The following is a 57,099-nucleotide window of genomic DNA, read 5'->3' as shown; positions in this document are numbered from 1 at the left end:
CCGCGTCCTGCACCATCGTCTCGACCTCTTCCTCGCTCAGGTCCATCACCTGCGCGGCTTCCTCGATAGAAAAATCTTCCAGAGTGGTCAGCAGCAGGGCCTGGCGGTTCAACGGCGTGACCGAGGCGAGCCTTTCATGCGCCGCGACTTCGTGGTCGCCAGTCGCCCCGCCGGTACCAGCCGTGTCGATGTCGGTTTCGACCGATGCGCTGGACCAGATCTTGTTGAAGGCACGGTATAGTGCCACGCGGCCTTCACCCAGCGAAGACTTGAGCTCGTCATCGGCCAGCGCCGCTTCGAGCGTCTGGCGGACGAAGGCATCGCCCGTCGACTGTGCCCCGGTCAGCGCGCGCGCATAGCGGCGCAGGTAAGGCAGGTTGGCAGCAACATTTTCACCGAGCGACATATATTTCCTTCCCTAATTCGGCTGGCAATTCGCAGCCGACAGATTGCGCGCGTTCAACGTGCCGACAACCGGTCGGTTCCTTCAGGCGTCCGGGTCCTTACAGATTGTTTGCCCGATTTGACAATCGGTTCGCTTTCGGGGCTAAAGGGCGGACACTGGTTGGCCGCAATTCCCGCGCAAGAACGGGAACTGCGGGGGGTGAACAGGATCGTGATGGATACGGAAATCATTCGGTGCAGGGAATGCCCACTACTGGGCTGCGATACATTTCGTCCGCTGTCCGAGGACAAACTGGAATATCTCGAGAGCTTCAAGCAGGGCGAAGCCGTATTCAGCAAGGGTGAGATGATCATGTCGCAGGGCGGCAAGGCCCCGCACCTGCACACCGTACTTTCAGGCATGCTCATACGGTACCGTTCGCTGGACGACGGACGCCGGCAGATCTTGAACTTCATGTTCCCCGGCGACCTCCTCGGCTTGCAGGGTGCGTTCGACGACGATCTCTCGCATTCGGTGGAGGCCCTGATCGACGCCCGTCTTTGCGTATTTCCGCGCAACGATTTCCATCGCCTGATGGGCGCGCATCCGCGGCTGGGATACGATCTGGTATGGCTGGCGGCAAAAGAGGAAACCGCACTCGAGGGGCACCTGGTATCGGTCGGGCAGCGAACCGCGCGGGAGCGGGTGACCTATCTCGCGGTCTGGCTTCTTGACCGTGCGTTGGCGACCGGGGTGGCCGATAACAGCAACCGCCTCGAACTCCCCATCACGCAGGCGCAGATCGCCGACATGCTTGGCCTGTCGCTGGTCCACACCAACCGGACCCTGAAATCACTCAGGGAAGAGGGGCTGGTGGACTGGGCGCCTGGGAATTTGTCGGTTCCCGACATGGAAAAAGCCTGCAAGTTTGCGCAATACACCCAGATAGACAGCAAAAGACCGTTTATTTAGCTGTAATATCAGTGCCTTTTGAATTTTTTCGCCTTCTGCGCATCGTGCCCGGGAACCCCATCAGGGGCCGCGCATTCTCTTAATATCACCGCCGAGACCCCCCTCCCGTCCAAGCGGCAGTGATACGATCCCGAGGCCTCCACCCGATTGAATTCGAGTGGAGGCCTCCTTTTTATCCGGCGTCCTGACAGGCGAGCGCGATAAGTGCGCGAGTGTCTTCGCGCCAACCCGAAAATCGGAATTTCATAGTGCAATCGACCCGATGACCGGGATCGAGCCCGCATTTTCCTCAGCGGCGAAGGCGGCTGAGCAGGCCGGCTTTCTTGCGCTTCGCGGTTTCTTCGCCAGCCGCCAGGCCGAGCAATTGCTCCGGGGCGTAGGGCTTGGTCAGGACCGCGCCCATTTCCGCAATCGCGGGCGGGATGTCTTCCGGCGACCCGGTCGAGAAGATGATGCGCGGCGGGTTCGGTCCGATCGTGTCGACCAGCTCCGCAATTGCCCAGCCATCGTGCCTGTCGGCAAGATGAACATCGAGGATGATGACATCGGGCTTGTGCCTGCGCAGCGCATCGAGTGCCTGCGCCGTAGAGGACACGACGGTCACGCTTTTCGCTCCGGCATCTTCCAGCGTCGTCTCGATCGACAGGGCCAGCAAAGCGTCATCCTCGACCACGAGGACGTGGCCGGGCGAGCTGTACTTTGCTGGGCCGGACATGTCCGTCATGACGCGAGAAATTCCCATCGTCCCGCGTGGATCGCAGGCTCTATGATGTCGAACAGGATTCGTCCCGTTTTGTTCCCTCTCCGGCCTGTCAGAAGAAAGAGATTCGCTCCTGCTCAGAGAGCCTTGCTGAAAATCACGTATTCGCGGTTGATGTCGGATTCGATGGCATCGGCAATGGCGATCATGCCCTGGTTGTCGTCCAGCACCCAGCCCACTTCCCCGCGGGTCGATCCGTACAGGCCGGTCGCCTGTTCGCGAATATCCTCGATCATCATGAAGGCGAGCTGGCTGGCCGTGCGCGAATTGTGCAGGTCGCTCGACACACCCATCAGCGGCACGCGCATTCCGGCACCCTGCGGGTTCCTCAACCAGCGAAGAAGATGGAACCAGCCGAAGGGGAACAATTTCCCGTCGATCTTGGCCATGATGTCGTTCATGTTCGGGAATGTCAGCATGAACGCGACCGGCTTCCCATCGATTTCGGCAATGCGGTTGAGCGGCGCCTTGATGATCGGTTTCAGTTTCTTGCCGGCATAGTCCACTTCGGCCGGGGTGAAGGGCACGAAACCCCAGTTTGCGGACCAGGCATCGTTCAGGATGCCGAGGATCGTTTCGATCTCCTTGTCGTAGGAATCGAGATCGACCGGACGCACGGTGATCTTCTCGCTGCGCTTGCCGGACTTGATGATGCGCTGGATCAAAGGAGAGAACGGCCGATCGATATCCAGGCTGTAGGTCAGCAGGCTCTTCTCGTGGGTGTAGCCTGCGTCCTCCACCCAAGCCCGGTAATGGGCCGGGTGGTGGCCCATCATGATCATCGGCGAATGGTCCTGTCCCTTGACCAGCAGGCCGGGCTCTTCCCAGATCGAGAGCGAGATCGGCCCCAATACGCGGGTCATGCCCTGTTCGCGCAGCCAGTTCTCTGCCGCATGGAGGAGCGCGTGGGCCGTTTTTTCGTCCTCTGCATCGAAATAGCCGAACATGCCGGTTCCCGGGCCAAGCCCCTGTTCAGGCGAAATTTCCAGCGCGAGGTGGTCGATCTGTGCGCTGATCCGTCCGACCGGCTTGCTGCCGCGCATGGCCAGGAACAGCTGTACACTCGCGTGTTCGAAGAAGGGGTTGCGCTCCGGATCGACCAGTTCGATCTGCTCGGACCGCAGCTGGGGGACGGAATGGGGCAGCCGTGCTGCAAAGGCGCGGCCCAGGTCGACAAACGCCGCGCGGTCCCGCTTCCCGGCCTTGCCCTTGTCCGCAAGGGCGCGAATGCTTATTTCATTGCCGTCCATTGTGGCAGGCCTCTTATGGGTGTTCAGCTTGAGTTAGGCCCTGTTCCGGCAGGGAAGCTCTTGTCAAGCAGCCGGCGGTCTGCGGACCTTCGTAACGGACCTTTCGGCCCATGGTCCTTAGCCGACATGACCGGGCCGCCCGATTGCTGTAAGGCAGCCCCCCCATAGAACCGGACGTAACGCATGAGTTTGCAACAAAGCCTAGATCCTGTCGCATCCGCCTCCGCTCCTGCCGGAGGAGCGACCGTGCGCACGCTGATCGCCGATGACAAGGCGATGCTGCGCGCCGCCCGCGACCTGACGAAGGATCTGTACGAGGCGAAGGGCGCGATCTACTGGCCCGACATGCTGCTGTCGGCAGGCACGGGCTACGCCGCGATTGCCGGGGCGATCCTGACGCAGAACGCCGCGCTCGCCGTCGTCCTCGGGGTGATCGGTGCGCTGGCGCTCTACCGCGCCCTGATGTTCATTCACGAATTGACCCACGTCCGGAAGGGTTCACTGCCCGGCTTTCGGCTGGGCTGGAACCTCGTCGTCGGCATCCCCCTCCTGACGCCATCCTTCATGTATGAAGGCGTCCACGTCATCCATCACAAGCGCACGCAATACGGCACGGTGGAAGATCCCGAATATCTCCCGCTGGCCTTGATGAAGCCGTGGACCCTGCCGGTCTTCGTCATCGTCGCCTCGCTGGCACCCATCGCCCTGATGTTCCGCTTCGCTGTCCTGGTTCCGCTGGGGGCGATCCTGCCGCCGGTGCGCCGCGTCGTCTGGCAGCGCTTTTCCGCGCTGTCGATCAATCCGGAATTCCGCCGTCGCCCGCCCGAAGGCGAACTGACCCGCCGGGTGTTCTGGCAGGAACTGGGCGGTTTCGTGTGGAGCTGGGTTCTCATTGGCAGCGTCTTCGTGCTGGGCTGGAAGCCATTGCTGGTCGCGCTGGCCATCCTGTCGCTGACAGCAGTTCTGAACCAGCTGCGAACGCTGGTCGCCCATCTGTGGGAGAACGAAGGCGAGCCGATGACGGTGACGGCCCAGTTCCTCGACAGCGTGAATGTCCCCCCGCCGGGCCGCATTGCCGAGATCTGGGCGCCCGTGGGCCTGCGCTATCACGCGCTGCACCATTTGATGCCGTCCATGCCGTACCACTCCCTGCCAGAGGCGCATCGCCGTCTTCACGGCGAACTGGGAGCGGAATCGAGCTACCGTCAGGCCAACCATCCCGGCATGGTGTTCCTCGTCGGCAAGATTGCCCGCAGCACGATGAGCCGGGGGCGGGTGCCGCGCTGAAACCTGCGTGGCGTCTCGGGTTATTCCCTCAGTCCAGGAACCGTATCATAGCCACGCGCCGCTCGCCCGCCGGTGCTGTGATGCCTTCCTCTTCGAGGAGGCCGTGCAGGCGGGTGTGATTCCCACTGTCCTCGACAATCACGAAACCCAGCCTCGCATAGAATGGCGCGTTCCACGGTACGTCGCGAAACGTCGTGAGCGTGAGGGCATCGAAACCTTCATTGCGCGCGTCGATGGTGGTTGCCTTGACCAGTCTTTCCCCCAGACCCTGCCGCTGGAAACGGGGATGGACCGACATCTCCCGGATGTGAAGTTCGCGGCGAAAGGGTTCGCAGGCAATGAAGCCCGCAATCCGCTCGCCATCTGCAGCGACCAGGCAATGGCGCTTTGCAATAAGGCTGGCATATAGCTGCGCGGTGAGCGGGGGATGGTCCACGATATTTTCATAGCCGGACAGGCAGGCGAACAGCGCACCAGCCGCTTTCTCGATTTCGGGGAGCGCGTCGGCATCGGCGGGCCGGGCCAGTCGGATGGCGGGCGTGCCGGGGCCGTTCATTCCTCTGTCCGGATGAGCACGGTCTCCCCGACGAGGAAGAACAGGGCGAAGGGTGCCCATGCAGCCAGGAACGGCGGATAGCCGCCGAAGCTGCCCATGGCGAGCGCGGCATTGTCGACCACGAAGTAGGCGAAGCCCAGAGCCATGCCGATAATCGCGCGCACGAACAGCTGACCCGACCGGGCGAGGCCGAACGCCGCTACAGCGCCCAGCAGCGGCATGAGGAAGGCGGACAGCGGGCCCGACAACTTGTGCCACCATTTCGCTTCCAGTTCCGCCGTAGGGCGGCCGCTGGCCTTGTATGCCTGTATGGAGTCGCGCAGTTCCATGAAGCCCAGCGCATCGGCATCCGCGCTTTCGAGCTCGATCTGGGATGGGGTAATGCCGGGCGCGACGACAATGTCCGCCGCCTCACCCGTTTCGGCCGTGCCGACATCGAAGATGACCGCATCTTCCAGCCGCCAGCCCGGGCCGGCGAAGACTGCGCTGTCGGCGCGCACCTGCCGGACGATCTGCCCCGTTTCCGTACGGCTGTACCAGGTCACGCCCTGCAGACGGAGCCGGTCGCCGCGGCCCGTCGTCGTCGTCGCGCTCAAGATGTCGCTTCCGTCGGTCAGGTAGAGCCCGCGCCGGGCATCCTCCTCCATCGGCAGCGCGCCGTACTCCGTTGCTTCCCACGCCTTGAGCGAGGCGGTTGCTCGGGTCACGACGCGTTCGTTGAAGGCAAAGCTGATGGCAGACACCAGCAGCGCGGTGAGCAGCAGCGGAGCCAGAACCTGGTGGGCCGAGAGGCCGGACGCCTTCATGGCGATGACCTCGCTGTTCTGGTTCAGCGTGATCAGCGCGATGATGGTTGCCAAGAGGACGGAGTAGGGCAGGAAACGCTGGATCAGCTGCGGTATCCGGTAACCGGCATAGGTTAGCAGTTCGCCCTGGCCATTGCCTTCCACGGCGAGAATTTCCCCGCTGGTCGAAAGCAGGTCCAGCATGAGCAGGACGAGCACCAGCATCACCAGCACCGCCAGGATGCGGGCCACGAACATTTTCGCCAGGTACCGGGTCAGCGTCCACGAAGGGAAGAAATCGAGCTGCATGCCGCCGCGCCCGCCTATTCGGCCGGTGCCGCTGGCGCGGCAATATTCATCGGCGGGGAGGCGAATTCATCGGACCGGCGCCCGCGCCTGCGGAACAGCTTGCCCACGCGCTTCGACAGCTTCCCGAACGCCGTTTCCAGCGCTCCGATCGGTTGGCCGCCCGGAACGTAAGCCACTTGGTAGAACATCCAGAGGATAAGCGCAGCGAACACCGCGAACGGCCCCCACAGCGCAATGATCGGGTCGATCCGGCCCAGCGTCGCGATGTCTTCGCCATACTGGTTTATCTTGTGATAGCTGACGACCATCACGATGGAGACGAAGACGCCCAGAGCGCTGGTCGATCGCTTCGGCGGGATGGCGAGGGCGACCGCGAGCATCGGCATCAGCAGCATCATGACCACCTCGACCAGCCGGAAATTGAAACTGGCCTGGCTCGCATCGCGCGCCTGTTCCGTCTCACCGCTGTCCCAGCCGATGCGCAGCAATTCGGGCAGGATATATTCCCGTTCCGCATCGCCGCGCTGCCGGAACTGCTCGATCGCCGGCAGGTCGATGGGGAGATCGTGCCGCGTGAAGCTGAGGACGCGGGGCGTTGCATCGGCCTCGTCCTGCACGATGGTGCCATCGGTCAGGCGCAGGATGATCGTGTCCGGGCTGTCCGTCGTGGCGAGAAAGGCGCCTTCCTTGGCCGAAATGGACAGGACCTGGCCCTCTTCGTCGGAAATCCGGGCGAAGATGCCCTGCAGGCGGCGTCCCTCGTCCTCGCTCGCCTCGATACGCAGCGCCATGCGGTCGGCCAGCGTCGTGAACTCGCCGACCTTGATCGAGGCACCCAGCGCGCCCGAGCGCAGGTCGTATTCGAGCTGTTCGTAATAATAGCGGCTGATCGGCTGGATGTAGAACACCAGCGCGATGTTCACCGCGACCAGGACGGCGGTGATGAAATAGGGCACGCGTAGAAGGCGCATGTAACTGAGGCCGGTCGCGCGGAAGATGTCCAGCTCGCTCGACGTGGCGAGCTTGCGGAAAGCCAGCAATATCCCCAGCAGCAGGCCGAGCGGGATGGCGAGGCTGGCATATTCGGGGATCAGCGCGCCCAGCATCTTGAACACGATGCCGATCGGACCGCCTTCGACCGCAACGAAATCGAACAGGCGCAGCATCTTGTCGAGGAGCAGCAGGGATGCTGCCAGCACGAACACGCCTGCCATAGGCACGACGACGAGCCGCAGGATATAGCGGTCGAGCGCGGGCAGGATCTTCAACATGTCGGGTGGTTTCTTTCCGGCATCACTGGCGCGCTCTAGCGGCAAAATCGCGCCGGGTCATGTCCCATGACGCCCGAGGGATGAGGCCGATGCATTCACGGCAGGCAGACAGGCTACCAGAAACGGCTGCCCGGCACGCCCTTGAACGGTCCGGCTTCGCGGCTGGTGATCCATCCGCCATAGAATTGCCTGGGCTGCGGCATCGCAATTTCGCCATCCACCAGGCACCTGTCGAAGGGCTCGGGGTAGAAAGCGAGATGGTCGCGAATGCCCGCGAAGCTTTCGGTCGGGCTGGCATAGCTCCATGCCGCCGCTTCCAGCCGTTCGCCACCAAGGACAATGTCCCAATAGCGCGCCTGCCCCTTCCATTCGCACAGCGAACGACGGGGATTTGGTTCGAAGAACTGCGTCGCCACGTCGGCGGGCGGGACGTAATAGGTTGGGGGATGGCTGGTTTCCAGCGTGCGCCAGGCCACGCGCGTTTCGGCGATGACTTCGCCGCGATGTTCGATCCTGATATGCCGATCGGTCGGCTCCGCAATCGCGGGGCGCGGGTAGTCCCAGACGCTCTCCTGTCCGGGGCCGGGCGCTTCGGGTTCGGGATGATGGGGCTCTCTCAGGCGATCAGGCCTTTTCCAGCGTGCATTGCAGGGGGTGCTGGTTCTGCTTTGCGAAATCCATCACCTGGTTCACCTTCGTCTCGGCGACTTCGTATGGGTATATGCCGCAAACGCCGACGCCCTTCTGGTGGACGTGCAGCATGACCTGCGTCGCCTCGTCGATGTCCATGCGGAAAAAACGCTTCAGCACGATCACCACGAACTCCATCGGCGTGTAATCGTCGTTCAGAAGCAGCACCTTGTACTGGCTGGGCTTCTTCGGTTTGGCCTTGGTCTTGGTTGCGATGCCGATTTCGGTCCCTTCGTCGGGACCGCCGGGGGCATCGTCTTCACCGGCAAGGCGCGGAGCATCGATGGATTGGGAAAGGGTCTGGATCATTTCGCCCGGCAATATCGTCAATGGCACGCCATGTTGCAAGGTGGCCTCCCGCCGGAAATGTACTGCAACCGCGCCGGAATGGTGGCGCACCGGGATGGGGCGGGGCGGTCTGGTCGGCGCAGGGATGCGAAAAGGGCCGGATGCGCGTGATGCACATCCGGCCCTTTCATGTCTTTCGAAATTGCCGGGACTGACCCGGCAATCGCCAGGACGAACTCAGGCAGCCGTCTTGAACTTTTCTGCCGCTTCGCTGGCGCGGCTGGTGAGCGGAGCCATCGTCTCGTTGGCAAGCTTCAGCCATGCTTCGGTGCTCTTCGAACCATAGGCGATGGCAGCGTCGAGGTTACGGCGCGTCAGGTCGCCCTGCAGCTTGAACAGCTCGGTCGGCGACTTGACGGCGGCCATCAGGCGTACGTCTTCGGTGACCTGTTCGGCGACCTTCTTGGTGTCGGTCACGGCTTCGCGGCCCATGTCCTGCATGCCCGAGGTCAGGACCTTGCCCGACTCGACCATGGCTTCGAGGTTTTTCTTGTGGAACTCGACGACTTCGCCGGCGACTTCGCTGCCCTTGGCATAGACGCCCTTCAGGCGGGTCTGCGCGTCGGCGGCAACAGTCTTGGCGGTGTCGACGAAATCGGTCTTCCTTGCGTTCTGGGCGGTAGCCATAATGGTATCCTTTGCTTTGCTGATAGCGGCGGCAGGCTTCGCCGCCTTCGTTTTCGGTTGGGTGGTCTTCGCAGGGGCAGCCTTGCGTGCGGCAACCTTGCGCGGAGGAGATTTCTTGGCGACCGGCTTCTTCGCGGTCGCTTTCCTGACAGCCGGCTTGCGCTTTGCGACAGCCTTCTTTGGCTCCGCCTTTTCAGCGGGTGCGTCCACGGCCTTCGCAATGGCATCGACCTTCGGTTCAGGCTTGGCGTCCTGTTCCACCGCGGCCTCTACCTTTTCCATATCGACCTTCAGAGCATCGACCTTCTTCGCGGCAGCGTCGGCATAGGCCTTCTCTGCAGCGATATCGATCTTGCTGGTCTTGGCATCTGCCATGGTCTCAATCCTTGCGCTTCATCGTTTTGTTGCACTGCACAATATACATACTGCAGATGCGAATACAAGGTTTTTGTGCGCTGCACAATAAACCGGGCGCACATGCGCCACGGTTCGTCGCAACTTTTTGAAACAAGGCCGTCTTCGACGCAGTCAGCGCGTCATGACATATCGTCCGGGCGCATCTTCGATGACCGGGTCTCTCTTCCCCTTCCCCGGCACGCGCTTCCCGCTCGCCTTGACCGTGGCGGGGGCCTGTCCACGCAGCCAGTCCACCCAGTGGGGCCACCAGCTTCCCGGATGCTCCGTCGCGCCTTCCACGAAGCCTTCCAGCGTGGTCACATCGGGGTCGTCATTCGTCCAGTACTGGTATTTCCCGCTTTCGGGCGGATTGACGACGCCCGCAATATGTCCTGAACCGGCAAGGATGAAGCGCAGCGGCCCGCTGAAATGGTCGCGCAGGCGCCACACGCTGGCGGCAGGCGCGATATGGTCTTCCTTGCCTGCCTGGACGTAGGTTGGCGTCGTCACCAGCGACAGGTCGATCGGCGTACCCCCGGCGCAAAGCGCATCCTTCTGCACGAGCTTGTTGTCGCGGTAGAGATCGCGAAGATATGCGCCGTGCCATCTTGCGGGCAGGTTGGTGACGTCGCCATTCCAGTGCAACAGGTCGAAGGCGGGGTAATCCTCGCCCATCAGGTAATTGTTGACGACGTAGTTCCAGATCAGGTCCGTCCCGCGCAGCAGGTTGAACGTTGCGGCCATGTATCGCCCGTCGAGATAGCCCTTGCCGCTCATCGCCTCCACATTGGCGAGCTGGCTGTCGTCGATGAAATGCAGCAATTCGCCAGCGCGGTCGAAATCGACCTGGGCGGTGAAAAACGTGCAGCTCTTCACGCGGTCCTCCTCGCCCCGGCGGTGGAGGATCGCCATCGTGGCGGCGAGGGTCGTGCCGGCCACGCAGTACCCGATCGTGTGGACGTGGGGCACGTCGAGGCGGCCGCGCACATGGTCGATCGCGTCGATCTGCGCGGCGATGTAATCGTCCCACACCACGTCGGCCATGGTTTCATCGGCCGATTTCCAGCTGACCACGAACACGGAAATTCCTTGCGCGACGGCCCAGCGGATGAAGCTCTTCTTCTCGTTCAGGTCGAGGATGTAGAACCGGTTGATCCATGGCGGGAAGATGACCAGCGGAACCGCCAGCACCTCGTCGGTTGTGGGCGTGTACTGGATCAGCTGGTAGAGCGGCGTTTCATGGACGACCTTGCCCGGCGTGGTGGCGATGTTCTTGCCCAGCGTGAAGGCATCGGGGTCCGTGTGGGTAAGCTGCCCCTTCTTCATGTCGGCGAGCAGGTGCTCCATACCCTTGACCATGCTGGCGCCGTTGGTTTCCCGCGCCCGTTCCAGCACGACCGGATTGGTTGCGGCGAAGTTTGCTGGGCTCAGCGCTTCCACCAGTGCGCGCACGGCGAATTTCAGCTGTTTGCGCCGGCTCTTGTCGGCGGTCTCCATCCGGTCGACCGCCTTTTCCATCTGCTCCGCCATCAGCAGGTAGGTCTGGTGGATCAGCGCATAGGCCGGCTGGCTGCGCCACAGATCGTCCTTGAACCGGCGATCCTGCCTCGGCAGGTCCGGGGTTTCTTCGCCTGCGCCGGTGAATTGCCCCAGGACATTCTGCCACAGCGCCGCGGCATCGTCCCAGAACTGCTGAATTTCCTGCGCGCCGGCCCCCGGCATCTTCTGCTGGAAACCCTGGAGATAGCCGGCAAATTTCATCGGATCGGGCGGCGTGTCGACCTGTTGCTCGATGGCTTTCTTCGCCTGCGACGCGGCAAACTCTGCCCACATGGTCTGCATCTTCAGCGCATTTGCGCCCCATTCCGCCATATTGCCCGGATCGGCGAGGGGGCCACCCATCCCCTGACCTTCGACGGGCATGAGGCTCGCCATCACCTTTTCTCCCGCCTCGCGCTGCAAATCGAAGATCCGCTCGAACATCCGGGGGGGGGAGGGCGGGTCGCTCTTGTCCATGACGCAGATTTCCTTCGAAGGCCGGGCAATCGGGAATTGCTATAGAGGTCTGCCGCTTGCAATGCACGTGGCATGAGGCAGTGTGCCTCTCGCAGCAAACGCCTGACCGACGCCGAGGACCGATGGACGAACAATTCTACCGCATGAAACGCCTGCCTCCCTATGTCATCGCGGAGGTCAACGCGATGCGGCACGCGGCGCGCAAGGCGGGACGCGACATCATCGATCTTGGCATGGGCAATCCCGACCGGCCGCCGCCCCAGCACGTCATCGACAAGCTGTGCGAAGTGGCGAGCAAGCCGACGGCCCACGGCTATTCCCAGTCGCGCGGCATTCCCGGCCTTCGCAAGGCGCAGGCGAATTATTACGGCAACCGCTTCGGCGTGGACATCGATCCCGAGACAGAGGTGGTCGTCACACTGGGTTCCAAGGAAGGGCTGGCCAGCCTTGCCACGGCCATCACCGCGCCGGGCGATGTGGTGCTGGCGCCCAATCCGTCCTACCCAATCCACCAGTTCGGCTTCATCCTAGCCGGGGCGACGATCCGCGCCATCCCGACCACGCCGGACGAGGAATACTGGCGCGCTCTCGAAAGCGCGATGGCCTTCACCGTGCCACGGCCCAGCGTGCTGGTGGTGAACTATCCGTCCAATCCCACGGCCGAAGTCGTCGATCTCGCCTTCTACGAACGGCTGGTAGCCTGGGCCAAGGAGAACAAGGTCTGGATCCTGTCCGATCTTGCCTATTCCGAGCTTTATTTCGACGGCAAGCCGACGCCTTCGATCCTGCAGGTTCCCGGGGCGAAGGACGTGGCGGTTGAGTTCACCACCCTTTCGAAAACCTATTCTATGGCCGGTTGGCGCATGGGCTTTGCCGTCGGGAACAGGGAACTGGTCGGCGCGATGACGCGGGTCAAATCCTATGTCGATTACGGGGCCTTCACGCCGATCCAGGCTGCAGCCTGCGCGGCGCTGAACGGGCCGCAGGACGTGGTGGCGGAAAACCGCGAAATCTATCACAAGAGGCGCGATGTGATGGTCGAGGCGTTCGGCAGGGCAGGATGGGATATCCCCGCGCCTCCGGCCTCGATGTTCGCCTGGGCGCCGCTCCCGCCCGCTCTCGCGCATATGGGCAGCCTGGAATTTTCGAAGGAATTGCTGACGGAGGCCGACGTCGCCGTCGCCCCGGGCGTCGGCTACGGCGAGGAAGGCGAAGGGTATGTCCGCATCGCCATGGTCGAGAACGAGCAGCGTTTGCGCCAGGCCGCTCGAAACGTGAAACGATACCTGTCGCGCAAGGGCATTTCGCCCGACTAGGACTTAAGGCGGCACTTTCGTGTCCGACCTCCGTTGGTTGGATAACCACGCACACAGTGGTAAACGAAAGACCGTGCCCAGACAGGAAGATACCATGACCCCCTCGGGGCCGCAGACGCTGACGGACAGGCAGATGGAGGTGCTTGCCCTCATCGATCGCCGGCTGCCGATCAAGCGGATCGCACACGAACTCGGCATTTCCGAGAGCCGGGTGAACCAGCATATCCGCGCTCTGAAGGATGCATTCGGAGTGCAGGGTCTCGACGCGCTGGTAGAGGCCTACCGGGTGCAAGTCCCTGAAAAAGATAGGAACGAGGCCTACAGGTTTCCTGCATCCAGCTTTTCTGAAGTGCCGCCGCAGCGCCATTCGCCGCAAGAAGGAGACCGGGTCGCACCCGGGGAATTCGTGTTAGCTGATGTGGCGCCACTTGCGATCGAGGCGCCATGGGATGCGAAGCACGAGCCCCGGGTTATCCCCGGGGTGCTCGACGGTGATCATGCTGTCCTCTATCGCCTTGCCGTCATCATCGGACTGGCCCTTGCGTTCATCGTACTGGTCGTTCTGGTGGTGACGGCGGCACTCTCCGTTGCCGAGGTTTCGGGAGGCCAGGAAGTCACTTCCCCCGGTTCTACAACACAGCCGTGACCGGGCAGGACGGCTGGGCAGGGAGAGTTTCCGCATGTCCAATCGTATTACCCAGGATGCCATTTTCATTCGCAAGCGCGTACGCGAAGCAGAGGCGGTGACGGACGAGGCCATGATTGCCTGCGCGAAGCTCAAGCAGGCCTTGCTGAAAGCCCGCCAGAATCCTGCCATCGGTGTCGATGCCGGACAGCGCGCGATCCTGCGGCTGGCTCAGGCGGAACAGCAGGCCGTGGCCATGTCGACCAACCTTCTGCGCGTGCACGAGGAACTGAACCGCGTGGCGCGCGAATACATGGGCGGCGACGATCCGGTGGAAACGCCCATGACGGCATTCGATTTGGAAGCGCCAACAGCCTCTGCCGCGCGGGCGCAGCCGGACAGTTTCGCATTCGATGCCATCGGCGCGGCCGCAGCGGCATAGGCGATAGAAAGCCTTGGAAACGATCAATCTCGTAACCTCGGTTCTGCACCAGGCCTTCGTCGTGGCGGTCTGGTGCATGGCCGGCCTCGCCCTGTGGCGCGGGGCCGGGCCCGAGAAGGCGAGCGCGCTGACGCTGTTCCTGCTGCTTTTCATCGACGACGTCTATCACCTGGTATTCGGGGCCTATTATCCGCTGCAGACGGCCGATCCCTGGCACGTCTTCCTCGATACCGCGGCCCTCGTGTCCTTCGTCGCCATCGCCCTTCGCGCCAACCGGTTCTATCCGCTGGTTCTCGCCGCGGCGCAGCTCGTATCGGTCATCGCCCACATGGTGCGCATCGGCCTCGCCGAGATGACCTCGCTGTCCTATTACCTGCTCTACGTGATGCCCTTCTATTTCGAGGTCCTGATCCTCGCCGGGGGATTATGGCGACACCATCGCAGATCGCGGCGGATCGGTCCCTACCGCGAATGGCGGGGAACGGTTACCCGGTCTCCGCCGCGGCCGGTGACGTGAACGCCGTTCGAACCCTTGACGCACGCGCGTCTTCGGCGCGCCGGGATGTGGCCCTGCCTTTCCCGCATCGGCAAGACGAGCCCGTGAGCAATGCAGCGGTGCAGTATCTTCACGGCGTATTCCAGGGACTGGGCGAGGAGCGGTTGCACGTCGTCTTCTACGACCGGCACGATCGTTACGTTCATGACCGGACCCTCGTCATCGGCCGCGCCGGTTCGATGTGCCTCAAGGGACGGCTGCTGCTGGAGGAAGCCTTCGCGCGGCAGGCGCACGGGATCGTGCTGGCGCATAATCACCTGTCCGGTGTTTGCCGTCCCAGTGCTGCCGACATTGATTCGACCCGCCGCCTTTCCGCTCTGTGCAGCGAAGTCGACATTACCCTGATCGACCATCTGATCTTCACCCGCAACCGCGGCTTCAGCATGCGGCTCGGCGGATATCTGTGAGCTTTTTCACCGCGTACATCCCGCGGCGGCTTCGCATCGGTCCGCTGGTGCTCGACATACTGCGCCGCGATGCACGCTGCGAGGACCGGTGGCTATCCCTCCATCCGCGCGAATTCGAATTGCTCTGGCGGCTGGGAGAAGCGGGCGGAAAGCCTGTCGCCCGGCGCACCCTGCTGCGCGACGTGTGGCGTCTGACGCACGAGCCCGAGACCAACAGCGTGGAGGTCCATGTCTACCGCCTGCGGGCCAAACTGGCAGCCCACGGCATCAGCGATCTTGTCCGGACGCATGATACGGGCGGCTATTCGGTCGGCGTGCGCTGCGGAGAGCTGGGCCCTGTCCCGAATGCCGGGCTGGACACCGGGGTCCTGCTGCGCGAAACCGCAGGCAAGGAAAAAGAGGACCGATAATGACATTCCCGACCAGCGAGCGTGTTTCGATTGACCTGAACGATCAGGGGGTTGCCCATGTGCGGCTGACCCGTCCGGAAAAGATGAACGCGCTCGATCCCGCCATGTTCGAGGCCATCATCGCAGCCGCTGCCGCCCTGGAAACGGCCCCCGGCGTGCGGGTCGTGGTGCTATCGGGCGAAGGGCCGTCCTTCTGCGCGGGTCTCGACACCTCGTCCTTCGGCGCGGAGCCCGATGCGTCGCGCCCGCCCCTGACGGAAAGGACGCACGGCGATTCCAACACGTTCCAGCAGGTGGCAACCGCCTGGCGCAAGCTGCCCGTGCCTGTCATCGCGGCGGTCCACGGCGTATGCTTCGGCGGCGGTATGCAGATTGCCAGCGGGGCCGACATCCGCGTCGCAACGCCCGATGCGCGCATGGCCATCATGGAGCTGAAATGGGGGCTGGTCCCCGACATGGGCGGTTACCAGCTCTGGCGCGGGCTGGTGCGCGACGACGTCCTGCGCGAACTGGTCTATACCAATCGCCAGTTCTCCGGCGAGGAAGCGCAGGGCTATGGCCTCGTCACCCACGTGACCGGCGATCCGCTGGCAAAGGCGATGGAGATTGCCGCCACGATAGCCGACCGCAACCCGCACGCCATCCGCGCGGCAAAGCGCCTGTCGAACCAGATGTACGACCTTGGCGGCGAAGACCTGCTGATGCAGGAAAGCGTCGAGCAGGCGGCGATCATGCGCACCCCGAACCAGATCGAGGCGGTGATGGCCGGCATGGCCAAGCGCAAGGCGAATTACGAAGACGTCGCCTGACGCTCGCCCGTCAGCCGAACACGGCGACGCATTGCTGGCCCGACAGGACCAGTTTTCCGTCGGCGTCCCACAGGCGCAGCCGCTCGCTCGAATAGCCCTCGTCGGCATGGTCGCTGGCCGTTTCCGCCAGCCACCATCCGTCCCGGGTCGTGGCATCGGGGTCGAGGACGTTGAAGGTCCAGTTGATCGAACTGATCGGTCCCTGCCGCTCCATCACGCGCATGGCCCCCGGCGGCAGCGTGTCGCCGACCAGTACCAGCGTCGACGTCGGGTCCAGCGTGTCCCGGTCCTTCAGCCGGATCCAGCGCCGGACCACGGGCGGCCCGGATCCGCTGGTCTTCTGGGCGCGGCGCAGCTCGAAATTGTTCTGGATGAAGGCCGGTCCCTTGCCCTCCATCGCAGGGTCGTTGTCCTCGGGTGCGCCGGGCCATGGCTCGACAGTCGGGGCAGGGTGGCGTGCATTGGGCTCGCGGGCGGTTCCGAACAGGAAGAATGCGGTCAATGCGGTCACACCGCCGACCAGAAGGTCGCAGCGCACCTGCGCCACGTTGCGCCCACGGCGAACGACCTCGACGCGCGGTTCCACCTTGTCGCCGACCGGCGCCACGAAGGCGATCTGCGCGGACCGGAGCGGCGGCAGGTCGGGCAAGGCCCTGACCGTCGCGGTATAGGCCACCAGCGCGCTGGCCCCGCCATAGAGGGTGCGTCCCTGGAGCCATTCGTCCGCCGGCAGGGTCACGCGGCCTTTTTCCGTCCCGATGGGCGCGAGCAGTGTTTTGATCGACATCGCGCCTGACTAGCAGGCCAAGACCGGGGGGCAAGGAGCGAACCGTCTTTAATGACAACAAGCGGATTGCGTATCGCGAAGGGACACGCTAGTGGCGCGCTTTCCGACATACAGGCAGGCGGTTTTTGCTGACTGCCCGTTCCGGTTGGCCCGATGGCGGAGTGGTGACGCAGCGGATTGCAAATCCGTGTACGCCGGTTCGATTCCGGCTCGGGCCTCCAGTTTCCTTCCGTTCGGCAGGGTCGGATACGATAGGGCGGACACCACACCGCCCGGGCGCCGCTTTAGCTCAGTTGGTAGAGCACATCATTCGTAATGATGGGGTCAGAGGTTCGAATCCTCTAAGCGGCACCACCTCTTCCAGTAGGAAAGCCCAAGACTTCAAGCAGAAAGCGCCTTCGGCTGGCCTCGTGTTTGGGTCCTGTGTGGGGCGCCTTGGGTAGGACTGTTGGGCTCGGCCCATTTTGCGCCCTCTTTAATGGATGGCTCATATTCGGCCGTTTGCGGAAAGCCAGTTTTGTAGCAAAATCTACAGGCGTTCGTAACCCTACAATCATTCCTGGCGCACTCAGCCAATTGCCAAGCGTTTGACCTTCTCGCATAAGAGTGTTGCAGGGGGTCCCGTGTCACAGATCGTTGATTCACTTTCAGATTTTCAAAACTATGTCAGTGATCATATCACGGGCGATGAAAAGGGCGAGGCTCAAGTATTCCTTGACCGTCTCTTCATCGCTTTTGGTCACAAAGGGCACAAGGAAGCCGGAGCGACGCTAGAGCACCGCATCAAAAAGAACGATAATAAAGGGACGGCATTCGCTGACCTCCTTTGGAAACCACGCGTTCTCATCGAAATGAAGAAGAGAGGAACCAAACTTCAATTCCATTACCGACAAGCATTCGAATATTGTTAATACAGTTCCAAATCGTCCGCGCTACGTGGTCCTGTGTAACTTCGACGAGTTCTGGATTTATGATTTTGATCGGCAGCTAAATGGGCCAGTCGATCAGGTCTCATTGGGCGGTCTTCATACGCGCTATCCGGCTTTCAACTTCATGTTCTCGATCGAGAAGGCACCGATCTTCGACAATGATCGAGAAGCCGTCTCGAGGCGTGCGGCGCATCAAATGGCCGAGCTTTACAGAGAGCTCACGCTCCGTCCTCAAGCGACCAGATTGTCTCGTGAGGACGCGCAGCGTCTTACACTGCAGCTTGTGATCGCTATGTTTGCAGAAGACATAGATCTTCTGCCAGCAAGCACCATAACTGGGATAGTGCGAGACTGCTTGGAGAATGGGCAGTCTTCCCATGATCTCCTCAATGGCCTGTTCCACCAGATGAACAGCAAAACCTCCGCCAAGCACGGCCGATTTGCGGGCGTGCCCTACTTCAATGGAGGGCTATTTTCGGAGACAGTCGATACGGAGCTAACCGAATACGAGCTTGAGCTTCTTGGCGGTGAAAATGGCGCAGCTTCTCAGCTCTGGACCAAGGTCAACCCGGCGATCTACGGGACTTTGTTCGAGCAGAGCATGGGTGCAAAAACCCAGCATCAGCATGGCAGGCATTTTACGTCCGAGCCCGATATTGAAAGGATAGTCGGGCCAACCATCGTTAGGCCTTGGATGGCTCGGATTGACGCTGCCAAAACCAAAACCGACCTGATTGAGTTGCGCAAGGAATTGCGGACATTTCGAGTGCTCGACCCCGCCTGCGGCAGCGGCAATTTCTTGTATGTTGCCTTCCGCGAAATGGCGCGGCTCGATCTGCGCATCATGCTTCGTTTGAAACAGGAATTCAGCGTTTCCGAGTTCCAGAAACAGGCAAAGCTAATCAGCGGCATCAGTCCACTGCAATTCTTTGGCTTGGATAATGACCCATTCGGTGTCGAACTCGCCAAGGTAACGCTTATGCTATCCGAGCTCCTAAATGCTCAGTGGCAGGATATTGACGTTACCAAACGTCAGTGGACCATTAAGACCTCTAAGAATGGGCGGTCGAGACACGTTCCGCTTTCAACCCCGGCGATCGGCATCACGTCTTGCCCAATCCTGACACACTTGAGCCCTACGTGACCCTCAAGCATTCGTGGCAGACGGCGAGGAGGAAGGCGCGGCTGCCGGACCTGCGCATCCATGACCTTCGGCATAGTGCTGCAAGCTTCATGATCAACGCAGGTATAGACCTGTTCGCCGTCGGGAGAGTGCTCGGACATTCCGACCACAAGAGCACAATGCGCTACTCACATTTGGCTAACGACACGCTGCTGGCCGCCGTGGAGGCGGGGGCGGCCGGAATGACGAAGGGAGTAAGCCAATGAGGCTCGCCACCCTCCGTGACTACCTTATCCGAAGCAAATGCAACAAGCCAGATCAGGTGGTTGCGCTCATCAAAGCCTGTATCGAAAGCGGCATCGATAAGGGGCCAGAGATTGTCTCGACGGTTTCTGGCCTTGGTCTCGACAAGCGCTATGTCGGCCTAATCCTCAACAAGAGCGCAGGCCGCAATCCCGAACGGCATGAGTGGGTTCGGGGTGCTGATGGCCGCTACCGAGTACATGACTAACCTACCTCGCCCCGGACCTGCTCGGCTTTCGCCAAGTGGGTCCGGGGCTTTATCTTATGAGGGATTTTTTTTAAGGGTCATCGATTGTTTCAACGGGTTCTGTCTTGTTTTAGGCTCACATAGAGTTTTCAGATGGTGGCTCTCTGGACATGGCTGAAAGGCTGCTTATCACCGACGGGACTATGGTAGATGACGGGCACAACTTGGGAAGCTAGCCTACCATGCTGACGTCGAAGCAATTTCTAGAGACGATCAGGGACTTGAGACCTCTGCTTGCCCGGGCGCGCCCTCCTTCAGCTCCTAAAGCGCGATCAGCTCAGTCGTGCGATCCACACCGGCTATCAGATGCCTTGAAACAGCTGCAACCTCTTCTTGATGAGGAACGACGACGCTTCACTGCAAACCCATGGGCTATGGCGGGGGTCGGGCGCTATGAAGTTCGTAACTGCGCAGTGTTGGCCCAGCTCTGGGACAAGCGCATCACCGGCACGCTAGCTTCGGCATTCTTGGCTTCGGTCATTGAGCGGATAAGAGGGAGCAATTCTGCGCTCCCAACAAGTGAAGAGCTTGCGGCTCATTACCTTGTGCGGACGGAACATTGTCCGACCGGCATGCAATCCGATCGCGTGGACATCACCATCGAAAGTGAAAAATTCCTGATTGGAATTGAAGCGAAGATCGACGCTGATGTGCGCGAGAACCAGCTAGAAGACTATCGTGCGGTCATAGCAGCGCGGGCTGCTCGGTTGGGGATAGACGGCAAAAAGCACTGCGTCGTTTATCTTACGACTGATGGGCGACGGGCCAGTGGAGTTGGCTCGATATCCTGGCGCGATATCGCTGCGGCGGCGCGTCAATGTGTGACCGAGACGGAAGATCCAAATTCAAAGCAGAGCTGGTTGATCGAGTGTTTTGCTGATCATCTAGAGAGGCTTTAAGGGAGCTTAGATGAACAATCAGAATACCCAGCTTAGTGCAGCTATAGTCCGACATATTCGGGATGTTGAGGCCGCGATGCACCATGCCGAGAATTCGATTGATGAGCGCCTATCGATCGAGTGGAATGAGGCGTTCGAAAGAGTTTTTCGGAAGAACGATTGGTACTTTTCTGACGGAACCCCTTGGGATGGATGGTTCTGTCCCCAGAGGTGGACCTCTGAGGGCGGCAGGAAGAGGCGTACCGAAGCTTGGTTCGACACAGTCACTTTGGGTGGTGACGACTACAATAGCTGGTTGGCTAATTTCGTAGCTGGCCCACCGCATGCGGCCTTACAATTCTCCACGTCTGGATCGAAGTCGAAACTCTTGCCTATTTATGAAGGCGAAAAGAGCGCGATCGACAGACTCAGAGGCCTCAACTTCATACAAGACGGCACCACGTTTCACCTCCTTATGCAGATCGACGCCGAGGAACTTGCTCAAGGCTTCGAACAAAACGATCTATCCGCCGCGATCCGAGTTTTTGATGAAGCGGTGATGTTACTCGAACAGGCAATGCCGAGTTTTGACGCATTGCACTTGGCAATAACGGAGGGGGATGATTGACCGTCGCCCCTAATGCGAGGGAGGAGAAGCAAAGAGGATCGTCGTGGCTGTCGCGAGAGGCTCGACTGGCGATCAAAATTTGATGCTTCGGAGTTCACCTTGAGGGGGAGCGCAGGTCACTTTCGGGATTCTTTCGCTATGAAGGAGCTTCCAGTAGGAAATCGACCTGATCGTACTGGTGTGGATCCTGGGTATTATGTGGGTGAAGGAACCATTCGCGCTAGGCTAGGGGATGGAAACCCCGGAATTCCTCACTTTTCGTTCTGAACTTCCAATGCATTCGTAATGATGGGGTCAGAGGTTCGAATCCTCTAAGCGGCACCACCTCTTCCAGTAGGAAAGCCCAAGACTTCAAGCAGAAAGCGCCTTCGGCTGGCCTCGTGTTTGGGTCCTGTGTGGGCGCTTTGCGCAGGAAAGCGGGGCTCGACCCACCTTGCACCCATTCAATTTGATCATACCTCAGATGTCCATTCATGGGCCGTCAGCTGAATGTCCGCTTTGCTGATCGGTGGATGTTGAAGTGGACCTTCGACACCAAAATGGGTCTGCAAGATTACTTGCGAATTCTGTACTTTATCATGGAGACGCTCTAACGAAATTGAGCTGCAATCATGAGGTGGATCTTGAGCAATGGACCGCACTTCGTTGTGTGCTTCAATCCACGACCCATGCGAAGATATGACCAGTCACGACCGATCGCAGAATCGGCAGTACTCGTAGCGCGCGGTGAGATCCCCGACTGGTTTTTCTAAGTCGAAACGAAGAATCCTTATCCCATCTTGGGCACCGGCGGAGGCACGAGTGACATCTGCGCGTGGTATTGGGCTTCGAAGAATGCGCGGGCGGCGGAATGTGCACGAGGCTCAAAGCAAGGACCGGTCGTTCGAAGCGTCACTAGCTTTCTTGCGATGGGCCGATTGCAGCTAGCTTTGCAAGTTTCAGCGGCAGATTATCGGGCCGAGGCGCAGATAGGTTTTATGACGGCTAGCCTGCATCTGTTCGAATAGCTGCGCCACGCCCAAGGCTTCGCATCGACGCCCCTCGCTAGTGACCGCTTCCAAATTCCCATCGTAAGGCCCGGTCACCAGGAAATATCCCTGATCGTCCGTCATAGTCGTGTCGGTGCCGGCAGCAATGCGCGCATTGGCAATGGGGTTTGTCTGCTCGTCGACCAGCTGTCCGAACAGGGTCAGGCCAACCCTGGCCGGGAAGGCGAGGTCGACCACGTTGCCCGGATAGAGCGGGGCTTCTCGCCTGTTAAGGTCCACGATATAAGGCGGCGCCTGCTCCGGCTGGAGCTTGATCGAATAATTCCGGAAGGGCGGCAGCACGATTGTGGAAGTCTCGTCCGGGGCAAATTCGGCGACCGCCTGGTTGCCGATAATCACGGTGTAGGAACCGATATCTTCCAGCCCGTCGTCGAGGGCGGCGGGAATGGCGCTCTTGTCGATCGAGACGCGGACGGCCGCCGTACCGCCGGGATCGGTCACACCGGCCCTGAAACCCCGATCGCCGAAGGTAAAGCCGGTGAACGCGTTGGCCGTGGCCGCGAGACCCGAACTGCCTGCTCCACGGCGATCCTCCCAATCCACCACGACGTCAGCTAGGCCCAGGTTCGAGGTGAGATCGGCCGAGGCGAAAACGCGGTGCCGATCGGCGTCGGTCGAGGCGCCGGCCTGGGTAAGCAGATCGATCGTGCCGAGCTGGTCGTTGCGGGAAATGCGCCCCTCGACGACCGGGAATATTCCGTTCGGCTGGCCAAAGCGATTGTCGCTGTCGCGGTACTCCACTCCTCCCCCGAAGAAAGCGGTCGTACGGGGCGAAATGCGGCGGAAGAAAGAGACCGTCAAGCCGAAGCGCATATCGTCTGTCGTCTTGATCCCGAAGGCCGTCAGGCGCGCCCCCCCGGCGCCCCCGATATCGAGCACGCGGTTGTAGCGCGCGCCGACCGAATAGCGGTCGTCCAGTCGCGGAGAACGCGAATAGGAGCCGCTCAGCGAGAGATTGCCACCCGCGACCCTGAAATTCGCGCTGGCGGTAAGAATGTCTTCCGAACGGAAATATGGTCTGAATTCTTCGTCGAAAACCTGCCCTATGCGAAGGTCGTCGCTGTTGCGGGTGTGCCGCGCGCTCAGATCGAAATCGACATCGAGCAGGCTGAAACTTCCGTTGACCGCCACGGAATATGATCCGTCTGTGCCGGCAGATGCAGCCAATAAGCCCTGGATGCGGTTGCGGGTGGTGAGAAACCCCAATTCTGCAAAGCCAGCATCGGCAACGAACAAGGCTTGGCCCAGCAGCGCGGATGCACGTCCGATCCGTCGTCCGGCGCTAGCGCTGACTATAAGCTCATCGGTCAACTGTGGCAGGAAGCTCTCATTTCGCGTTCCGGCCAGCCCGAAGCCGCCGAAGAACGACTCACGCGCGCGCACCCCCGCTCTCAGGTTGAATGCCAGCTTGTCGGCAGGCGGAAGACCAGACACGCGTGTGAAAACACGCGACTCCTCCAGGAGAATCTCGCCCCCGTCGCGTGCGACGATCCGCAAGGGATAGGAGCCCGAAGGAAGGTTGCCCGTCGGGATCCTCTGTAATCCAGCTTCGAGCTGGACGGTATGGACGAGTACGTTGTCGCGATAGACCTCGACGGTCGCCCTGCGCGGCAGGACGATCTCGATGGGCGTGCTTTGTCCCAGATCGTCGGCCAGCCGGGTGCCGAAGAAAGACCCGAATTCGCCGCCCACGACCCGGTATGACCGGAATGTGAGAGACTGTTCGTCCTGCAGCAGCCCTGCTGCCGCTCGGCGTTCGCCCCAGTATCGCTGCCCGAACAGGCGTTGGAGGTTGGAACCGTCCGCTCGCAAAAGGGTCTGAGCCACAAGGCTCGTTCTGCCGACACTCGCGATGGTGTCGAGCGTTGCGCCGAACTGGACACGCCCAAGGTCGCCGCGATCCGTGCTGAGCGAGAGGAGCGCCGTCTGGAGGAGGGATGGACCTGAAATTGGCGGCCCGAGATATACCGGCGCATCATCGAGCGCGGTGAAGAACCTCTGGCTGAGGAAGACCTCAAGGGCGAATGTCTCAGGCGTAACGATCACGCCGCTTTCGCCGGTCGGCAACGTGCCACAATCGGCTGTGCGCCCGGGCAGGCAGCGCAGCGTCTCGTTCGAGGAGACGGGTTGGGAGAAGAAGGCGGTGACGGCCGCACGGTCCACCCGGTCTGGCAACAGCGCGGCGAACCCTTCCACGTCGAGAAAGGTAACGCGCCCGTCGTCAAGGAGTATGGGCGTGCTGCCAATCGTCCGGCCGGCGAAACGGACATCGAAAAGCGTCTCGATACTGCTGTCGACGTCTTCGAAACCTGGAGGCGCTTCGTCGGAAATGATGATAGCCGGCCGTTCCGGCTGATCCTCGCCCGCCTCTTGCGCATGCGCGGGCATGTCGGCGACAGCCAGTGCCGCGACCGCGATACCGCAGTAAAGCAAACCGTTTCTCAACAATGTTCCCCCGAGCCTTGATGAGAATTAGACAGGTGCGATCAGGAACTGCAACTGATCGGTGTATTGACCGGCCGTAGCGGCGCCGAGTTCTCGTTCGGAAATCTCGATCGAAAGCTCGGCAAACTCGCCGCCCAAGCAATTGCTGTCTGCCGGGGATCGACCCGTGAAAATCACGGTTCCTGCAGCGCCAAGCTCGGCGGATTGGACCTGGCCATCGAAGGTTTTCAGGACGATCTGCTGTCGGGCATCTCGTTCAAGAGCGGCCATCCCTGCGCCGCCAACGATTTCAAGTCGGAAAGTGCCTGTCGAACTGAACAGGCAGACTTTCGTCTTCAATTCAATTCCATCCTCGCCATACCAGTTCGTCGTTAGCGAGCGTGAACCGGAAAAGTCGAGGGAAGCGTAGGATTCGGACGCCATGACGGGCGTTGCAATGGTAAGGCTTGCCGCTGCATAAGAAAGAATTAAGCTTTTCATCCCAAACCCTCGGCTCCTCAGGTGAGAACCGGCCGGAAAACCGCAAATTCCTCCGGCCGGTCTCGATTTCGGTTTAAATGACCGCAACCGTCACGGTGATTGTGTCGGTGTAGGTACCGGCCTGCACCGCGATCGCATCGTCATTGTCGACACGCGCACGGATGATCGCGTTGTCGCCGCGATTGGTGCAGTCGAGGGTCGTGGGACGACCAAGACCATCGGCATTCGCCGAGAAAGTGTTAACCTTGCCCGGGAACTGGTAGACGAAAGACGGTGCGCCCGATTGTTCGTCGCCGGCGAAGATCGAGTAAGGCAACTGTTCCGGACCGCTCAGAGCGTAGGGCGAACCCGACACGCCGCTGGCCGAAGCATTGACCGTCAGCGAATACTCGCCGTCCGGACCATCGTTCGAATAGACGCAGAACGAGCTGGATTCGGTCGAGTTGCTGAAAAACGGGCTCGTCAGCGAAGCCGGAGTGATGTCGATCGTCAGATCGTCGAGACCCGAAATGCGGACCATTTCCGGAATGTTGACGGTTACGTCCAGCGTGCCGGTGCTGTCGGTCGTCGACAGGCTTCCGTCGGTAGCGGCCATGGCGGGGCTGGCCATGGCAATGGCGGCAGCCGCGATAAGTAGCTTCTTCATAGTAGTTTCCTCAGGTTGCAATTACGGAAGTATCATGGCTGCTCCCGCGTCAGCCTCCACTCTTGCCGAGCGGCAAAAGTCGGAATTGGGTTCATTGGGTGATGCGCTCTCGCAGCGCACGATGAGTTCCCGGAAATTCTCTGAAGCACGGCGGCGCGACTGGAAACGCACATGCTCGCCAACCGCCGCGACGATGTCCCAGGTATTGCCCGGATACATCCGCCGTCCGGGAATCTTCGTGCAGCCGTCCTCGTCGATCGCCAGTTCGACCGGTCCGTCCTGCGCCGCTTCTTCGGCAACGCTCTCGTCCGGGACCGCCATCTGCGCGAGGTAGTGGGCGCGCGTTTCGTCCGACAGCGCGGCCCCGCTTGCAGGACACACCGATCCCTGCAGCAACAGGAGATTTGTATTGCCCTCATTGCTGAGGCGCAGCGTATTTCCGAGCCTCTGGGCGCTCAGGCTACTTGCGGAATCTTCCGGGCGCACCGTGACGAGAACATCGAATGCCGCCAGGAGCTTGAGCGCGATACCGCGATTCTCGGCAGATTCGTCCGCCAGGGAAAGCTCGCCTATCTGGGGCGTCACATTGACACGGTAAATCCGATCTGTCGCGAGATCCCGGTTAAGCGACACGATGCGGATGGCCCGCATTTCCTCCGGGCGAAGAACGATGCGGTTCGGCGTCACCAACAATCCCAGTGCCTCGGGATCGGTCAGAACCTTGCGCTCCTCCTCGACGGTTCCAGGAGCCACGATCTCGCTCGCGGTGACGGTGACGTAATAGACGTCAGGGCTTTCGTTGCGCACCACGAGATCGGCGCGGCTCGTCCTGCCATCATCCATGTCGACCCAAAGACGGTCGATCGCGAGCTGAGCGTTGGCAGCTGTCGGCAGCAGGAAAAGGATAAATAACAAAAGCGGTCGCAAAACCATAACCCCCAGAGAAGCAGTGATATCGTGCGACCGTTATCGTTGTTCTAGGACCCTAAAGGTTATGTTCAGAGAGTCAATTTACCTTAACCATGTTTCGTGCACGCAGCGCACATTTACAAGTTACGTGAACGAAAACAGTGGATTGCGCGATATTGCGGGAGTGAGGACGAGGCAGCGGCGAGCCCGCGAGATCGCGGCGGCCCCGCACCGGTCAAGCGAATCGATATGGAGGCGCTGAGATGTACAGCCCGAACTCGCAGTTCAGACTGCCGGTGCGCTGCTTTGGCGCTACTGGTAACCCCAACCAGGTTACAGCGGCGTGATCGTAAAGGTGCGAACCAGTTCGGGGCCCTTGGGTACGGCAAAGCTCTTAATAGCCAGTTGGCCAAGCGATCCGCTATCCGCCGTACCGGCCTGCCGCATATCCGCGCTGTCCCAGAAGACGTTGAACGCAGCGCTTTCGCGACTGTAGATCGTTACCCTCGATTCCGCCGTGCCCTCGCTGTCGAGCGCGATCATGAGGCCGCCATGCTCGCCCTTGACGGTCCAGATTCCGTTTGCACCGGTCTCGGCTGCGCGCAGGCTGTCAGCGATCGGTGGTATATAGACCCGCAACTCCATCACTGCTGACGAGCTAATTGCAACACCCGCATGGGCGAATACAGGCGTCGGGATTAGGCAGGCGGCTAGCGCCGTGGCAAGCGGGAGACGGAGGGTAAGCATGATCGCTCCAATCTGGTTGATGGAACTTGCCTTTCGCTCAAAATGCTTAACATTCTCTATTTGTAGGTCTTTGAAGCACTCTCTTTGATCTTTCCCGCCCCGACTTCCACTGGCACCCTTTTTCTTTTCTTCCCGCGCAGTCACAGCGCTCCATGGGCTTCCATCAGGTCCAATGGTGAAGCATCCATCCGGCGTCTCACGCAGGTCCAATCGATACTGCAGCAGGAAAGCCTTTGAGCTCTTAGCTGCAATCTTGAGCCCAATCGGCCGCGGATCCTGAGCCTTGTGCGATCGCGCTTCTGTGGTTTGCCAAAAAGCCCCTTCTCCGGGATATTTCGTCGTGGCCTAAATATCCGACGAATTAATTATAACGTGCTGGAGAATGGCGGCGCACGGGGCGACCCGGATCGCAATACAGTCCAGCCATCACAGGCGTGAATTGCCAAGTACGAGAATCCTGACACTTTTTTATTGGCATCAGCATGAAACGAAACAGAAACGCTGTCCTGACAAGCCAGTCGAAAATTAGATACAAAGGCCAAGGGCGGATGAATCTCTCCTTTCGGGCGCCGCGCTGATCGGTTTCGACGACCGGATCGAGGGGCGCAAAGTTAACGTGGTCCATTACACCTTGAATGACCGGTTTCGACGCTAGCGCGTTTACTCCGCTACGACCGAAATTAGGGGGCGTTAGCTGCCAGTCCGCTTTCCATGACCGTTAAGCGATTCCGAACATTCTGCCGAACTGGAGCGGGTCCGGAGTGGTTTCGATCTCCGCTTTTGATCCTTCGAAAGTGCTTTCAGTAGGAAAGCGTTGCATTCAGCAGTCAAGCCATTTGGGTGATCCTTGGGCTCGATAGCCCAGAAAGTCGTCTTTGGCATATAAAACCCTGATAATAATATTATTTGTCGGACTTTTCACCCCAATTCGTAATGATGGGGTCAGAGGTTCGAATCCTCTGAGCGGCACCACCTCTGTCCGGAAAGAAGCCCGCGGCGCATCCCTTACGAACGCCCGCCTGCATCTTCGCGATTGCCGCCCTCGAGCGCTTCGAAGTGCGCACGCAGGATATTGATCGAGGTTGTATGCCCGGCTTTTGACAGTCGCTATACGCTTGGCTAGCCGACATGTGAGGTCGCGTTCTGCCGGAGTTGTACGAATTGCATACGAAACTTTTTCTGAAGGGCCGCCTGCGTCACGAACTTTCGGAAGAGGAAAAACAGTGGCTGGAAGACGCCGTTTCCAGGACCTTCTATCTGGACGCGCGCCAGACGCTGGTGCAGCGCGGGACGCGGGTGGACCATTCCTATTACATCATCGACGGGACTGTCCTGCGGCATCTCGACGACAGGCGCGGCGTCCGCCAACTGGTCGGGCTTAATTTCTCGGGCGATTTTGTCGACCTCCACGGTTTTCCCCTCAAGCGCCTCGATCACAGTACGGCTGCCCTTGGCCGCGTGCATCTTGCAGAAGTGCCGCATTCGGCGATTGCTGAACTCATCGGGCGATCGGCCCATCTCGCCCGTGCGCTCTGGTTCTCCACCCTGCTCGATGCTGCCATGCACCGGGAATGGATTTTCCGGCTGGGGCGGCTGAACGCGGAAGGCCGCATTGCCCACCTGATTTCCGAAATCGTGGAGCGGCACAGGTTTGTGGGCCTGTATGACGGGCAGACGCTTCCGGTGACGCTGCTGCAGCGCGATTACGCAGAGGCCTGCGGCATCACTGCCGTGCATGCCAATCGCAGCTTCCGCATTCTGAAGGAGCGGGGCGTGCTGGAATTGTCCGGCGACGGGCACATCAAGATCCTCGACGAGGAGGAACTGAAGCGCCTCGGCGAGTTTCGCGGCGACTATCTCTATGGCGAGGGTGAGCTGGCGCTGGAGTCGTTCGAGGACCGCGACTGAAGCGCTACGCGGTACAGGGCCAGCGTGTCCTGTGCCATCCGATCGCTGGAGAAGCGTTCTTCGAACCGCCGGCGGATCAGGTCACGGTCGAGCGCGGCGACTTCGTCCATGCGCGCTGCCGCCTCCTCCCCGCTGTCCACGACGATACCGGTCAGCCCGTCCTCCACGACTTCGGGCACGCTGCCGCGCCGCCATGCGATAACCGGGGTGCCACAGGCCATGGCTTCGATCATGACGAGGCCGAAGGGTTCGGGCCAGTCGATGGGAAAGACAAGCGCGGCGGCACTGCCGAGCAGTGCCTGTTTCCCGGCATCGTCCACGCTGCCGACATGGCGTATGCCTCCGCTAAGTTCGGGCCGCACGACCCGGTCGAAATAGTCCGGGTTCCCCGGATCGACGGGCCCCGCCAAATGCAATTCGCGGCCCGTTTCCTTCGCCAGCGCGATGGCGCGATCGGGCCGCTTCTGGTCCGTCATCCGGCCGAGGAAGGCGAGGTGCTGCCCTTCGCCTTCGCCCTTCCTGTAGCGGGTCACGGGCATCCCGTGATGAACCACTCCGGCAAGGCTTTCAGGCGGCACCACCTCTCCCTGGCTCTGGGAAATGGCGATCACGCGTTCCTGCGGGAAAGCACGGAAGTGCTCGACATGATCCAGTTCGTCGGCGCGCCAGTGGATCGTCCGGAAGACGGGGATGCCGCACGCTCCGGCAGCGGCGCTCGCATGGGCTGATCCGTGTAGGTGGATGATGTCGTGCCCCGGCGCATGGGCCATCAGGTCACGCAGCAATTGCGCCTCCAGCACTGCGGGCAGGCCCGGTGGCACGTTTCCATGCGCCGCTTCGTACCACGAGAGCGAGCGGTAATCGCCGACCTGCTGCACCCCGGGGAGCGTGGATTCGGCCGGTCCGAACAGCGTGACCTCGTGACCCTTCGTGATCTGCGCGGCGGCAAGGTCGGCGATGACCCGTTCGGTGCCGCCATAGGTCGCTGGCGGGACCGGGTGAATGACCGGGGCGACGTGGGCTATTCGCATGGAGCCAACATTTATCACTTTGATTTCGAGGAACTTGGGCGGGTTGAAACCATCGGTAACGGCGTAGCAGGAGTGCGTCGATGTTTGTTTGTCATATCGCCTTACAAGGGTGCCTTGCTCTGTCTGATGTCCCCTATGGCATCACTGCCGATACGGGCGGTCACATCACCTATCTGCTGGAGCTCGCTTGCGCGAGTGCGCGTGATCCGGAAGTGGAGCGGCTGGATATCGTGACGCGCGGATTTACCGATGCCAGCCTGGGCTCGCGGTTCGAGGCGCAGTGCGGCGAGGTCAGCGACAAGATCCGGCTCGTGCGGCTGGACGATGGGGACCCCGCCTACCTGCCCAAGGAACGCCTGCACGAACGGCACGAGCAGCTGTGCGACGCATTCCTGCGGTATATCGATGCGCTGGACGAGAAACCGGACCTCATTCACGCGCATTACGCCGATGCGGGTATCCTGGCGCGCCATGCGAAGGAGGAGCGGGGCATACCCTATGTCTTTACCGGCCATTCTCTTGGCGCGGTGAAGCGGGAAGTGAACGGCTCGACGGATGCAAGCCTCGATCGCCGCATCGCGGTAGAAGAGCGCGCGCTGGAGTGCGCGGATGCCGTGATCGCCAGTTCGCGCGACGAGGCCGAGGCGCAATATGCGCATTACGCATCCATCGAAGCGGGCCGCATCCGGGTCATTCCGCCCGGCTGTACACTCTCCAGGTTCGAGGCGGCCCAGCCCAGCGACAAGGTGCGCAGCGATATCTCGAAATTTCTCCGCGATCCGGAAAAGCCGATGCTGCTCGCCATCGCGCGGCCCGTGCGAAAGAAGAACCTGCTGGGACTGGTAGAGGCCTACGCCGCCGACCCCGCCCTGCAGGCTGCCGCCAATCTCGTGATCGTGGCAGGATGCCGAACGGTCCTGAGCGAGCTGGAGCAGGAATGCCGCGAGGTCATGCAGGAGATCATCGAGGCGGTCGACCGGCACGATCTTTATGGCAAGGTCGCCTATCCCAAGGACCACGAACCGGCCGACATCCCTGCCTATTATGCGATGGCGCGGGAAAGCGGCGGTGTGTTCGTCAACCCAGCATTGAACGAACCCTTCGGACTTACCCTGCTGGAAGCGGCGGCGTCGCGTGTGCCGGTCGTCGCCACGGACAGCGGGGGGCCCAACGATATTATCGAGCGTTGCAATAATGGCGAGCTCGTCTGCCCGCGCGACCCGGCGGCAATCGCCAACGCGTGCCGTTCCATCGTGACCGACAGGCGCAAGTGGATTCGCTACGCCTCCTCAGGCGGACAGGCGGTCGCGGCCTATGACTGGAAGTCGCATTGTGCACTCTATCACCGCCTGGTGCTCGAGATTACCGGCCCTGCGAAGCCGGCGCCGGACTGGGACCGGATCCTGATCTGCGACATCGACAACACGCTGCTGGGCGACCGTGAAGCCTTGCGCGAATTCCTGGGTTGGCAATCGGAGAATTCGGGCAGGATCGCGCTGGGCATCGCCACCGGGCGAAGCTTCCACAGCGCGCAGGCGATCCTGGCGGCAGAGGGCGTGCCGACGCCCGACGTCATCATCAGCAGCGTCGGCACACGTATTCACTGGTACGACCAGGAAACCCGCCGGTATCGCGAGGACGAGGCCTGGCGCAAACAGGTCGAAACAGGCTGGCAGGACCGGGACATTCGCGCTTTCGCGGACAGCTTTGGCCTTCGTCCCCAGGCCTTGCTGGAACAGCATGCCGGCAAGGCCAGTTATTTTCTCGATGGCCGGGATGTGGACAGCGTCGGCAAGGCCCTGCATGCCGAAGGGCTTCGCGCGGAAGTCGTGGCAAGCCATGGCCGCTATCTCGACCTCCTCTCGGAAGGCTCGGGCAAGGGGCCCGCGGTGGCCCATGTGGTGGAGGTTCTCTCGCTGACCCAGTCTCGTGTCGTTGTCGCCGGCGACAGCGGCAACGACCTCACCATGCTGCGGGCCTGCCCGTTCCCGATCCTTGTCGGCAACGCCAGTGACGGGCTGGCGCAGGACCCGTCGCTGTCCCACGCTTACAGGGCAAAGGGGCATTTCGCTGCCGGAGTGCTGGAAGGCGTGCGCCATTATCAGGAAGTGGGAAGCTGGTGAGCACCTACCGATCCGTTTCCGTCCTGACGCTGGTGCGCGGGCGGCAGGGGCATCTCGACCACCTCGTCGCCGGGTTGAAGGCACAGGTCTTTCCGCCTGACGAACTGGTCGTCGCGCATATGCAGCCCGACCCACCACACATCGAAACGGATCTCAAATTTCCGGTCCGCCTGGTCCGGGTGGACGGCGAACCCATGCCGCTGGCCACTGCGCGCAACCGGGCGGCGGAGACGGCGCAGGGCGACGTACTCGCCTTCCTCGATGTCGATTGCATTCCGGATCCCGAATTCGTGAAGCGTGCGGCCGAAGCGGATGCCTACGGTGAGAACGGCGTGTTCCTGCCCGAGGTACGATACCTGCCGGCAAATCGGGATGGCTGGCGGCAGCCGGATGGATTGCCGGACTATCCGCGTCTTCACGAAACCGGTGTGCGCCATCCGAGCAAGCGTCCGGTTGCGGACGAACCCTTCCTGCCGATCGCCGATTTCGGCGAGTTGTGGGGACTGGCTTTCATCATGTCCGCGCGCACATGGAGTGCGGCAGGCGGAATGGACGAGGACTATATCGGCTATGGCGCGGAGGAGACCGATCTCGGCCAGCGGCTGAAGCATTGGGGTGCGAGGCTGTACTGGATCGGCGGGACGGTGTGCTTCCATCAGCATCACCACGTACACAAGCCGCCCCTGCAGCATTTCGACACCATCGTGGCCAATGCCCGGCGTTACCGCTCGCTGTGGGGCGAATGGTGCATGGAATACTGGCTCGACGATTTCGAGAAGCGCGGCTTGCTGCGCCGCGATGCGGAGAGCATAGAGGTTCTGCGCCCGCCCGGTGAAGACGAGATTGCCGCGACCCGGCAGGGCGGGGATGTCCTGTTCAGTTGAGGCTTGCCGGGCCGCGCCGGATCAGTCCGCGGCCCACAGGCGGTCTGCCGTATCCTCCAGCCAGTGCGCCGCCTTTCGCGCGGCATCCTCGTCATGCAGAGAGGACAGGAGCGATGTATCCAACGCATCCGTTTCGGCCAGCGCCTTCCGCCATTCCGGGTTCGATGCCGGCCAGGTTTCCCGCATGACCGCCGCGCCCAGCCGGGCCAGTTCCCTGGCCTTTGCCTGTTGTTCGTCGAAATAGCGCCATTCCGGGATGCACAGGAACGGTTTGCCGGCACGCGCGATCTCGTGGACGGTGTTATCGCCCGCCGACGCGATCACCCGGTCGGCCGCGCACAGGTAGTCGGTCAGATTGTCGATCCAGCCCAGTTCGCGCAAATTGCCGAAATCGGTTTCGTGTCCTTCGCGGTGGACCGGCCCGGCGACCAGCCAGAGCGTGTCCGGTTCTGCACGGGCCGCGACTGTCAGCGGAGCGTAAGGCGTTCCCGATCCGCCCCCGCCTGCGATGACGAGCGTCACCGGCCTCTCGGCGTCGAGGCCGAGGCGTGCCCGTGCCTCTGCGCGCTCGCGCAAGGGATCGCGGGTGGTGCACAGCCCGCCGGTGTACAAGGTGCGGCTGCGCAGCGCCTCGGGGTAACTCGCCTGTTCCATGCGTTCGTCGAACGGGGCGAGCATGGCGACACAGGCTTCGTAGCCCGCGACGTGCCCTGTATCCTCACGGTCGCCATGCATGCGGATCGTGACCGCAGGCACGCTCATGATACGTGACAGGAGCGCAATTTCCGCCGAGACGTCGATGACGAAAAGCGCCGGATCGATGTCCTGTAGCGTCGCGGCGATCCGTCCCATGTGGCGGCGCATTTCGTCCACGCCCAGCGGGACGCAGTGCATCATGCCGGGCGTCGGCTGGTCGTGCAGGGCCGGACTGCGCGATGGCGCGCCGATCATGTTCGGCAATTCGATGATGTCCGCCTCGCGTGGGCGTTCGTCGAACTGCGAAGGCGCGGCGGTCATGATGGTTGCCGGACGCGCGGCGGGAATATGCTCCATGATCGCCATGATCCGGTTCGCGTGACCGCGTCCCTGATGATGCGCGAAAAAGGCAATGGGTTTGGTCATTCAGGGCTATCCGTAAGGTGTCATGGATGGGTTTTTCGTCCGCCAGGTTCCCGGGCAGCCGACAAAGTACCGGTTTCCCGCGCGCCTTGCGGGCCGAGATAGCGAAAGACGCCCCACAGATTGATCATCAGCAGTGCGACATTCTGCCAGCCGATCCCGCTGGCATCATCGCTGAGGAAACCCCAGGCAATCAGCGCCATCGAAGACGTCACGAACAGGACAAATGCCCATCCGGTAATGCGCGTAGTCACGTTCGATGCAACTACCAGCGCTGCCACGACGCCCGAAATGGCGCCATACCATTCGAGAATGTCCAGCATCGCCTAACCGCTCACATCGTAGTCGATCGGCTTGAACGTACCGCCATTCGAAGCATAGGCCGCGCAAGCCGTCAGTCCGATCACCAGGTCCATCTCGGCCCGGAAGCTCGTCCGGGTTCCGGGCACCGATTGGGGCGGTTCGACGGACAGTGTCCCGGCGCGTGCCACGGGCACATTCATGAATACGTTGAAGGCCGTAGGGATCGCGTCCCGGTCTACGCCGTAGGGCTCCAGCGCTTCTGCAAGGTTCCCGAAACAGCCGCGATGGACAGGCTTGTCGGGATAGAAATGGTGGAACGTGTCCTCCGAACAGGGCGTCAGCAGGAAATCATGGGCAGGGGCCGTATCTTCCAGGATCGTCAGCATGGGGTTCGACCGGTTGGACCATAGCCGCGCGCCCGTGGTCAGCATGATCCGCTCTTCATAGTCGAAAGTCCGCCCGTTGGAGAGGATTTCGCCGGGGTCCGTCCGCGACACGGCGAGCAGGTCGCTGACCTGCCCGCCCTCGGGATCGATCACGGTCAGGACCTGCCGCTTCGACAGTTCGATAGCAGTGCCGGTGCGCGGCTCGATACGGTTCATCGCTCGTTCCTTGGATCGGAAAAGGGGCATTGCCAGTCATCATCCACGACGCGGCCGCTATATTGCCGGGCTTCGCTGATGGTTCCGTGCCGCGACAGCATCGGGTTGATCGAGCCATCGAGGTTTTCGTCCCGCTTCAGGATGGTTTCGCGCATCCGCTCGTAACGCTGCGATGCGCGCAGGGCTTCGAACTGGTCGTGCAGGTTGAAGACCAGCGTGGGGAAGGGCGCGCGGCGGGCGGTTCGCGATGCTGCCGGATGCATCCCGACGACGAAATACGCCTTTCCCCCGAAACTCATGGAGAAATGGGGATCGGCGGGATCGCTGCTGACTTCGGGATCGTATTTCTGGCCGCGCCAGTCATCCTTCGCCGCGAGCGAATTGAGCCGTTCCCACATGGCGGCCTCGAACTCCGCTTCGTCCAGATTGCCGGGTCCGCCGAAAACCACCGCCAGGCTGCGCAGGCCGGTGGGATCGTCGGCATAGTCTCGGCTCCAGCCCAGCAGTGCCTGGTGTATCTCGATATCGTTCCAACCGCTGACAAGCGAACGCGCCGTCAGGATCTTCAGGCGGTTCGTGGCAAGGGCGGACTTCGCACCCACGCAGGGAAAATCGTCTGCCGCGATATGTTCGCGCAGTGTCGCCGCGAGGATGTCCGTCCCGTGGTCCGGAACTTTTTCTTTGGAGAGTGTCTCGATCATCGGGACACCGACGCTTGTCGCGCAAAAGCGTTGCGACCATGCAACATCGATCAAGCGGAAAGGCTAGGGAACGCGGGCTAGGGCGCTCGGGCTTTTCAGGAGGTACGGTTGAACAACGGCACTTTTACGCGCTTCCAGGTATACGGCCAGCGATGCAGCGGAACGAACGCACTCATCAAGCTACTGGAGCGCAACTTGTCAGAGCTGGAGTTCACAGAGGCGTTCGGTTTCAAGCACTGGCTCGTGCCGCCCGGCGTCGCCATCCCCGATGACGTTTTCGTCGTCGTGATTGCCCGGGAAGCGAGTGAATGGCTGCGCAGCCTTCACGCAAAGCCGTGGCACGTCGTGCCGGAACTGAAGCAACTGGATTTCGCCGAGTTCATTCGCGCCGAATGGCGCAGCGTGTGGGACGACGATTTCTGGGGCGTGGAGGAAGGACATCCCAATTTCGGAAAGCCCATCGCGGAAGAAATGTGTCCCGATACCGGCAGTCCGTTCGCCAATGCCATCGCCATGCGGACGGCCAAGCTTGGTAACTGGATCGACGTCACCGCCCGTGCGCGGGGGCACGCCTTGCTCTCTCAAGCGCAACTGGTTGCCGAGCCGCAGCAGGTCGTGCGCCGAGTTGCCGAGGCCAGCGGCACGCCCATGCGCGGCGACTTCGTGCCCGTTACCTCCTACAAGGGGCAGGATAACCGGCCGTTCGAGCCCGTGCGCCACGAACAATTGTGTCCCGAAGATGCCGCGCACGTCTCGCGCTACCTCGACCCCGGGATAGAGCGCCAGTTCGGCGTCTGAGCGTCGGAGCAGGGGCCCCGGCTTTGGTCGTCAGGCGGTTTGCCGGATAATCAGCTGCGGAGGCAGGACCAGGCTGTCGGTATCGTCGCCGCCCATGCGTCTCAGCAGCAGGTCGACCAGCCCGCGCGCACCGGCGGCAATGTCCTGCCGGATGGTGGTGAGCGCGGGGGATATCGGCAAGATCGTCGAAGCCGATGAGCTTGATCGAACCCGGCACATCCACGCCGCGTTCCTTCAATTGCTTCAGGCCTGCGATCGCGATCATGTCTGTCGTTGCAAATATACCATCGATTTCGCCCGCATGACGCTCGAGATGCCGGGCTATGTCGCCGGCGGCCTTTTCAGAACTAAGATGCGTCGCCCACTGGCGGATCGGAACACCGCGCTCGTCCGCGACCGCCTTCGCACCCGTATGGCGTGCGGCGAATTCGATGGCCTGCGTTTCGCCCATGAAAGCGAGGGACGTGCAGCCTGCCGCGATCAGCCGCTCCGCTGCCAGCTTGCCGCCCAGCACGTTGTCGGTGCCGACGACACAGTGGCGCTGGCCTTCCTGGTGGTTGCCCCAGACCACCATCGGCAGATAGCCGTCGGCGACATCCTCGATGCGGTCGAACTGGTCGGACTGCCCGATGACGATAACGCCATCGACCAGTCCCGAACCGATGAACCGGTCCAGGCAGTCCTCATCCTTGTCGGGGATGACGCGCCTCAGCATCAGGATGAACAGGGCCGCTGTCGTCTCGACCCCGGGGATCATCAGCATCGCAACGCCCGATGCGGTCAGGCAGATGGCGGTGACCAGCCGCGCTCCCAACCTGCGGACGATGGGTATCAGCGCCAGCGCACCGAGAAAGGCGATGAAATTGTACGATGCGCCTGCCTGCTGCGTCGTGAGTGTTGCCTCGCGGAAGGCGGCGCTGGAAGGGTCGGACGTGTCATAGAGCGAACGCCCGACGGCAAAGGTAATGTACTGCCAATAGGCGAACATGGCGTACCACTGGCACAGCATCGCGACCGACAATTGCCGCATCGCGCGGGGCATTTCTCAGATTGCGGACACGATTTCGGACGAGGTTGCCGCAATCGTCATGGGCTTCGCCTCGAGATCGGCATTCATCTCCTCGCTCAACAGCAGCCCGGGCACGCGCCATACCGACCATACGATGGTGCTGATCGACAGGATGGCCCCGATGATGAAGGCGATTTTCACGATAACCGGAATGCCGTTCGCATCCAGCACGTCCTGCGCCACGAAGGCTGTCAGCAGGGTCGGCGCGAGATAGGAAAGCGTCTGCGCGAGGCCGGTAAACGCGCTTTGCGTCAGGAAGCGGGTCGAACGCTGGTCCGGGACCAGCCGGTCGGCCACATGGGCGCGGTAGGGTTCCATCGTGATGTTGTTGCCGGCATCCAGGATCCAGAGCAAAGAGGCTGCCATCCAGAGCGCACTGGAATAGGTCATCAGGAACAGGCTGATCGAGCAGATGATGGCGCCGATCAGGAAATACGGCGTGCGGCGACCCAAGCGTGAATTGGTCCGGTCGCTCATCGCGCCGATGATCGGTTGGACGAGAAGCCCCGTCATCGGCCCGGCAAGCCACAGGAGCGGCATCGTCTTTTCCTCTGCACCGGGGAAGCCGTAGATCGGGCCCATATTGGCCTGCTGCAGTCCGAAACCGAACTGCAGGCCGAAGAAGCCGATATTCATTTCGATGACTCGCAGCAGCGAAAGACGCGGTTTTCCGGCGATTTCATTCGCCAGATTCCCGGCATCCGTTCCGAGGTGTCGGGCGGTGAAGGCAATGCCAATATCGCGGTGCGCGGCATCCCGGTCTCGACCGGCGGCGCGCGCTACATCCAGCTTCAGGAAGACGGCCTGCCGGTCCTCGAATTCGGTGACATCGTCTTCGGCAACTCCGACAATTTCATCCGCGCCGACCGCTCCGTCGGCCGGGTCGAGGCCATTCGCGGCGGCTCTGCCTCCACGTGCGCCTCCAACTCGCCGGGCGGCATCATCAACTTCATCTCGAAGACCGGCCGCGAGGAAGGCGGCGCGATCGTGCTCAGCACCGGGCTGGATTTCGACACAAATCGCGTGGACTTCGACTACGGTACCGCGCTCAGCGACGTGGACCTGATCCATATCGGCGGCTTCTACCGCCAGGGCGAAGGTCCCCGCGACATCGGCTATGACGGGTTCCAGGGCGGCCAGGTGAAGGCGAACTACACCCGCGAATTCGATGCCGGCTATATCCGGTTCTACGGCAAGTACCTGAATGACCGGACGGCGACCTTCCTGCCGCAGCCGGTCATGGTGAACGGCACGGCGGACAATCCGGACTACACCCCGATCGCCAATTTCGACCCCGCGACCGACGCGCTTCAGTCGCAGTACTGAACCGATCCGGTAACGCTGGGCCGCGACAACCGGGTGGACAATTTCGATTTCCGGAACGGGCTGGAAGTGGAATCGGTCGCCGTCGGCTTCGAAGCGGAGGTCGATTTCGACGGGTGGACGGTGACCGAGCGGTTCCGGGTCGCGGATAACAAGGGCGGGTTCCTCTCGCCGTTCCCGGCCAGCGCGGGCGACGCGCAGGGGGTGGCCGACGGCATTGGTGGCCCGGGGTCCAGCCTCGTCTTCGCCAGCGGGCCGAGCCAGGGGCAGACGGTCGCCAATTTTGCAGCCCTCGGCGACAACGGTATCGTCAGCCAGATCGTCCTGTTCAACACCCGCCTGAACGGCCTGCGGAACATCTCCAACGACCTGCGCCTGTCGCGAGATCTCGACTGGGGTAGCGGCAGCGGCGCGATCACGGCGGGCCTCTATGCCAGCGAGCAGGAGGTCAACACGACCTGGCTGTGGACCTCGCATCTTCAGATGACGCAAGGCGACGGCAATGCCGTGCTGCTCGATGTTCGCGACGCGAATGGCGATCTCGTCACGCAAGGCGGCAATGTCGGCTACGGTGCCAGCTTCTTCGGCAATTGCTGCCGCCGCATCTACGATGTCACCTACAAGACCTACGCTCCGTTCCTGTCGGTATCGGGCGAATTTGGCGCGCTGACGCTGGATGGCAGCGTGCGCTACGATTTCGGCACGGCCAAGGGACGGATCGGCGGCCCCGATACGGGCGTCTCGGCCCGTCCGGGCGTGGTCAGCGTCGACTTCAACGGTGACGGCACGATTTCGCCGGCAGAGGCGCAGACCAGCTGGATCCAGCCGGACAGCTTCGCCCCCGTCGATTACGACTTCGGCTACCTGTCGTTCTCGATCGGTGCGAACTACCTGCTGAGCGACGACCTCTCGACCTTCGCGCGCCACAGCCAGGGCGGACGTCACACGGCCGATCGAAGCCTGTTCTCGCCCGCAGTCAGCACCGGCACCGGCGATACGCCCGGCGGCGACAGCGGCGTGATTGCCGATGTCGATCAGCTGGAAGGCGGCCTCAAGTACCAGGGCGCCGGCGTGCGACTTTACGCCACGGCATTCTATGCCAGGACGGCGGAAACCAATGTCGAGATCGCTCCGCTGCTGCTGACGGACAACACCTACGAAGCATTCGGGGTAGAGCTGGAGGGCAGCTATTCCTTCGGGCCGTTCTCGCTTTCGGCAGGTTCCACCTGGACCGATTCCGAGATCGAGGATGCGCTCAACCCGGCGATCATCGGCAACACGCCGCGCCGCCAGGCCGATCTCGTGTTCCAGGGCACGGCCCAGTACGAGAACGACTTCTTCACCGCCGACCTGAACGCGGTTGGGACGACGGACAGCTTCACGCAGGACAATAACGACCTCGTCCTGCCGGGCTAGACGCAGGTGAATGCCTTCGTCGCGATCCGTCCGGTCGACCGGGTGGAGCTGTCGGTGAATGCGAACAACCTGTTCGACGTCTATGGCTACACGGAGGCCGAAGAGGGCTCGATCCCGGGGAACGACATCGTTCGTGCCCGTTCGATTGCCGGCCGCACGATCACGGCTTCCATCCGTCTCGATTTCTGATCGGGTCGCAGGAGCAGGGGCCGGCCGGGACATTTCTCCCCCCGGTCGGCCCCGACTTTTCGTGTTTTCGTGGTCGAAGCCTCGATCGCCATCGACGATGTCCTATCTTCGCGCACTCTTGTCCAGGACGCCCAGATGACCAGCGCGTGGCTTCCAGAACATCTCGGAAAACTGACCGCGGGTGACGCGCACCGCGTGCCCCCGGTGGATTCATCGGTGGATCGCACCCGGCATCCGCGCCTTCGCAGCGATACAGTCTACTGGGACATGTGGCCCATCCAGGCACCGGACGGATCGATTGCCGACTGCGCGGGCCGCGAATTGTGGATGGCCCTGACCGCCCCGACAGGGGCGATCCCGCGCTGCGCCATTTCGAGGCGAAAATCCGCCTGCTCGAACGCAGCGGCGGACATTGGATCGACCACGGCACCGTGCTGCCGGACGAGCCGCAGCCCTACGAGCGGGAGTGGGCGGGTTCCGCCCTGCTGGACGGGACGGATGTCTACCTCTTCTTCACCGCTGCCGGCGTCGCGGACAGGCCGGGCGGTTACCAGCAGCGCCTGTACGAGGCGAAAGCGACCCTTGGCGCTGACGGCTTCCCCGCCGACTGGTCGCAGCCGCGCCCGTGCCTGGCGTCGGATCATCCCGCCTACCAGTTGGCCAATGCGCATGAAGGCCGGGCAGGCGAGATCAAGGCGTTTCGCGATCCGGCCTTTTTCCGCGATCCTGCCGATGGATCGGACTATCTGATCTTCACTGCCTCGCTGGCGGACGCAAAACCCCAATTCAACGGGGCCGTGGGTATTGCGAAGCGGCACGCCGGAGGCTGGGACCTGCTTCCTCCGCTGCTGCAGGCAGACGGGGTGAACAACGAACTGGAGCGCGCCCATGCGGTTTCCGTGACGGAGGCTATTACCTGTTCTGCGCCACACAGCGCTCCACCTTCGCACAGGGCCTGCGGCATGCCCCGAACGGCGTGTACGGGATGGTCGCGGACAGCCTGTTCGGGGAATATCGGCCCCTGAACGAGAGCGGTCTCGTCCTCGCCAATCCGGAAGCGGACCCGGCACAGACCTATAGCTGGTTCGTGTCGCGCGAACTGGTAGTCAGCGGCTTCGTCGACATGGTTGTCGAAAGGTCCGACGGCGCCGATACTGCTCGCTTCGGCGGCGTACCCGCGCCGCTTCTGCAATTGTCGATCGATGGCGACCCCTGCAAGCTGGAAGGCATCGTGGCGGTATGAGGAGCTAGCGGATGCGGTTTGGTGCGATCGAGGCCGGTGGCACGAAATTCGTCCTCGCAGTCGGTTCCTCGCCGCGCTCCATAGATTCCCTTCATGTCATTCCGACCCGCACGCCTGAGGTCACCCTGCCAGAAGCGCTGGACTGGTTCCGCTTTGCCGGACCGGTCGACGCCATGGGCATCGGCAGCTTTGGCCCGGCCGTGGTCGATCCGGAGGCGGCCGGGTGGGGCAGCATCGGCAACACGCCGAAGCCGGGCTGGTCGGGCTGCGATATTGCGGGATTCTTCTCGCGCGAACTGGATGTACCGGTCGGTTTCGACACGGATGTCCACGCGGCCGCGCTGGCGGAAAGCAGGCAGGGCGCAGGGGCGTGGCGGGGAACGCTCGCCTATGTGACGGTGGGCACGGGGATTGGCGGTGGCCCGGTCATCGGTGGCGAGCCGGTCCACGGCGTCGCCCATCCTGAAATGGGTCATATCTTCCCTCGCCGTGCCCGGGGGGACGAGGAGTTTCCCGGCATCTGTCCCAGCCATGGCGACTGCCTGGAGGGGTTGGCATCCGGCCCTGCAATAATGCGCCGCTGGGGCCGTTCGCTTTCCGACCTGCCACGCGAGCACGCGGCACATGGCATCATCGCGGATTACCTTGCGCAGCTTTGCCATTCCATCTTCGCCATGACGGCTGCCGAGCTGGTCGTTCTGGGCGGCGGCGTATTGGGCACGCCGGGCCTGCTGGACCGGGTCCGCAGCCGGGCGGACGAGCTCAATGCCGATTACCTGCCCGGAACGGCGGCGCATTCCATCGTGGCACCCGGCCTACGCGAGGGGTCGGGACTGGCAGAAGCCATGATCCTGGCCGAAGGGGCGGGGCGGGAGCTGTGTTAGCGTTCGATAACGTCGCGCGACATGGGTGCCAGTTTCGCCAGCAGGCGGTTCTGCGCCGCGAAAGGGATGTCCTGCTCCCGCATGGCCTGCTGCAAGTTCTCGACGAGGGCATTCATGTCCTTGCGCTGCACGCCCATTGCGTCGTGCGATGCCCTCATGTCGCGGCCGGTATAGTCGCAGCCTGCGGCAAGGATGTAACAGAATTGCTCGAACAGAGTGCGGCGCAGGCGGACCATGTCGTGCCCTACGAAAATGTCGCTGATGCGCGGGTCGTCAAGGTTGAGATCGATCAGGCGGTTCGTGATGGCACGAATGCCGTCCTGCCCGCCGAAGGTTTCGGCCATCGATGACCCGCCAAAGGGATCGGCGCCGGCATTGTCGTTGCTCTGCACGTAGGGATCGACCGGCAATTCCCCGGTTTCCGGATCGCGCACCTGTTCCTCGACGCCGAACTCTGCATCCCAGTCGATGTCTTCGGGCGGAGCCTGCTGCAGGAGGAGAGCAATAGTGAGGGCAATCATGGCAGTTTCCTAGAACGCGAGCTGAGCCGACAGCAGGCCGCCGCGCTGCTTTTCGAACGTGGCGATCGTGCCGAGATCGGCATAGGCGGCAGTGACGGTCAGGTTGTCGGTCACGGCATAGGCCGCGAAGAGGTCGAACCAGTCATCTTCGCCCACGCCCAGATTATCGGGCTTCGTCCGGAATTCCGCTCCGACGACGGCGCGGCGGGACAATTGGTAGGCAGCCGTCCCTTCGAACTGGAGGGAATAGCCTTCGCCCGCAGCGCTGCCATATCCCAGCAATCCGCCCTCATTGGCTTTCGTCGCGCGGGCCGTGGCTCCGACCAGGATGGATTGGGAAAGGACGAGCTTCGTCGCGCTTACGGTGAAATCCGTGCCACTGGTATCCGCCGCGCCCACAGCCAAGACGACGGGGCCGTCGCGATTGACCTTGTGCTGCACGCCGACACTGATCTGCGGCAAGAGCGGATCGCCATAAACGGTGTCGCCCAGCACCCGCAGCTTCGCCCCGAACACGTCCTGGCTGATGATCGTGCCACGTCCGATGCCCAGGGCCTCGCCAGCGGCGCGCGTATTGAAATTCTGCCGCGCATAGGACAATTCCACGCGGTTGCGGTAACCGATAGCCGCGCCGTGACTCTGCCACCGGAAATCCGGTAATTCGGCACCGGTTACATGGGCACTGATGCCGACCCCGCGGTCGCTTTCGCGCCCCGCGATCGTGGCCCATGTGGCCAGTCCGCCGCCGCTCGCTCCCTCGACGGTCGAAACGCCGTTGGTCAGGACGAGCTTGTCGTCCTCGAACCACACAAGCTCTTCCGCGGCGGCCGGGCACAGCGGAGCAGCGAGGACAAGCGCGGCAAAGAGATGGCGGCGGTAATTCATGCCGAATGCCCTAGGCCGGGATGGTTAACAGTCGATAAAGCGTGTGTTGACGGGGTCTTAATGACAGCCGTGTAGCTGCTTGCTCATGAAAATGCGTTTTCCCGCAGCCATGGCGGCCCTTGCGTCCGTCACGGGCCTACTTGCCGGCGCGGCCTTCGTCGGTACGCCCCTCCACGCGCAATCGGCAGGTGGCAGCGACCTGAAGGTGCAGGTTTTCGACCAGCGCGGCGCCCCTGTGCGCGATGCCGTGGTGGAAATCCATCCGGCCGGAGGGACAAGCGGGCCCATTCGCTTTCCATGGCGCATGGCGATGGCGCAGAAGGACCAGCAGTTTATTCCCGGCACGCTCATCGTGGCGAAGGGCAGCACGGTTGCCTTTCCCAATCTCGACCGGGTCCGCCATTCCGTCTACAGTTTCAGCAAGCCCGCCCGCTTCGAAATCGACCTGTATGGCCGCGACCAGACGCGCACGCAGGGGTTTCCGATTGCAGGCAGCGTCGCGCTCGGCTGCAACATCCATGATGCCATGCGCGGTTATATCCGCGTGACCGAGACACCCTATGCGGCAAAGACCGATGGCAACGGCATCATCCGCCTCAAGAATACGCCTGTGGGCGAAGCTCGGCTGACGGTATGGCACCCGCAATTGCGCAATACCGGAAACGAGTTCAGCGGGCCTGTGCAAATCTCCGCGGGCGGCGACGCGAAAAGCGTCCGGATCAAGCTCAGGTGAGCTTGCCCCGCGCATCCGATGTCCTGCGTTTCGGTTCGCTGAAGGTCCGCATCGCGGTCCTCTACGCGGCCCTGTTCGCAGCCGTCCTGGCCGTGATCATCGTGATCGTCGGAAATTCCATCGCCCGTTTCGGCGAGGATACTGCCACCCGCGACCTGCAGGCCAATGCGCGCGTGTTCGACGAATTGCTCGAAGTGCGTGCAGGCCAGTTGCAGCAATCGAGCGCAGTTCTCGCACGCGATTTCGGTTTTCGGGGAGCCGTGGCGACCGGTGACCAGCCGACGATGGAAAGCGCGCTCGCCAGCCTGGAAAGCCGTTCCGGCGCGAAAGCGTTCATCATCGGGCTGGACGGGAACCTGGCTGCGGGTTCCGGCGGAATTGTCGATGACCCGGCCGAACTGTGGCGTCCTCTCGATGCAGGCGAAACCCGCGGTATCATAGACCTCGGCGACCGTCTGGGCCTTGCCGCCGCAAGCGCGATCGAGGTCCCCGACCTCATCGGCTGGCTGGTCGTCGCCCAGCCGCTCAACCGGGCCGAACTCGACCGGCTGGTCGACCTTGCAGCGATCGATGTCACGGCGCGCGTGGAGCCGGAAAAGGACCTGCCCGCCTGGCTGCGGGACATCCGCGCAGGGGAACCGGTGGAACGCAGCACGGGCGAGCGGACGCTGTATAACGTTTCCGCCATTGGCGCATTGCAGGACGGGGTGGAGCCGCGCCTGGTGCTGGAACATTCCCTTTCTGCCTCGCTCGCGCGCTACGACGGCTTGCAATACCTCCTGCTTTCCCTCGGCATCGCGGCCCTGCTGCTGGTCGTCGGGCTAAGCTGGCGTGTCGCACTCACGATTACCGGCCCGATCAAGAAGCTGGACGATGCGACGCGGGCCATTTCCGAAGGGCGCGATGTCGAACTTCGCGCCGATACGCCCGATGAAATCGGCAATCTTGCGCGTAGCTTCAACGCGATGGTCATGGCCATCGACGAACGCGAGCGGCGCATCATCCATGTCGGCCTCCATGACGGACTGACCAACCTGCCCAACCGCAAGCTGTTCGTGGAACAGCTCAACACGGCGCTCGACCGCGTGCAGGACGGCCACCGGCTGATGGTGGTGTATGTCGACCTCGACGACTTCAAGGTGGTCAACGATACGCTGGGCCATCCGTCCGGCGATGCGCTCCTGCGCGATGTGGCGAACCACCTGAAGGAAGAGCTGCCCGACGCGCTTGTCGCGCGCCTGGGCGGCGACGAATTTGCCATCCTGCTGGAGAATATCGACGGAGGGGAAAGCCTTGCCGCCAGGGCCGACAGGATCCAGGCATGTTTCCAGCGGAGCGTGACGTTGAACGGGCAACAGGCGGATTGCTCCGCCAGCCTCGGCATTGCCATCGCGCCGGCGGACGGGATGGACGGTGCGACGTTGATGAAGAATGCCGACCTTGCGCTTTACAGGGCCAAGGGCGAAGGCAAGGCGACCTATCATTTCTTCGAACAGGCGCTCGACGAGCAGGCGCGGCAGCGCCGCCAGATGGAGCTCGACCTGCGGACCGCGCTGCATAGTGGCGGGTTCGAACTGCATTACCAGCCGCTCTACAACCTGTCGTCCGAACAGTTCAGCGGTTTCGAGGCGCTCATCCGCTGGCCGCATCCAACGCGCGGCATGATAAGCCCGGCCGAATTCATTCCGCTGGCGGAAGAGACCGGCCTGATCATCCCGCTTGGCGAATGGGTCATACAGGAGGCTTGCCGCACGGCGGCCGGCTGGTCGGGAGACCTGTCGGTTGCGGTCAATATCTCGCCCAAGCAGTTCGCCAAGCCTGGCCTGTCTTCGACGATCCTGCAGGCGCTCACCAATACCGGCCTCGCACCGCACAGGCTCGAGCTGGAAATCACGGAAAGCATCTTCATCGCCAATGTCGAACAGACCCTGGCGGCGCTGCACAGCCTGCGCGACCTGGGGGCCCGGATCGCGCTGGACGATTTCGGGACCGGCTATTCCTCGCTCAGCTACCTGCGCTCCTTCCCCTTCGACAAGGTCAAGATCGATCGCAGTTTCGTCGAGGACCTGAACACCCAGACCAATGCGCACGCGGTCATCCGCGCGATCACGACGCTGGCCGAGGCACTGGGCATGGAAACGCTGGCGGAAGGCGTGGAAGAGGAAAGCCAGCTGGAGGTTTTGCGGGCCGAGGGTTGCCGCCACATCCAGGGCTTCCTGTTCAGCCGACCGCTCAGCAGCGACGCGGTGGACGACCTCCTGGCCGATGCGCATGGCCTCGAATGGCGGCGCCGGGCCTGAACCCGGAGGCGGAGCCTAAGCGTCCCGCGCACCTAATCCTTCAAAGTCAGTTCCAGCCGGGCTGGGGGCATGGCGAACAGGCCGGTCACCGCATGGGGAACGTAGGGGGCCTCCAGCGCACAGATTTCGTCGGACGTCAATTCGAGATCCAGCGCCGCCACCGCATCGGAGATATGCGATTGCCTGGTCGCGCCGACGATCGGGCTGGTCACTTCCGGCTTTTGCAGGACCCACGCAAGCGCCACCTGCGCCATCGGCACACCGCGCTGCTTCGCGATTGTCTCCACCGCCGCTATCACGCGTGCATCGGCGTCTGCCGTGCGGTCGTAGAGCACCGGCTGCAGCCGGTCGGTCTGCGAACGGCGCGTTTCCTGCGCCGCTGCAGGCCGCGCCAGGCGGCCGCGGGCAAGCGGGCTCCAAGGCATGACCGCGATGCCGTAATCCGCGCACAGCGGCAGCATCTCGCGCTCTTCCTCGCGGTAGAGCAGGTTGACGTAATTCTGCATCGAGACGAATTTCTTGAGCCCGGCACTCTCCGCCAGATGCAGCAGCTTCTGGAATTGCCATGCATACATGCTGGACGCACCGAGATAGCGAACCTTCCCGCTGCGCACGATGGCGTCCAGCGCCTCTACGATTTCCTCCATGGGCACGGCAGGATCGAGCCGGTGGATCTGGTAGAGGTCGATGTAATCGGTTCCCAGCCGGCGCAGGCTGTCATCCACCGCGTGCATCAGCGCCTTGGCCGACAATCCGCCCGAATTGGGTGCCTGTTTCCAGCGGAAGAAACCCTTGGTCGCGATCACGATCTCGTCGCGGTGAGCCATTTCCTTCAGCAGCCTGCCGGTAATTTCCTCGCTCGTTCCGCCCGAATAGACATTGGCGGTGTCGAAGAAATTGATGCCGGCTTCCAGCGCCTGCCGGAAGAATGGCCGGGCCTCGTCTTCCTGCATCGTCCAGTCGTGCCCTTCGGCCTGCGGGTCGCCGAAGCTCATGCAGCCAAGGCACAGCCGCGATACGTCGAGGCCGGACCGGCCGAATTTCACATAGTCCATGTCAGTGCTCTCCCTTGTCCGTCATGCCTAGCAGGGGATGGACCGGTGTGCGAGAACGCGCAAGGGACTTGCGGATATAACGATATCTTTATATCCCTCTTGCCATGCGGATCGAGGCGATCATGCGGGCATTGGCCGACCCTACACGGCTCAGGATCATGCGGCTGCTCCATACGATGGAGCTTGCCGTAGGGGAACTGGCGCATGTGCTCGGCCAGAGCCAGCCGCGTGTCAGCCGCCATGTCGCCATCCTGACCGAATCCGGCCTCGCCGAACGCCGCCGCGAGGGAAGCTGGGTGTTCCTGCGCGCGGCAGGCGGCAGCTCGGGCGAAGGGGCGGCGCTGGTCGCCGCAGTCAGTCGCCTGCTCGCCATTGCCGAGCGCGAGGACGACAGCTTTGCCCGCGATTGCGAGACCGATCGCCAGCAACTGGCCGCCATCCGCCAGTCGCGCGAAGAAGGCGCCAATGCCTGGTTCGCCGACCATGCAGAGGAATGGGATGGCCTGCGCAGGCTTCACAGCCCCGATGGACAGGTGGAGGAAGCCCTTGCAGCCGCGCTGGGGGGCAGGCCGCTGGGTGCGCTTCTCGATATAGGCACGGGAACGGGCCGGATGGCGGAACTGTTCGCGGCCGAGGCGGATCATATCGTCGCGCTGGACAAGAGCCTGGAAATGCTCCGTGTCGCCCGCGCGAAACTGCAGAACCTGCCTGCCGAGCGTGTCGAGCTGGTGCAGGGCGATTTCGCGGCACTGCCGTTCGGCGCCCATCGGTTCGACACGGTGCTGCTGCACCAGGTCCTGCATTTCGCGCAGGACCCCGCCCGCGCATTGGCAGAGGCGGCCCGCGTGGTGCGACCTTCCGGACGTATCGCCATCGTCGACTTTGCCGCCCATGACCGGGAGGAATTGCGCGAACGTTTCGCCCATGCCCGGCTCGGCTTCACCGACGACGACATGCAGGCGGCGCTGGAGGCGGCAGGCTTTGATCCGTCGCGCCCCGTCGCGCTGCCGGGCGGACCATTGGTCGTGAAAATCTGGATCGGCGAGCGGGGTTCCGCAGGTCCGGTCGATACTGACAAGCGAAAGGCTGCATCACAGTGACGGCGTCCCCCCGGCCCGGACAGCAGGGCAATCTCGATCCCGCGCATGAAGAGCGCACAGCGCACGACACGCCGCTTTTTTCCGGCCTGCCCGGGGACATCGGCGTCAGCTTCGAATTCTTCCCGCCCAAATCGGAAAAGATGGAAGAGAAGCTGTGGGACGCGGTGCAGGAGCTCGCGCCGCTGGAGCCCGATTTCGTGTCCGTCACCTATGGTGCGGGCGGCTCGACCCGCGAGCGGACGCACAAGACGGTGGCGCGCATCATCTCGGAAGCCGGGATTCCCGCAGCCGCGCACCTGACCTGCGTAGATGCCAGCCGCGCAGAGACGCAGGCCATTGCCGAGCAGTACTGGGAGGCAGGCGTGCGCCATATCGTCGCCCTTCGCGGAGACGCGGGCGAGCCCGGCGCCCCGTTCACGCCGCATGCCGATGGCTATGCCAATGCCGCCGAACTGGTTGCGGGGCTGAAGGAAGTCGCCGACTTCGAAATCTCCGTCGCGGCTTACCCCGAGACGCATCCCGATGCCGATTGCCCGCAATCCGACCTCGACAATCTGAAGCGCAAGATCGACGCCGGGGCGACCCGCGCGATCAGCCAGTTCTTCTTCAATCACGAGACCTTCTTCGATTTCCGCGACAAGGCCGAAGCCTGCGGGATCGACGCGCCGATCGTGCCGGGCATCCTGCCGGTCACCAATGTGGCACAGGCGCGCAAGTTTGCAGGCCAGTGCGGGGCGCAGATCCCGGCCTGGATGGACGGCCTGTTCGAAGGGCTGGATGAACGCCCGGCCGCCCGCCAGCTGGTCGCCGCGACCATCGCGGCAGAGCTGTGCCGCCGCCTCTATGCAGGCGGGGTGCGCCAGTTCCACTTCTACACCCTCAACCGCGCCGACCTCGCCTATGCGATCTGCCACATGCTGGGTCGCCGCTCTCAGGAGAACGCAGCATGAGCGCGCGCGCACGATTGAACGCTGCGGCAGCAGACCGCATCCTGATCTTCGACGGTGCGTTCGGCACGCAGATACAGGAGCGCGGCCTCGGCGAAGCGGATTATGCCGGCGATCTCGGCCTGTCCGCCGACCAGAAGGGCAATAACGACATCCTCGCGCTGACCCGCCCCGATGTCATTGCCGATATCACTCGGGCCTATCTGGATGCAGGCGCCGATGTGGTCTCCACCAATACGTTTAGCGCCAACACCATCAGCCAGGCGGATTATGCGGCAGAGGACAAGGTGCGCGATATCAACATCGCCTCTGCACGCATTGCGAGGGAACTGGCGGACGAATACCAGGCGGAGGACAGTCGCCCGCGCTTCGTCGCAGGGGCCATCGGTCCGACGAACAAGACCCTCTCGCTCAGCCCCGATGTCGAAGATCCCGGTTTCCGCGAAATCGACTTCGATACGCTGGTCGGCGTCTACCGCGAACAGGCCGCCGCCTTGGTCGAAGGAGGGGCGGACTTCATCCTGATCGAGACCATTTTCGATACGCTCAATGCCAAGGCGGGGATTTTCGCGGTCAGGCAGCTGGAGGCCGAGCTTGGCCATGATGTGCCGATCATGCTGTCCATGACGCTGACCGACCTGTCGGGCCGCAACCTGTCGGGCCATACGGTGGAGGCGTTCTGGTATGCCGTGCGCCATGCGAACCCCGTGACCATCGGCCTCAATTGCAGTTTCGGTGCGGAGCAATTGCGTCCGCATGTCCAGCTGTTGTCCGATATCGCCGATACGCTGGTGCTGGCTTACCCCAATGCAGGCCTGCCCAACGATCTGGGCGAATATGACGAGGAGCCGGGGACGACCGCCGCGCTGGTTCGCCGCTGGGCGGAGAACGGCCGGGTCAACATCCTCGGCGGATGCTGCGGCTCGACGCCCGCGCACATCGCCGAAATTGCCAAGGCGGTGGAGGGCCTGCCGCCGCGTGCGATACCCGAGCGGGATACCAAGATGAGGCTCGCCGGTCTCGAACCGTTCACGATCGCGGCATGAGGCCGATTGATGCCAGCAATGTAATGATCCGCGCGGCAACGCCCGCCGATGCGCTGCGTCTGTCGCTGGTGGCCAGCGCGACGTTTCTCGAAACCTTTGCCGGCATGATCGATGGCGATGCATTGGTGAGGCACTGCGAAACGGCGCATGATCCCGGCGGCCTGGCTGCCGCGATGCAGGCAGGCGCGCTCGCCTGGCTGGCAGAAGTGGATGGTGCGCCGGTCGGCTATGCCATGCTGACTACGCCCGCGCTCGATGCCGCGCTGGACGGCGATATCGAGCTGAAGAAGATCTACCTGCTCTCGCGCTTCCATGGCAGCGGTGCCGCGCGCGACCTGTTTGACGCCGTGCTGGCAGGCGCGGGCGGCCATCGCCGCATGGTGCTGGGGGTGAAGGCCGACAATGCGCGCGCCATCGCCTTCTACCGCAAGCAGGGATTCGACCAGATCGCCACTCGCCGCTTCGATGTCGGCGGCACGCTTTACGATGACGTCGTGCTCGCACGGCCTCTCGCCCGGGACTGAACCAATGAACGACCTTTCGACCGCCCGTTTCGTCAATATCGGCGAGCGTACCAATGTGACCGGCTCCGCCCGGTTCAAGAAGCTGATCCTGGGCGACGACTATACTGCCGCGGTCGAGGTCGCGCGCAGCCAGGTGGAAAACGGCGCGCAGGTGATCGACGTCAACATGGACGAGGGCCTGCTGGACGCGGTCCATGCCATGACCACCTTTCTGAAACTGATCGCGGCAGAGCCCGACATCGCGCGCGTCCCGGTCATGGTCGACAGCTCGAAATGGGAGGTGATCGAAGCAGGCCTGAAATGCGTGTCGGGCAAGCCGATCGTGAATTCGATCAGCATGAAGGAAGGCGAGGAGCAATTCCTCGAGCAGGCGCGCAAATGCATGGCCTATGGCGCAGCCGTCGTCGTCATGGCGTTCGACGAGACGGGGCAGGCCGACACGAAGGACCGCAAGGTCGAAATCTGCACGCGGGCCTATGAATTGCTGACCGGTATCGGTTTCCCCCCGGAAGACATCATCTTCGACCCCAACATCTTCGCCGTGGCGACCGGGATCGAGGAGCACGACCGCTACGGGCTCGACTTCATCGAGGCGGTGCGCGAGATCAAGGCCGCCTGTCCGCACGCCAAGACCAGCGGCGGGCTGTCGAACCTCAGCTTCAGCTTCCGCGGCAACGAGACCGTGCGCCGCGCGATGCACTCGGTGTTCCTCTACCACGCGATCCCCGCGGGGCTCGACATGGCGATCGTCAATGCCGGGCAGCTCGACGTGTACGACCAGATCGACCCCGCGCTGCGCGAGGCGTGCGAGGACGTGATCCTGATGCGCCCCGTTGAAGGCGAACAGTCCGCGACCGAGCGGCTGATTGCGCTCGCTGAAAGCTACAAGGGCGTGTCGAAAGAGGACGAGAAGAAGGCCGCCGAATGGCGCAGCTATCCGGTCGCCAAGCGGCTGGAGCACGCGCTGGTCAAGGGCATCGACGCGCATGTCGTCGAGGATACCGAGGAAATGCGCGTCGCCACGGCAGAGGCGGGCGGGCGTCCCATCGAGGTGATCGAGGGCCCGCTGATGGACGGCATGAATGTCGTCGGCGACCTGTTCGGCAGCGGCAAGATGTTCCTGCCGCAAGTGGTCAAATCCGCGCGCGTGATGAAGAAGGCGGTCGCACACCTCATCCCCTATATCGAGGCGGAGAAGGACCGGCTGCCCGAGGCGGAGCGCAAGACCAAGGGCCGGATCGTGATGGGCACGGTGAAGGGCGACGTCCACGACATCGGCAAGAACATCGTCGGCGTGGTCCTGCAGTGCAACGGGTACGAGGTCATTGACCTCGGCGTGATGGTCCCGTGGTCGCAGATCATCCAGACGGCACGGGACGAAAACGCCGACATTATCGGCCTTTCCGGCCTCATCACGCCCTCGCTCGACGAGATGGTGACGGTGGCGGAGGAAATGGCCAATGCCGGGCTGGACATCCCGCTGCTGATCGGCGGGGCGACCACCAGCAAGGTGCACACGGCGCTGCGGATCGATCCGAAATATGACGGGCCGGTAGTCCACGTGCTCGACGCGAGCCGAGCGGTGGGCGTGGCCAGCCGCCTCCTGTCCGACACGCAGCGTGACGATTTCGTCGGCGAAACGGCTGGCGAATACGAGAAGGTCCGCGCCGCGCGTGAAGGCAAGTCGGCGAGCGTACTGCTGGGTATCGAGGAGGCGCGCGCGAATTACTACGACGCTTTCCTCAGCGACAAGCCCGCACCGCCGAACCAGCCCGGCCTTCATGTTTTCGAAGACTGGGACCTGGCGGACCTGCGAACCTGCATCGACTGGACCCCGTTCTTCCGCGCGTGGGAACTTCACGGCAATTATCCGGCCATCCTGACCGACGAGGTCGTGGGCGAAACCGCAACCCAGCTGAAAGCGGATGCCGACGCAATGCTCGACCGCATCATCGGTGAAAAATGGCTGACGGCACGCGGCGTGGCCGGCCTGTGGCCGTGCGCGCGCGACGGCGACGACGTGACCATCTACCGCCACGACCGCGACGAGACGGTGGTCCTCCCCTTCCTGCGCCAGCAGGTGAAGAAATCGCGCGACCGCGCCAATATGTGCCTCGCCGATTTCATCGACCCGGCAGGCGACTGGATTGGCGGCTTCGCAGTCGGCATTCACGGGATAGACGAGCATTCCCGGCGCTTCCTGGCGGACAAGGACGATTATTCCGACATCCTGCTGAAAGCGCTGGCGGACCGCTTTGCCGAAGCGTTCGCAGAGCGCCTTCACCAGCACGCCCGGACCGATTTGTGGGGATATGCGCCGGGCGAAGAGCTGACCAACGAAGCGCTGATCCGGGAGGAATATCGCGGCATCCGTCCGGCGCCCGGATACCCCGCCTGTCCCGACCACAGCCTGAAGCCGATCCTGTTCGACCTGTTGGATGCGCCGGAGAATGCCGGGCTGACCCTGACCGAAAGCTTCGCCATGTGGCCGACGGCGGCGGTCTCGGGCTTTTATTTCGGCCATCCGGAATCGCAGTATTTCGGCGTCGCCCGGGTGGGGCGCGACCAGCTGGAAGACTACGCGAAGCGCCGCGGGGTCGATCTGGAGACGGCAGAGCGCTGGCTGCGGCCCAATCTGGACTGAGCAATGCCGCCGACACCGCAGTGGGCCGGGGGATAAACGGAGGCGGGGAATAATCGGGGCCACCGCCTTTCAAACGCATTGACCGCCCCGCCGACTTCCCGCATCGCGGGCCCGTCGGCGGGGGAAGCGATTCCCTTGCAGGCGCGCGCGGGAGAGCTTGCGGGGAAACCCGCAACGCCGAAGGAGCAACCGCCCCGGAAACTCTCAGGCCACCGGACCGCGCGGGCTATCGACACTCTGGAAAGCGCGCGTCCGCCTGCCGGGCCGCCACCGAAGGAGAAAGCCCCGTGTCTGTATCGGCTCGGGAGCAAGCTCTCAGGTTTCCCGACAGAGGGGGCGGGTGGCCAGCGTGCCGGTTGTCGGCGCGCGGCCCTGTCGGGAGCGTATGGACTTGAGCGAAGCCGAAACTGAAACGCCCGAAGAAACCGGCACCCTGCCGCTGGATGCCTGGCATCGCGGCCGCGGTGCGCGCATGGTTCCCTTCGCCGGTTACCATATGCCGCTGCAATATTCGGCAGAGCATGGCGGCGGCCTGATTGCAGAGCACGAATGGGCCCGCACGCAGGCGGCGCTGTTCGATGTCAGCCACATGGGGCAGCTGCTGCTGACCGGCGAGAACCCGGCCGAAGCGCTGGAAGAACTGGTCCCGGGCCTGATCTCCAGCCTGAAGCCCGGTCGCGTGCGTTACACCCTGCTGCTGAATGACGAAGGCGGCATCCTGGACGACCTGATGGTGACCAATGTCACGCCGTGGATCGAGGGTGACGAGGATGCCGGAACCGAAGGGCGTTGGGGCGACCCTGCCTATTACCTCGTCGTCAACGGAGCGACCAAGTGGGACGACATCGCCCATCTGCGCGAACACCTGCCGGACGAGGTGAACCTGCAGCATATGGACGATCACGCGCTGCTCGCGTTGCAGGGTCCGAACGCGGCGACGGCGCTCGGCCGCGTGATGCGCGGCGTGCCCGACGAGCTCGTCTTCATGCAGTCGATGGAATACAAGTTCGGCGAATGGCCGCTGCGGATCACCCGCGCAGGCTATACCGGCGAAGACGGCTTCGAAATCTCCGTCCCTGCGGAATTTGCCGAAAGCCTTGCCGACCGGCTGATGGCGGAAATCGAAGTGCGTCCGGCGGGGCTGGGCGCGCGCGATTCCCTGCGCCTGGAAGCGGGACTGCCGCTGTACGGCCACGACCTGACGGCCGAGATCGATCCGGTCAGCGCCGACCTCTCCTTCGCGCTAAGCAAGAAGCGCCGCGAGGCTGGCGGCTACAAGGGCCATGCCACCATCGCTAATGCGCTTAAGGATGGCCCCGCCAGCCACCGCGTCGGCCTGGTCCTGGAAGGCCGCCTGCCCGCCCGCGAGGGGGCGGACGTGTTCGCTGGCGATGCGAAGGTCGGGGCTGTGACCAGCGGCGGCTTCTCGCCCACGCTCGGCCACCCGATCGCCATGGCCTATGTTGATGCCGCGCACACCGAAATCGGCACCGAACTGGAAGTCGCGGTCAGGAACAAACGCCTGCCTGCGCGCGTCGCCCCCATGCCTTTCGTGCCGCACAAATATTTCCGAGGGAGTTGAACCGATGGCCCGTTATTTCACCGATGAACACGAATGGATCGACGTGGAGGGCGACACCGCCACCGTCGGCATTACCGACTACGCGCAGGAACAGCTGGGCGACATCGTCTTCGTCGAACTGCCCGACGTCGGCGCCATGGTCGAGAAGGGCAAGGACGCGGCCGTCGTCGAATCCGTCAAGGCGGCCAGCGACGTGTATGCACCCATCTCCGGCGAAGTGACCGAGGCCAACGACGCGCTCGAGGAAGACCCTGCGCTGGTCAACACCTCGCCCGAGGAAGACGGCTGGTTCTTCAAGCTGACCATCGGCGACAAGGGCGAGCTGGACGGCCTGATGGACGAGAAAGCCTACAAGGCCTTCGTCGGCGGACTCTGATTTCTTCCTCTCCTTCGCCGTGCAGCCCGACCTCGCGCGGCGCTCCCGAGATCGGGAGGTGATTCTGGAGCATATCGAATGCGCTACCTGCCCTTGACCGACGCCGATCGCGGCGAAATGCTGGATGTGATCGGTGCGGACAGTATCGACGACCTGTTCGTCGACGTGCCCGAGGCGGCCCGGCTGAACGGGCCGATCGAGGGACTGCCGCTGCATGCCAGCGAAATGGCGGTCGAAAAGCATATGCGGCGGCTGTCGAAGAAGAACCTTGCAGCGTCCGATGCGGCGTTCTTCTGCGGGGCGGGCGCGTACAAGCATCACGTGCCCGCATCGGTCGATCACATCATCCAGCGCGGCGAGTTCCTGACCGCCTATACCCCCTACCAGCCGGAAATCGCGCAGGGC

At 62.6% G+C, this 57,099-nt stretch carries 59 protein-coding genes, 2 tRNA genes, 2 pseudogenes and 1 riboswitch (2 of these 64 only partly in view); of the genes and pseudogenes, 37 read left to right on the top strand and 26 right to left on the bottom strand.

Annotated elements, in window-relative coordinates; genetic code table 11:
* Positions 1-406: the 5' portion of a response regulator gene (locus tag PF049_13280; protein WBY16539.1), read on the bottom strand. The gene continues 401 nt to the left of window position 1, outside the view; only the first 406 of its 807 coding nucleotides appear in the window; it begins with the start codon at positions 404-406; its stop codon lies off the left edge, out of view.
* A gap of 159 nt (positions 407-565) precedes the next feature.
* On the opposite strand from PF049_13280, the gene PF049_13275 reads away from it, so the two are divergent.
* Positions 566-1,357, top strand: coding sequence for a Crp/Fnr family transcriptional regulator (locus PF049_13275; GenBank protein ID WBY16538.1), 792 nt, complete (start codon positions 566-568; stop codon positions 1,355-1,357).
* 289 nt (positions 1,358-1,646) lie between these two features.
* On the opposite strand, the gene PF049_13270 is transcribed toward PF049_13275, so the two are convergent.
* On the bottom strand, positions 1,647-2,072 hold the full coding sequence (locus tag PF049_13270) for a response regulator (GenBank protein WBY16537.1): 426 nt from the start codon (positions 2,070-2,072) through the stop codon (positions 1,647-1,649).
* Positions 2,073-2,194: 122 nt separating this feature from the next.
* Complete coding sequence (locus PF049_13265; GenBank protein ID WBY16536.1) at positions 2,195-3,367, bottom strand: N-acetyltransferase; 1,173 nt, start codon at positions 3,365-3,367, stop codon at positions 2,195-2,197.
* Positions 3,368-3,550: 183 nt separating this feature from the next.
* Here PF049_13265 and PF049_13260 point away from each other — a divergent pair, with 183 nt between their 5' ends.
* A complete protein-coding gene (locus tag PF049_13260; protein WBY16535.1) occupies positions 3,551-4,654 on the top strand; it encodes a fatty acid desaturase in 1,104 nt (367 codons plus the stop codon).
* A gap of 28 nt (positions 4,655-4,682) precedes the next feature.
* Here PF049_13260 and PF049_13255 read toward each other — a convergent pair whose 3' ends face one another.
* From PF049_13255 to phaC, 7 genes are all read right to left on the bottom strand, one after another.
* Positions 4,683-5,210, bottom strand: coding sequence for a GNAT family N-acetyltransferase (locus PF049_13255; protein WBY16534.1), 528 nt, complete (start codon positions 5,208-5,210; stop codon positions 4,683-4,685).
* A complete protein-coding gene (lptG, locus tag PF049_13250; GenBank protein WBY16533.1) occupies positions 5,207-6,304 on the bottom strand; it encodes an LPS export ABC transporter permease LptG in 1,098 nt (365 codons plus the stop codon). Before lptG ends, PF049_13255 begins: the two co-directional genes overlap by 4 nt.
* Positions 6,305-6,318: 14 nt before the next feature.
* Positions 6,319-7,575 carry an LptF/LptG family permease gene (locus PF049_13245; protein ID WBY16532.1) on the bottom strand — a complete coding sequence of 419 codons (1,257 nt, stop codon included), beginning with the start codon at positions 7,573-7,575 and terminating at the stop codon, positions 6,319-6,321.
* A gap of 113 nt (positions 7,576-7,688) precedes the next feature.
* A complete protein-coding gene (locus tag PF049_13240) occupies positions 7,689-8,195 on the bottom strand; it encodes a DUF427 domain-containing protein (GenBank protein ID WBY17931.1) in 507 nt (168 codons plus the stop codon).
* A 4-nt stretch (positions 8,196-8,199) separates the two neighbouring features.
* A complete protein-coding gene (clpS, locus tag PF049_13235; protein ID WBY16531.1) occupies positions 8,200-8,574 on the bottom strand; it encodes an ATP-dependent Clp protease adapter ClpS in 375 nt (124 codons plus the stop codon).
* Between the two features lie 216 nt (positions 8,575-8,790).
* A complete protein-coding gene (locus PF049_13230) occupies positions 8,791-9,615 on the bottom strand; it encodes a phasin family protein (protein WBY16530.1) in 825 nt (274 codons plus the stop codon).
* A 153-nt stretch (positions 9,616-9,768) separates the two neighbouring features.
* On the bottom strand, positions 9,769-11,652 hold the full coding sequence (gene phaC / locus PF049_13225) for a class I poly(R)-hydroxyalkanoic acid synthase (protein WBY16529.1): 1,884 nt from the start codon (positions 11,650-11,652) through the stop codon (positions 9,769-9,771).
* A gap of 122 nt (positions 11,653-11,774) precedes the next feature.
* Between phaC and PF049_13220 the strand changes: the two genes are divergently transcribed.
* The 7 genes from PF049_13220 (at position 11,775) to PF049_13190 (ending at position 16,217) form a co-directional block, all read left to right on the top strand.
* Positions 11,775-12,968, top strand: a complete 1,194-nt coding sequence (locus tag PF049_13220; GenBank protein ID WBY16528.1) for an LL-diaminopimelate aminotransferase — start codon at positions 11,775-11,777, stop codon at positions 12,966-12,968.
* Between the two features lie 19 nt (positions 12,969-12,987).
* Entirely contained in the window at positions 12,988-13,614 is a 627-nt protein-coding gene (locus tag PF049_13215) for a LuxR C-terminal-related transcriptional regulator (GenBank protein WBY16527.1), read from the top strand.
* A 34-nt stretch (positions 13,615-13,648) separates the two neighbouring features.
* Positions 13,649-14,035, top strand: coding sequence for a hypothetical protein (locus PF049_13210; protein ID WBY16526.1), 387 nt, complete (start codon positions 13,649-13,651; stop codon positions 14,033-14,035).
* Between the two features lie 13 nt (positions 14,036-14,048).
* Positions 14,049-14,552 (top strand): hypothetical protein, encoded by a 504-nt coding sequence (locus tag PF049_13205; GenBank protein WBY16525.1) that lies wholly within the window; start codon positions 14,049-14,051, stop codon positions 14,550-14,552.
* An 83-nt stretch (positions 14,553-14,635) separates the two neighbouring features.
* Positions 14,636-14,998, top strand: coding sequence for a JAB domain-containing protein (locus tag PF049_13200; GenBank protein ID WBY16524.1), 363 nt, complete (start codon positions 14,636-14,638; stop codon positions 14,996-14,998).
* Positions 14,995-15,408, top strand: coding sequence for a winged helix-turn-helix domain-containing protein (locus tag PF049_13195; protein WBY16523.1), 414 nt, complete (start codon positions 14,995-14,997; stop codon positions 15,406-15,408). Before PF049_13200 ends, PF049_13195 begins: the two co-directional genes overlap by 4 nt.
* Entirely contained in the window at positions 15,408-16,217 is an 810-nt protein-coding gene (locus PF049_13190) for a crotonase/enoyl-CoA hydratase family protein (GenBank protein WBY16522.1), read from the top strand. The genes PF049_13195 and PF049_13190 overlap by 1 nt, the downstream gene beginning before the upstream one ends.
* A 10-nt stretch (positions 16,218-16,227) precedes the next feature.
* Here PF049_13190 and PF049_13185 read toward each other — a convergent pair whose 3' ends face one another.
* On the bottom strand, positions 16,228-17,004 hold the full coding sequence (locus PF049_13185; protein WBY16521.1) for a thioesterase family protein: 777 nt from the start codon (positions 17,002-17,004) through the stop codon (positions 16,228-16,230).
* Between the two features lie 147 nt (positions 17,005-17,151).
* Between PF049_13185 and PF049_13180 the strand changes: the two genes are divergently transcribed.
* From PF049_13180 to PF049_13145, 8 genes are all read left to right on the top strand, one after another.
* A tRNA-Cys gene (locus PF049_13180) sits at positions 17,152-17,225 on the top strand.
* A 57-nt stretch (positions 17,226-17,282) separates the two neighbouring features.
* Positions 17,283-17,358: transfer RNA gene (locus tag PF049_13175), tRNA-Thr, on the top strand.
* Positions 17,359-17,627: 269 nt separating this feature from the next.
* Positions 17,628-17,915 (top strand): hypothetical protein, encoded by a 288-nt coding sequence (locus PF049_13170; protein ID WBY16520.1) that lies wholly within the window; start codon positions 17,628-17,630, stop codon positions 17,913-17,915.
* 25 nt (positions 17,916-17,940) lie between these two features.
* On the top strand, positions 17,941-19,077 hold the full coding sequence (locus PF049_13165; protein ID WBY16519.1) for a hypothetical protein: 1,137 nt from the start codon (positions 17,941-17,943) through the stop codon (positions 19,075-19,077).
* Positions 19,074-19,322 carry a tyrosine-type recombinase/integrase gene (locus PF049_13160; protein WBY16518.1) on the top strand — a complete coding sequence of 83 codons (249 nt, stop codon included), beginning with the start codon at positions 19,074-19,076 and terminating at the stop codon, positions 19,320-19,322. The genes PF049_13165 and PF049_13160 overlap by 4 nt, the downstream gene beginning before the upstream one ends.
* Positions 19,319-19,567 carry a hypothetical protein gene (locus tag PF049_13155; GenBank protein ID WBY16517.1) on the top strand — a complete coding sequence of 83 codons (249 nt, stop codon included), beginning with the start codon at positions 19,319-19,321 and terminating at the stop codon, positions 19,565-19,567. Before PF049_13160 ends, PF049_13155 begins: the two co-directional genes overlap by 4 nt.
* A gap of 350 nt (positions 19,568-19,917) precedes the next feature.
* Positions 19,918-20,505, top strand: a complete 588-nt coding sequence (locus PF049_13150; GenBank protein ID WBY16516.1) for a PD-(D/E)XK nuclease family protein — start codon at positions 19,918-19,920, stop codon at positions 20,503-20,505.
* A gap of 10 nt (positions 20,506-20,515) precedes the next feature.
* Entirely contained in the window at positions 20,516-21,112 is a 597-nt protein-coding gene (locus tag PF049_13145; GenBank protein ID WBY16515.1) for a hypothetical protein, read from the top strand.
* 938 nt (positions 21,113-22,050) lie between these two features.
* On the opposite strand, the gene PF049_13140 is transcribed toward PF049_13145, so the two are convergent.
* From PF049_13140 to PF049_13120, 5 genes are all read right to left on the bottom strand, one after another.
* Positions 22,051-24,606 carry a TcfC E-set like domain-containing protein gene (locus PF049_13140; protein ID WBY16514.1) on the bottom strand — a complete coding sequence of 852 codons (2,556 nt, stop codon included), beginning with the start codon at positions 24,604-24,606 and terminating at the stop codon, positions 22,051-22,053.
* Between the two features lie 27 nt (positions 24,607-24,633).
* Complete coding sequence (locus tag PF049_13135) at positions 24,634-25,086, bottom strand: hypothetical protein (GenBank protein ID WBY16513.1); 453 nt, start codon at positions 25,084-25,086, stop codon at positions 24,634-24,636.
* A 73-nt stretch (positions 25,087-25,159) separates the two neighbouring features.
* Entirely contained in the window at positions 25,160-25,732 is a 573-nt protein-coding gene (locus tag PF049_13130; GenBank protein WBY16512.1) for a hypothetical protein, read from the bottom strand.
* Between the two features lie 21 nt (positions 25,733-25,753).
* Positions 25,754-26,665 carry a hypothetical protein gene (locus PF049_13125; protein WBY16511.1) on the bottom strand — a complete coding sequence of 304 codons (912 nt, stop codon included), beginning with the start codon at positions 26,663-26,665 and terminating at the stop codon, positions 25,754-25,756.
* A gap of 309 nt (positions 26,666-26,974) precedes the next feature.
* Complete coding sequence (locus PF049_13120; protein ID WBY16510.1) at positions 26,975-27,388, bottom strand: hypothetical protein; 414 nt, start codon at positions 27,386-27,388, stop codon at positions 26,975-26,977.
* Positions 27,389-28,549: 1,161 nt separating this feature from the next.
* On the opposite strand from PF049_13120, the gene PF049_13115 reads away from it, so the two are divergent.
* Entirely contained in the window at positions 28,550-29,296 is a 747-nt protein-coding gene (locus PF049_13115) for a Crp/Fnr family transcriptional regulator (protein ID WBY16509.1), read from the top strand.
* On the opposite strand, the gene PF049_13110 is transcribed toward PF049_13115, so the two are convergent.
* Positions 29,248-30,327 carry a glycosyltransferase family 4 protein gene (locus PF049_13110; protein WBY16508.1) on the bottom strand — a complete coding sequence of 360 codons (1,080 nt, stop codon included), beginning with the start codon at positions 30,325-30,327 and terminating at the stop codon, positions 29,248-29,250. The two genes, PF049_13115 and PF049_13110, sit on opposite strands and share 49 nt — an antisense overlap.
* Before the next feature lie 80 nt (positions 30,328-30,407).
* Here PF049_13110 and PF049_13105 point away from each other — a divergent pair, with 80 nt between their 5' ends.
* Positions 30,408-32,450, top strand: coding sequence for an HAD-IIB family hydrolase (locus PF049_13105; GenBank protein WBY16507.1), 2,043 nt, complete (start codon positions 30,408-30,410; stop codon positions 32,448-32,450).
* Entirely contained in the window at positions 32,447-33,334 is an 888-nt protein-coding gene (locus PF049_13100; protein WBY16506.1) for a glycosyltransferase, read from the top strand. Before PF049_13105 ends, PF049_13100 begins: the two co-directional genes overlap by 4 nt.
* Before the next feature lie 21 nt (positions 33,335-33,355).
* Here PF049_13100 and PF049_13095 read toward each other — a convergent pair whose 3' ends face one another.
* Genes PF049_13095 through gntA form a run of 4 tightly spaced genes read right to left on the bottom strand, consistent with a single transcriptional unit; the run spans position 33,356 to position 36,059 of the window.
* Entirely contained in the window at positions 33,356-34,456 is a 1,101-nt protein-coding gene (locus PF049_13095; GenBank protein ID WBY16505.1) for a glycosyltransferase, read from the bottom strand.
* A gap of 20 nt (positions 34,457-34,476) precedes the next feature.
* The gene (locus PF049_13090) at positions 34,477-34,776 is read right to left on the bottom strand and encodes a hypothetical protein (GenBank protein WBY16504.1); all 300 of its coding nucleotides are present in this window, start codon (positions 34,774-34,776) and stop codon (positions 34,477-34,479) included.
* A 3-nt stretch (positions 34,777-34,779) separates the two neighbouring features.
* On the bottom strand, positions 34,780-35,358 hold the full coding sequence (locus PF049_13085) for an urea carboxylase-associated family protein (GenBank protein ID WBY16503.1): 579 nt from the start codon (positions 35,356-35,358) through the stop codon (positions 34,780-34,782).
* Positions 35,355-36,059: a guanitoxin biosynthesis heme-dependent pre-guanitoxin N-hydroxylase GntA gene (gntA, locus tag PF049_13080; protein ID WBY16502.1), complete on the bottom strand. Its 705-nt coding sequence runs from the start codon at positions 36,057-36,059 to the stop codon at positions 35,355-35,357. The genes PF049_13085 and gntA overlap by 4 nt, the downstream gene beginning before the upstream one ends.
* A 108-nt stretch (positions 36,060-36,167) precedes the next feature.
* On the opposite strand from gntA, the gene PF049_13075 reads away from it, so the two are divergent.
* Complete coding sequence (locus PF049_13075) at positions 36,168-36,857, top strand: hypothetical protein (protein WBY16501.1); 690 nt, start codon at positions 36,168-36,170, stop codon at positions 36,855-36,857.
* 30 nt (positions 36,858-36,887) lie between these two features.
* Here the strand turns inward: PF049_13075 and PF049_13070 are convergent.
* Together PF049_13070 and PF049_13065 are read right to left on the bottom strand one after the other, a co-directional pair.
* Positions 36,888-37,572, bottom strand: a pseudogene (locus PF049_13070) (substrate-binding domain-containing protein).
* Positions 37,570-38,562, bottom strand: a pseudogene (locus tag PF049_13065) (MFS transporter). The pseudogenes PF049_13070 and PF049_13065 overlap by 3 nt, the downstream one beginning before the upstream one ends.
* Between PF049_13065 and PF049_13060 the strand changes: the two are divergent.
* The 6 genes from PF049_13060 (at position 38,509) to PF049_13035 (ending at position 42,981) form a co-directional block, all read left to right on the top strand.
* The gene (locus PF049_13060; GenBank protein WBY17930.1) at positions 38,509-39,252 is read left to right on the top strand and encodes a TonB-dependent receptor plug domain-containing protein; all 744 of its coding nucleotides are present in this window, start codon (positions 38,509-38,511) and stop codon (positions 39,250-39,252) included. The pseudogene PF049_13065 and the gene PF049_13060 overlap by 54 nt on opposite strands.
* A 33-nt stretch (positions 39,253-39,285) precedes the next feature.
* Positions 39,286-40,665: a hypothetical protein gene (locus PF049_13055; protein WBY16500.1), complete on the top strand. Its 1,380-nt coding sequence runs from the start codon at positions 39,286-39,288 to the stop codon at positions 40,663-40,665.
* A gap of 6 nt (positions 40,666-40,671) precedes the next feature.
* Positions 40,672-40,854 (top strand): hypothetical protein, encoded by a 183-nt coding sequence (locus tag PF049_13050; GenBank protein ID WBY16499.1) that lies wholly within the window; start codon positions 40,672-40,674, stop codon positions 40,852-40,854.
* 323 nt (positions 40,855-41,177) lie between these two features.
* Complete coding sequence (locus PF049_13045) at positions 41,178-41,879, top strand: glycoside hydrolase family 68 protein (GenBank protein WBY16498.1); 702 nt, start codon at positions 41,178-41,180, stop codon at positions 41,877-41,879.
* Entirely contained in the window at positions 41,810-42,097 is a 288-nt protein-coding gene (locus PF049_13040; protein WBY17929.1) for a glycoside hydrolase family 68 protein, read from the top strand. The genes PF049_13045 and PF049_13040 overlap by 70 nt, the downstream gene beginning before the upstream one ends.
* 11 nt (positions 42,098-42,108) lie before the next feature.
* Entirely contained in the window at positions 42,109-42,981 is an 873-nt protein-coding gene (locus PF049_13035) for an ROK family protein (protein ID WBY16497.1), read from the top strand.
* On the opposite strand, the gene PF049_13030 is transcribed toward PF049_13035, so the two are convergent.
* Together PF049_13030 and PF049_13025 are read right to left on the bottom strand one after the other, a co-directional pair.
* A complete protein-coding gene (locus tag PF049_13030; protein ID WBY16496.1) occupies positions 42,978-43,502 on the bottom strand; it encodes a group 1 truncated hemoglobin in 525 nt (174 codons plus the stop codon). The two genes, PF049_13035 and PF049_13030, sit on opposite strands and share 4 nt — an antisense overlap.
* A 9-nt stretch (positions 43,503-43,511) precedes the next feature.
* Positions 43,512-44,387 (bottom strand): DUF3034 family protein, encoded by an 876-nt coding sequence (locus PF049_13025; GenBank protein WBY16495.1) that lies wholly within the window; start codon positions 44,385-44,387, stop codon positions 43,512-43,514.
* 85 nt (positions 44,388-44,472) lie between these two features.
* On the opposite strand from PF049_13025, the gene PF049_13020 reads away from it, so the two are divergent.
* Together PF049_13020 and PF049_13015 are read left to right on the top strand one after the other, a co-directional pair.
* On the top strand, positions 44,473-45,120 hold the full coding sequence (locus PF049_13020) for a methylamine utilization protein (GenBank protein WBY16494.1): 648 nt from the start codon (positions 44,473-44,475) through the stop codon (positions 45,118-45,120).
* Complete coding sequence (locus tag PF049_13015) at positions 45,117-47,420, top strand: EAL domain-containing protein (GenBank protein ID WBY16493.1); 2,304 nt, start codon at positions 45,117-45,119, stop codon at positions 47,418-47,420. Before PF049_13020 ends, PF049_13015 begins: the two co-directional genes overlap by 4 nt.
* A gap of 32 nt (positions 47,421-47,452) precedes the next feature.
* Here PF049_13015 and PF049_13010 read toward each other — a convergent pair whose 3' ends face one another.
* The gene (locus PF049_13010) at positions 47,453-48,475 is read right to left on the bottom strand and encodes an aldo/keto reductase (GenBank protein WBY16492.1); all 1,023 of its coding nucleotides are present in this window, start codon (positions 48,473-48,475) and stop codon (positions 47,453-47,455) included.
* A gap of 104 nt (positions 48,476-48,579) precedes the next feature.
* Between PF049_13010 and PF049_13005 the strand changes: the two genes are divergently transcribed.
* From PF049_13005 to gcvPA, 8 genes are all read left to right on the top strand, one after another.
* Positions 48,580-49,575: a metalloregulator ArsR/SmtB family transcription factor gene (locus PF049_13005; protein WBY16491.1), complete on the top strand. Its 996-nt coding sequence runs from the start codon at positions 48,580-48,582 to the stop codon at positions 49,573-49,575.
* Positions 49,572-50,525 (top strand): methylenetetrahydrofolate reductase [NAD(P)H], encoded by a 954-nt coding sequence (gene metF / locus PF049_13000; protein ID WBY16490.1) that lies wholly within the window; start codon positions 49,572-49,574, stop codon positions 50,523-50,525. The genes PF049_13005 and metF overlap by 4 nt, the downstream gene beginning before the upstream one ends.
* A complete protein-coding gene (locus tag PF049_12995; GenBank protein ID WBY16489.1) occupies positions 50,522-51,568 on the top strand; it encodes a homocysteine S-methyltransferase family protein in 1,047 nt (348 codons plus the stop codon). Before metF ends, PF049_12995 begins: the two co-directional genes overlap by 4 nt.
* Positions 51,565-52,092 carry an N-acetyltransferase gene (locus PF049_12990; GenBank protein ID WBY16488.1) on the top strand — a complete coding sequence of 176 codons (528 nt, stop codon included), beginning with the start codon at positions 51,565-51,567 and terminating at the stop codon, positions 52,090-52,092. The genes PF049_12995 and PF049_12990 overlap by 4 nt, the downstream gene beginning before the upstream one ends.
* Positions 52,093-52,096: 4 nt before the next feature.
* Positions 52,097-54,736, top strand: a complete 2,640-nt coding sequence (metH, locus tag PF049_12985) for a methionine synthase (GenBank protein ID WBY16487.1) — start codon at positions 52,097-52,099, stop codon at positions 54,734-54,736.
* Positions 54,737-54,874: 138 nt separating this feature from the next.
* A riboswitch (glycine riboswitch) is annotated at positions 54,875-54,966 on the top strand.
* Positions 54,967-55,127: 161 nt separating this feature from the next.
* Positions 55,128-56,318, top strand: a complete 1,191-nt coding sequence (gcvT, locus tag PF049_12980; protein WBY16486.1) for a glycine cleavage system aminomethyltransferase GcvT — start codon at positions 55,128-55,130, stop codon at positions 56,316-56,318.
* Between the two features lie 4 nt (positions 56,319-56,322).
* Positions 56,323-56,694: a glycine cleavage system protein GcvH gene (gcvH, locus tag PF049_12975; GenBank protein ID WBY16485.1), complete on the top strand. Its 372-nt coding sequence runs from the start codon at positions 56,323-56,325 to the stop codon at positions 56,692-56,694.
* 78 nt (positions 56,695-56,772) lie between these two features.
* Positions 56,773-57,099 carry the beginning of an aminomethyl-transferring glycine dehydrogenase subunit GcvPA gene (gene gcvPA, locus PF049_12970; GenBank protein WBY16484.1) on the top strand. 1,050 nt of this gene lie beyond the right edge of the window, so 327 of the gene's 1,377 nt are visible here — the first part of the coding sequence; its start codon is at positions 56,773-56,775; its stop codon lies off the right edge, out of view.

It is taken from the genome of Erythrobacteraceae bacterium WH01K (assembly GCA_027941995.1).
In the GTDB taxonomy this organism is placed as follows: domain Bacteria; phylum Pseudomonadota; class Alphaproteobacteria; order Sphingomonadales; family Sphingomonadaceae; genus CAJXSN01.
Note: the sequence above shows the minus strand (reverse complement) of the source record. Positions and strands in the feature narration are given on the sequence as shown.

Bases quoted from the DNA above. Each gene is read 5' to 3' on its own strand.
- PF049_13270 (WBY16537.1), bottom strand. From the start codon at position 2,072: ATGTCCGGCCCAGCAAAGTACAGCTCGCCCGGCCACGTCCTCGTGGTC.
- PF049_13265 (WBY16536.1), bottom strand. From the start codon at position 3,367: ATGGACGGCAATGAAATAAGCATTCGCGCCCTTGCGGACAAGGGCAAG.
- PF049_13260 (WBY16535.1), top strand. From the start codon at position 3,551: ATGAGTTTGCAACAAAGCCTAGATCCTGTCGCATCCGCCTCCGCTCCT.
- PF049_13255 (WBY16534.1), bottom strand. From the start codon at position 5,210: ATGAACGGCCCCGGCACGCCCGCCATCCGACTGGCCCGGCCCGCCGAT.
- lptG (WBY16533.1), bottom strand. From the start codon at position 6,304: ATGCAGCTCGATTTCTTCCCTTCGTGGACGCTGACCCGGTACCTGGCG.
- PF049_13245 (WBY16532.1), bottom strand. From the start codon at position 7,575: ATGTTGAAGATCCTGCCCGCGCTCGACCGCTATATCCTGCGGCTCGTC.
- clpS (WBY16531.1), bottom strand. From the start codon at position 8,574: ATGATCCAGACCCTTTCCCAATCCATCGATGCTCCGCGCCTTGCCGGT.
- PF049_13230 (WBY16530.1), bottom strand. From the start codon at position 9,615: ATGGCAGATGCCAAGACCAGCAAGATCGATATCGCTGCAGAGAAGGCC.
- phaC (WBY16529.1), bottom strand. From the start codon at position 11,652: ATGGACAAGAGCGACCCGCCCTCCCCCCCCCGGATGTTCGAGCGGATC.
- PF049_13220 (WBY16528.1), top strand. From the start codon at position 11,775: ATGGACGAACAATTCTACCGCATGAAACGCCTGCCTCCCTATGTCATC.
- PF049_13210 (WBY16526.1), top strand. From the start codon at position 13,649: ATGTCCAATCGTATTACCCAGGATGCCATTTTCATTCGCAAGCGCGTA.
- PF049_13190 (WBY16522.1), top strand. From the start codon at position 15,408: ATGACATTCCCGACCAGCGAGCGTGTTTCGATTGACCTGAACGATCAG.
- PF049_13185 (WBY16521.1), bottom strand. From the start codon at position 17,004: ATGTCGATCAAAACACTGCTCGCGCCCATCGGGACGGAAAAAGGCCGC.
- PF049_13155 (WBY16517.1), top strand. From the start codon at position 19,319: ATGAGGCTCGCCACCCTCCGTGACTACCTTATCCGAAGCAAATGCAAC.
- PF049_13145 (WBY16515.1), top strand. From the start codon at position 20,516: ATGAACAATCAGAATACCCAGCTTAGTGCAGCTATAGTCCGACATATT.
- PF049_13135 (WBY16513.1), bottom strand. From the start codon at position 25,086: ATGAAAAGCTTAATTCTTTCTTATGCAGCGGCAAGCCTTACCATTGCA.
- PF049_13130 (WBY16512.1), bottom strand. From the start codon at position 25,732: ATGAAGAAGCTACTTATCGCGGCTGCCGCCATTGCCATGGCCAGCCCC.
- PF049_13125 (WBY16511.1), bottom strand. From the start codon at position 26,665: ATGGTTTTGCGACCGCTTTTGTTATTTATCCTTTTCCTGCTGCCGACA.
- PF049_13120 (WBY16510.1), bottom strand. From the start codon at position 27,388: ATGCTTACCCTCCGTCTCCCGCTTGCCACGGCGCTAGCCGCCTGCCTA.
- PF049_13110 (WBY16508.1), bottom strand. From the start codon at position 30,327: ATGCGAATAGCCCACGTCGCCCCGGTCATTCACCCGGTCCCGCCAGCG.
- PF049_13105 (WBY16507.1), top strand. From the start codon at position 30,408: ATGTTTGTTTGTCATATCGCCTTACAAGGGTGCCTTGCTCTGTCTGAT.
- PF049_13095 (WBY16505.1), bottom strand. From the start codon at position 34,456: ATGACCAAACCCATTGCCTTTTTCGCGCATCATCAGGGACGCGGTCAC.
- PF049_13090 (WBY16504.1), bottom strand. From the start codon at position 34,776: ATGCTGGACATTCTCGAATGGTATGGCGCCATTTCGGGCGTCGTGGCA.
- PF049_13085 (WBY16503.1), bottom strand. From the start codon at position 35,358: ATGAACCGTATCGAGCCGCGCACCGGCACTGCTATCGAACTGTCGAAG.
- gntA (WBY16502.1), bottom strand. From the start codon at position 36,059: ATGATCGAGACACTCTCCAAAGAAAAAGTTCCGGACCACGGGACGGAC.
- PF049_13035 (WBY16497.1), top strand. From the start codon at position 42,109: ATGCGGTTTGGTGCGATCGAGGCCGGTGGCACGAAATTCGTCCTCGCA.
- PF049_13030 (WBY16496.1), bottom strand. From the start codon at position 43,502: ATGATTGCCCTCACTATTGCTCTCCTCCTGCAGCAGGCTCCGCCCGAA.
- PF049_13025 (WBY16495.1), bottom strand. From the start codon at position 44,387: ATGAATTACCGCCGCCATCTCTTTGCCGCGCTTGTCCTCGCTGCTCCG.
- PF049_13020 (WBY16494.1), top strand. From the start codon at position 44,473: ATGAAAATGCGTTTTCCCGCAGCCATGGCGGCCCTTGCGTCCGTCACG.
- PF049_13010 (WBY16492.1), bottom strand. From the start codon at position 48,475: ATGGACTATGTGAAATTCGGCCGGTCCGGCCTCGACGTATCGCGGCTG.
- PF049_13005 (WBY16491.1), top strand. From the start codon at position 48,580: ATGCGGATCGAGGCGATCATGCGGGCATTGGCCGACCCTACACGGCTC.
- PF049_12995 (WBY16489.1), top strand. From the start codon at position 50,522: ATGAGCGCGCGCGCACGATTGAACGCTGCGGCAGCAGACCGCATCCTG.
- PF049_12990 (WBY16488.1), top strand. From the start codon at position 51,565: ATGAGGCCGATTGATGCCAGCAATGTAATGATCCGCGCGGCAACGCCC.
- metH (WBY16487.1), top strand. From the start codon at position 52,097: ATGAACGACCTTTCGACCGCCCGTTTCGTCAATATCGGCGAGCGTACC.
- gcvH (WBY16485.1), top strand. From the start codon at position 56,323: ATGGCCCGTTATTTCACCGATGAACACGAATGGATCGACGTGGAGGGC.